The following is a 57,541-nucleotide window of genomic DNA, read 5'->3' on the forward strand; positions in this document are numbered from 1 at the left end:
GCGACGGGCGGGGTTTGTCCCAACTGCTTATCGACCGTTGTCACTGAGCACCTTCGCGTAGAAGTCCCGGCCCTCGTTGCCGCCGTTGGTCTGCCAGGCCTTGATCGCGGTCTTGAGCTCGCTGACCGGCCGGCGGCCGCGGAGGATGTCCTGCAGCGCGTCGTCGAACGGCTGGGCCAGTGCCGCCATCTTGGTCGGCTGCTCGACCCGGATCCCGTCGAACAGGCTCTTCTGCTGGACCTTCGCGGCCGCGTTCTGCCAGGCACTCATCGACTCGACGTAGCCCGGGTACTCGCTCTGGGTGATGGCTGTCGGCCGGCCGCCGAGGAAGATGTAGGTCTGCGACACCTCCTTCTGGCCCAGCGCGGTGAGCTTCGGGGCGCCGGAGGCCTGCTTGGTGTAGTGCTTGCCCTCCATCCCGTAGTTGTAGAGCTGGTACTCCTCGGTCCCGAACGGCGCGGCGGTGTAGTTCAGGACGCCGAGCAGCTCCTTGACCCGGGCCTCGCCGAGGCCCTTCTTGACGAAGGTGAAGATGCCGGCCGGGTCGCCGCCCCAGGTGATCGCTGCGCCGCCGTCGTGCGCGAACGGCAGCACCGGCTGCGGGTTGAACTTCGGGTTGATCGACAGCTGGCGCTGCAGCGCCTCGTGCCAGCCGCCCAGACCGTTCTGCCGGATCAGGATCTTGCCGCCCTCGAACAGCGGGTTCTGGTCCGCGCCGGCGTTGCCGACCACTTCCGGGTGCACGTAGCCGGCCTGGAACAGCTTCCGGGTGAAGGCCACCGCCTCCTCGTACTCCGGCGTCTCGATCTTGTTCACCAGCTTGCCGCCGGAGTCCTTGCGCCAGTCCGACGGTGCCCCGAACGCGCGGACCATCTCGTCGACAACCGACCCGAAGGCCCACCGGTTCGCCTTCGCGTCGGTGAGCTGCTTGCCCAGCGCCAGCACGTCGTCGGCGGTCTTCGGCGGCTCGGCGCCGAGTTCGTCGAACAGGTCCTTGCGGTAGAACAGCGCCCACGGGAAGCCGTCGGACGGGAACGGCACGGCCTTCAGCTGCGAGTTCCAGACGCCGTACGCCCAGGCCCGGGTCGGCAGGTTCGCCAGCATCGGGTACGCCGCCGCCTTGTCACCGGCCAGGTACGGCGTCAGGTCCTCGAACAGCTTGTCGGCGGCCTGGCCGAACCGGGTCAGCCCGGAGATGTTCCAGCCCGGGATGCAGAGCAGCTCCGGGACGTTGCCTGCGGCAAGGATCGGGCCGAGCTTGTCGCCGTAGTCGTTGCCGTTCAGGATGTTGAACCGGACCGGCGCACCGATCCGCTCGTTGTTCACGTCGTAGTAGCTGTTGTGGCCGAGCCCGGGCGGCGGCGGGCTCCACAGCGGGGTCATCGCGGAGACCTCCTTGCCGCTGGTGACCGCCTTGTCCGCGACGGCCCGCTTCAGCTCGGCCGGGTACCTCGTGTAGCCGGGCGCGGCGCCGTTCTCCCCCGGCAGGTCGGGCTGGACCGACTCGTACGCGATGTACTTCGGCAGCAGCCCCGACAGCTTGTCCTCGGTCTCGGCACGGCCGCCGGCCGACGCACCGGAACTGCCCTCCGAGCAACCGGCCAGCGTGACGCCGCCGGCGGCCGCCGCGGCGCCTGCGCCGAGCAACGAGATGAACGTCCGGCGGCTGGCTCCGCCACCTACTGGTCCGGTCACGGTTGATCCCCTAGGATTAGTTGGGCTAGTAGCCAAACAAATTATCCCAAGCGCGACAGCACGACAAGGTGTAGAACTGAGCCATCGCTGAACCACTGGCCACGAGCCGAACGGGACGACCTTGACCACACAGACCGCGGACCACACCGACATCCGCGCCACCAACCTGGCCGCAGTGCTGGGCTACCTGCGCCGCCAGGCGCCCTGCTCGCGGGCCGCGATCGCGACCGGAACCGGGCTGAACAAGGCGACCGTGACCAGCATCGTCGGCGACCTGCTCGACCACCGGCTGGTCCGCGAGACCCAGCAGACGCAGAACCACGTCGGCCGGCCCGCGACCCTGCTCGTCCTGGACGGCTCGGCGTACGCCGCGATCGGGCTCGAGGTGAGCGCGCGGGGCCTGACCGCCCTCGCGTGCGACACCGCCGGCGAGCAGGTACTGCGCTGGCACCGAGCCGGACCGGGTGTCGACGCGGGGCCTGCGAAGACGGTCGCCGCGGTGGCAGCGCTCGCCCGGCGCGCGATCACGACCGTGCAGTCGTCGGGTCGGCGGGTGCTCGGGATCACCGTCGGCGTACCGGGTCTGGTCAACCGGGACGGATCCGTCGTACTGGCCGCCGGTCTGGGGTGGCGGGACGTGCCGGTGCAGGCTGATCTCACCGCGGCGCTGGGGCGACCGGACATTCCGGTGACCGTCGACAACGACGCGTCGCTCGCCGTACTGGCCGAGCATCTCTACGGCCCGCTGGCCGGCGCGGAGAACCTCATCCAGCTCAGCGGGGACACCGGGGTCGGCGCGGGCATCATCGTCGACGGCCGCCCGCTCAGAGGGCACCGCGGGTACGTCGGCGAGATCGGTCATCTTCGCCTGGTTCCGGACGGGCCGCTGTGCGGGTGCGGACGCCGCGGGTGCCTGGAGGCGCTCGCGAGCCTGCCGTCGATCCTGTCGCGGATCGACGGACCGGCCGACCCCGATCCGCAGATCCAGCTCGAGCACCTCATCCGCCGCGCCGACGCAGGCGAGGGGGCGGTCACCAAGGTGCTCGCCGAGACCGGCACCCACCTCGGCCACGGCATCGCTGCGCTGGTCAACATCCTGAACCCGGGACACGTCGTGCTCGGCGGCGCCTACGCGCTGCTGGCCCCGCACCTCTCCCCCGCGATCACCAAGGCGATGGACGAGTCCGCCATCGCCCCCGAAGCCGGCGGCTGCACGATCGTCGCGTCGACGTTCCCGCACACCGCCACTCCCCTGGGCGCCACCGCCCAGGCCCTGGCCTCCCTGACCACCGGCCACCTGCCCAGCACTGTGTGACCCAGCAGTTTGTGAACGGGGGAAAGCGTTACCCAGGTCTTGACCTGTCCTGCCGGGGATGCAACCCTCTGATCACTCCGTCGTAGTACGGCCGTCACGGGCCGAGACGGATTTTTTCGCCCAGACCGTCGAAGCGCTTCGATCGATCAGCACCGGGGAGCGCTCGAAGCGCTTCGACGCACAGCCGCAGTGGAGTCGATGGCCGATGAGCACTCCCGCCCTGAATCCACCGTTCCGTGATCCCGCACGGCCGGTGCGGGAACGACTCGACGACCTGCTCGGCCGGCTGACCGGCGCCGAGAAGCTCGCCCTGCTGCACCAGCACCAGGCGCCGGTGCACCGCCTCGGCCTGGACTCCTTCCGGACCGGCACCGAGGCGCTGCACGGCGTCGCCTGGCTCGGCCCGGCGACCGTCTTCCCGCAGGCCGTCGGCCTCGCCACCACCTGGAACCCGGACCTGGTCCGGGCGATCGGGTCCGCGGTCGGCGACGAGGTCCGGGTCTTCCACCAGAAGGACCCGGCCGCGGTCGGCCTGAACGTGTGGGCACCGGTCGTCAACCCGCTCCGCGACCCGCGCTGGGGCCGCAACGAGGAGGGGTACGCCGAGGATCCCTGGCTGACCGGGATCATCGCGACCGCGTACGGCCACGGTCTGGCCGGCGACCACCCGACGTACCTCAAGACCGCGCCGACCCTCAAGCATTTCCTTGCCTACAACAACGAGACCGACCGCTGCACGACCTCGAGCAACCTGCCGCCGCGGGTGCTGCACGACTACGAGCTGCCCGCGTTCCGCGCCCCGATCGAAGCCAGTGCGGCCGTTGCGGTGATGCCGTCGTACAACCTGGTGAACGGGCGGCCCGCACATCTCAGCCCGTTGATCAACGACTCGCTCCGGGAGTGGACCGACGACGACCTGCTCGTGGTGAGCGACGCGTACGCGCCCGCGAACCTCTTCGGGCTGCAGCAGTTCCACCCCGACGGCCCGACCGCGTACGCCGCCGCGCTCAAGGCCGGTGTGGACAGCTTCACCCAGGACGACACGAACGCCGGACCGTCGATCGAGCGGCTCACCGAAGCCCTCGACCGCGGCCTGATCACGATGGCCGACGTCGACACCGCGGTCCGGCACGCGCTCGCGATCCGGTTCCGGCTCGGTGAGTTCGACCCGGCCGACCTCGATCCGTACCGCTCGCTCGAACCTGACCTCGTCAACTGCCCCGCCCACCGCACGCTGGCGCACGAGGCCGCCCGGCAGTCGATCGTGCTGCTCAAGCACGAGTGCCAAGTGCTGCCGCTCAGCGCCTCCACGATCAAGCGCCTCGCCGTGATCGGACCGCTGGCCAACACAGTCTCGGCCGACTGGTACGCCGGGACGCTGCCGTACCAGGTCACCGCTCTGGACGGACTCGTCGAGCGGCTCGGCGCCGACCGGGTCCAGTACTGCGAGGGCGTCGATCGGATCGCGCTCCGCGTCGCGGGCTCGTCGTCGTACCTCACGATTGGCGCGGACGGCGTACTGCGGGTGGACGAGGACGAGCACAAGTCGTTCGACCTGTTCGACTGGGGCGGTGACGCGTGCGCACTGCGGTCGGTGCGGAACGGGCAGCACCTGACCGTGACCGACGACGGCTCGCTGGTGGCCGACCAGCCTGGGCCGAACGGCTGGGAAGTGAAGCAGACCTTCCGGCTGGTCGAGAGCGGTGACACGATCCGGCTCCTGCATCTGAACAGCGGCCGTTACGTCCAGATCGACGACACCGTCGGTCTCGGTGACTCCGGGACCGACTTCGAGCTGGAGGTACTGGTCGACGGCGCGGCCGAGGCGGCCGAGGTCGCTGCGCGCGCCGATGTCGCGATCGTTGTTGCCGGCAATCACCCGATGGTGAACGGCCGCGAGACCGAGGACCGCGCCGATCTCGACCTGCCGAAGGCTCAGGACCGGCTGATCCGATCGGTCCACGCGGTGAATTCGCGGACCGTGCTGGTGATGACGAGCAGCTACCCGTTCGCCGTCGGCTGGGCGCAGCAGAACCTGCCCGCGCTGCTGTGGTCAGCGCACGGCGGACAGGAGTACGGCCGCGCGTTGGCCGACGTACTCTTCGGCGACGCGGACCCGGCCGGCCGGCTGACGCAGACCTGGTACCACTCGGCCGCCGATCTGCCGGATCTGCTCGACTACGACATCATCGCGACGGACGCGACGTACCTGTACTTCCGCGGGATGCCGCTGTACCCGTTCGGCCACGGCCTCAGCTACACGACCTTCGCGTACGGCGACCTGCGCCTGAGCTCGGCGTCGATCCCGGCGGACGGCGAAGTCCGCGTCACGTTCACGGTGACGAACACCGGCGACCGGCCCGGGAGTGAGATCGCTCAGCTCTACACGCATCAGCAGCTGTCGCGCGTCAAGCAACCGTTGCGGCAGCTGCGCGGCTTCCGGCGACTGACATTGCTGCCCGGTGAGAGCACCGAGGTCGAGCTGACGATCGCCGCGGCCGACCTCGGCTTCTGGGACGTGACCCGGGATCGCCGGTGTGTCGAGACGGCCCGGCACAGCATCATGGTCGGCCGCTCCAGCACCGACACCCGGCTCGCGGCGACGCTCGACGTACAAGGCGAACGCATCCCGGCGCGCTCGCTCGACCACCTCGCCGCGGCCAGCTTCGACGAGTACTCCGCCATCACGTTGACGACCGCCACGCCCGAGCGCGGTGACGCGGTCGTCTCGCTCGATGCCGGTGCTTGGCTCGCGTACGACGACATCGAGTTGAGCCCCACGCCGTACCAAGCGTCGGTCGCCAACCGAGGAACCGCACAAGCCACGATCGAGTTGCGCTTGGACGACCCGCTGCGTGGCGAGCTCCTCGACTCGTTGCAGGTGCCGCCTGGGCGCGAACTCACCTGGGCATCCGGCCGGCTGGCCGCAACCGGCGTGCACACGCTCTACGTCGTCTTCTCGGCGCCGGAGGTCGTCTTCGAGCTGCTCCGCCAGTCCAAGTAGGACACCAGGGCTGCGTCGGCGCGGAGGCGGGCCAGGCTGCGTTCGTGCAGCTCGGCGTTGCGGCGGTTGAGCTCGGCGCCGACGCGTTCGGGGCGGCCGTCCGGCGAGGAGTGCATCTCCTCGAGGGCGGCCTGGATGATCGTCATCGAGAAGTTGCCCTCGCGCAGCAGTCGGACGAGGTGGGCGTCCCGGGCGGCGGCGACGTCGTACCTGCGGTAGCCGGTGGTGCGTTCGCGGACCGGGCTGACAAGGCCGGAGCGCTCCCAGAAGCGCAGTGCGGAGGTGCGGACGCCGAGCAGGTCCGCTAGCTGGCCGATCCGCAGTGGCGCGTCCTGGCGGGAGATCTGCTCGAGCGCGGCCGCCATCCGCGGGTCGGCGTCGAGGGGGTGCGTGACGACGACCTCGAAGGCGCGCAGGGCCTGCTGGATGCGCTCGCGTTCGCGGTCCAGCTGGGCGTGCGCGTGGTCGACGCAGGCCACCGCAGTTTGCAGGTCACCACGATGTACGGCGGCCAGGATCGTCACCGCGGTGTCCCAGCCGTACGCGCGGACCAGCACGCGGGCCGCGGCCAGCGCGCGCCGGTGCGACTCGTCGAACTCCCGGTAGCCGGCCGCCGTACGGGTTGCCGTCGGCAACAACCCGGCCCGCTCGTAGTTGCGCACCTGCTGGACCGAGATCCCGGCCTCCCGGGCCAGCACGACCCCGCGCACAGACCTTGACCCGCCACTTGAGGGTTCTCGCACTCGACCTCCTCGACCGGTCGCGGCAAACAGTCAAACTGTGCTTCAACGATAAACTTTAAGCATGGATACCGTGGTGGTGGACGACCTGTCGATGACCTACCGCGTCCCGGTGCGCGACGGCGGGCTGCGCGCCGCAGCGCGTGCACTGGTACGGCGGGAGTACCGCGACGTCCACGCGGTCCGGGACCTCAGCTTCCGGATCCCGGCCGGCCAGGTCGTCGGCTTCCTCGGCCGCAACGGCGCCGGGAAGACGACCACGCTCAAGATCCTGGCCGGCATCCTGCACCCGACCGGCGGCCGCGTCCGGGTGCTCGGGGAGATCCCGTGGCGGCGGCACAACCACTACCTCCGCGAGATCGCGCTGATCCGGGGCAGCCAGCCGATCGGGGACGCGCCGGAGCTCACGGTGCTGGACTCCTTCCGCTACCAGCAGGTGCTCTACGAGGTCACCGACGCACAGTTCAAGCGAAATCTGGCCGAGCTCAGCGAACTCCTCGACCTCGACGGGATCCTGCAACGCCAGGTTCGCGCCCTGAGCCTGGGCGAACGGATGCGGGCCGGCCTCGCTCTCGCACTCGTCTACCGCCCGAAGGTCCTGTTCCTCGACGAGCCCACGATCGGGCTGGACGTCTCGGCAGCCAAGACCATCCGGACCTTCGTCGCCGAGTACTCCGCCCGCACCGGCGCCACCGTGCTGCTCACCAGCCACGCGATGGCCGACGTGGAATCGCTGTGTCCACGGTTGATCCTGGTCGACGACGGCGCGCTCGCGTTCGACGGGCGACGTGACGAGCTCAGCTCGGCGTTCGCCCCTGCCAAGCTGATCCGGGTCGCCGTGACCGATGACGATCCGGACCTGACGCCGTACGGCGATGTGTTGCAACGCGACGGCAATCAGTGGCTGTTGCGCGTCGGCCGGGATGCGGTGCCTGCGACGACGGCCCGGTTGCTGTCCAGGTTCGCGGTGGCCGACCTGTCGGTCGAGGAGCCGTCGTTGGAGAACGTGATGGATCAGGCCTACCAGCGGCTGCGCCGTACCAAGGACATTGCCTCGTGAGCCGGATCGTCCGGCTGCTGCGGCTCGAGATCTGGCGTCAGGTGATCGGTTGGTCGGGAGCCTGGTGGTTCCTCGTCACGTTGATCCTCGGACAGGCGGTGGCGCCGCTGCTGGGGTTGTTCGTCTGGCATCACGTGCCCGGAGCAGGTGCTGACGTCGGCAGCTACTACCTGGCCGTCATCTGCGTGGCCTTGCTGACCGCCTCGTTCGAGAACCACACGTTTGCGCAGGCGATCTACAGCGGCGGTGTCGCCGCGGCGCTGCTGCGGCCGCAGCCGGTCGTGATCGGTCCGCTCGGCGAGAATCTGGCGATCCGGATCTGGATGTTCCTGCTCGGGATCCCGCTGCTCGTCCTGGTCGGGTTCACGATGGGCGTGAGCTTCGCGCCGCTCGCCCTGCTGGCCGCACTGCCCGCCGTCGTCCTCGCGGCGATCCTGCATTTCTTGTTCGTGTGGACGCTGGCGATGGCCGCGTTCTGGACCGAGCGAGTGCACGCGGTGGTCGCCTTCGGCGCCGTACTGATCTTCCTGCTCGGGGGGACCGCGGCGCCGAACGCGCTGCTTCCCGAGCCGTTGCGGACGATCGCCCAGCTCCTGCCGTTCCGGTCGATGCTCGGCTTCCCGGCTGAGCTCGCGGCCGGCACGCTGACACTCGCCGACGCGGCCGCGGGGTATGCGATCGCGGTCGTGTGGACGGTCACGTTGGGCGGCTGCGCGGTCGGTGCCTGGCGTCTCGGCATCCGTCGCTACACGACCGTGGGGGCCTGATGAGAGTCGCGCGCCTGTTCGGTACGGCGTTCTCCCTGTCGCTGCGACGTGCATTGGCCTACCGGACCAACCTGTTCTTCGACGCGCTCCTGGCCCTTGTCGACCTGACCGCGTCGATCGCCACGATCGGCATCGTCTTCACCCAGACCGGTCTGCTCGCCGGTTGGTCCGCTGGTCAGATGCTGGCCCTCACCGGCACGTACGCGCTCATCACCGGCCTCCGCGCGGCCTTCCTCGACCCGAGCCTCGCGGACTTCGCACAACAGATCCGGGACGGTCGGCTCGACACGTATCTGCTCCGTCCGGCGACGAGCGTCGTACTGGCGACATGCACTCGGCATGCACCGCTCGCACTCGTGCAGAGCTTCCTCGGAGTCGGCGTGATCATCCTCGGACTGCGTGCGCTCGGCAGTGTCCCGTCGCCGCTTGCAGTGGCCGGATGGGCCTTTCTCACCCTGATCGGACTGCTGATCGGGTGGGCCACTTTGGTCGGTCTTGCGTCGCTGGCGTTCTGGGCGCCGCGACTCAGCCTCGGTGTCCTGCACGGCGCCGCTTGGGAGACGGGCCGCTACCCGGTCGACATCTACGGCCAGTGGCTCCGGCGGCTGTTGACGTTCGCCTTCCCCGTTGCCGCCGTGACCACTTGGCCCGCGCAGACCCTCACCCGAGGACCTGACCCCGCGACGTTGACTCTGGCCGTCGTACTCGGGGGTGGCTTCATGGTCGCCACCATGCTGCTGTGGCGACTAGGGGTAAGGCGCTACACCGGCGCCACCTCGTAGGCTCAGCAGAGCTTGACGGTGTAGCCCTTGTCGGACTCGATCTGTCCGTTCCGCAGCCGGAGCTCGACCGTTGCATCGGGCAACTTGGCTAACGCCGTCTGGCCTTCGGTAGGCGCGAACCAGCGGAGCTCGACGTCGTTGGACCAGTCGTACTCGGGCCGGTCGTCCAACGTGCCGACCGGAAGGACCGCGCCCTCGCGGACCAGGACCGGCAGCGTGTCGAAGCCGTGGATGTCGTGGACCCACCGAGGACCGGTGAGCTTCTCGCCGCTGAGCAGGTCCGTCCAGGTGCCCTCCGGAAGGTAGAACGACACCTCGCCGGTGAAGCTCATCACCGGCGCGACCAGGATCGACGGGCCAAGCATGTACTGGCGGTCCAGGTAGGCGACCGCCGGGTCGTCGGGGAACTCCAGGATCATCGGCCGCATCATCGGGACACCGTCGCGGTGGGCCTCCTCCGCGGCCGTCACCAGGTACGGCATCAGCGACAGCTTCAGCTTGGTGAACTTCCGCAGCACGTCGACCGCCTCGTCGTCGAACGCCCACGGCACCCGGTACGACGACGAGCCGTGCAGCCGCGAGTGCGACGACAGCAATCCGAATGGCACCCAGCGCTTGAAGATCGCCGGATCCGGCGTGCCCTCGAACCCGCCGATGTCGTGACTCCAGTACCCGAACCCGGACGTGGCCAGTGACAACCCGCCGCGCAGCGACTCCGCCATCGCCTCGAACGTCGACTCGCAGTCGCCACCCCAGTGCACCGGGAACTGCTGCCCACCCGCGGTCGCCGAACGCGCGAACAAGACCGCCTCGCCCGCGCCCCTGTTCTCCTCCAGCAGGCCGAAGACCGCCTCGTTGTAGAGGTGCGGGTAGTAGTTGTGCATGCGGTCCGGGTCGGAGCCGTCGCACCAGGCGACGTCGGTCGGGATGCGTTCGCCGAAGTCGGTCTTGAAGCAGTCGACGCCCAGGCCGATCAGCGCCTGCAGCTTCGAGCGGAACCAGGCGGTCGCGTCCGGGTTGGTGAAGTCGACGATCGCCATCCCGGCCTGCCACATGTCCCACTGCCAGACCGAGCCGTCCGGCCGCTTGAGCAGGTAGCCGAGGCGACGGCCTTCCTCGAACAGGACCGAGCGCTGCGCGATGTACGGGTTGATCCACAGGCTGATCCGCAGGCCGCGGTCCTTCAGCCGGCGCAGCATGCCGGCCGGGTCCGGGAACGCGACCGGGTCCCAGACGAAGTCGCACCAGTGGAACTGCCGCATCCAGAAGCAGTCGAAGTGGAACACGCTCAGCGGCAGGTCCCGCTCGGCCATTCCGTCGACGAACGCGCTGGTCGTCTCCCCGCTGTAGTCGGTGGTGAACGACGTCGACAGCCACAGGCCCATCGACCAGGCCGGAACGCGGGCCGGCCGTCCGGTGAGGGCGGTGTAGCGGCGAAGCACGTCCTTCGGGGTCGGGCCGGCGAAGACGTAGTACGACAGCTCCTGGCCCTCGACGCTGAACTGGTTGCGTGACGTGACCTCGGAGCCGAGCTCGAACGAGACGTTGGCCGGGGTGTCGACGAAAACGCCGTACCCCTTGCTGCTCAGGTAGAACGGGACGTTCTTGTACGCCTGCTCACTGGACGTGCCGCCGTCGGCGTTCCAGGTGTCGACGACCTGGCCGTTCTTCACCAGTGGACCGAAGCGCTCGCCGAGCCCGTAGACCGTCTCGCCGACCCCGAGCGCGAGCTGCTCGTGCAGGTAGGTCCGGCCGGCGGCGTCGGTGATCAGGCCGATGCTGCGCGGTCCCGAATTCGTCAACGGACGCCCGTCCTGCTCGAACCGGACGTCCCACGGCCCGTCCAGCCCGACGACCACGCTCAGCTCACCCGAGGTCAACCGCGCCTCGGTGGGACCGGCCTCGACCTTCACCGGATGCTCGTCGTCGGTGTTCAGCCGGTACGACGGACGCGCCGGCAGCCCACCGAGATGGTGCGCGATCCGGACGCCGATGACGCCGCGCGCGGGCGCGGTGAAGGTGATGGTGAAGACCGGCTGGTTGAGGGTGTCGCCGCGCCGCTCGATCCGCTTGGCCGGCGCGAACACGGTCAGCTCCCGCTCCCCCGTCTGCACGCTCTCGACCTCGGCCGGCCGCAGCCGCGTCAGTCCCTCCCGCAGCTGCCAAAACCCGTCACTGAACTTCACCGCGGTTGCCTCTCACTCGTCGAAGCGCTTCGACGAAGCCTACCCGAGCACGATCCGAATCAGCCCCCGGATCTCAGGCCTCGGGCTAGCCGCTCTCCGCGGTGTGCCGGCCCTCCGCGGCCGTCTTGATCGTCGTGAGCGTCTCCTGGAGCATCCGCTCGACGTCCGGCCCACCGGCATGGTCGGTGTGCAGCCGGACCGTCAATCGCGAGGTAAGGTCCGCGACGAAATCGACCTCCAGTTCCCCGCGGTAGTGGTGCGCCCCCGGAACGCCCCACTGCAGCTTTCGCCCGTGCTGGACGACCTTCAGCCACGCCCGCTCGTTGACCGCGCCCGCGCCTTCCGGATGGACGTCGACGTCGACCTGCTCGACGCCGGACTCCCCGGGTTCCGGGTATTGGTACGGCTCGCTCGGCGGCGGGCCGATGTGCAGCAGGTGCGCCTGGTCGATCTGCGGGAGGTACTCCGGCAACCGCTTGACGTCGCTCAGGTAGTCGAACAGGACGTTCCAGGCGACGTCCACCGTTCTCGACGCCTCGTAGTCAGCCATATCACCTTGGTACCGCGCTGTTCAGTGGATGGAAACCCCATGGAGGCGATGGGTGCCGCGGGTGAGGATGGGCGGGTGGAGCTCTCGATTGTGCTTGGGTTCGTGGTCGCGGCGCTCGTGGTGAGTGTGGTGCCGGGGCCGGACATGTTGTTCATCGCCGCCAACGCGGCAGCAGGCGGGCGGCGGGCCGGGGTGGTCGCGGCGACCGGGGTGTCGACCGGGCTGGCCGTGCACACGGTGGCGGCCGCCCTCGGGCTGGGGGCCTTGATCCAGGCGGCGCCGCAGGTGCTGAACGGCGTCCGGATCGCGGGCGCGGCGTTCCTGCTCTACCTCGCCTACTTGACCTGGCGGGCGAGCCGCCGGCCCGTCGGCGAGGCCGACGAGACGCTCGAGCTGCCGAAGCGGACGCTGCGCCGGACCTACCTGATGGCGACGCTGACGAACGTCGCCAATCCAAAGGTGATCCTGTTCTACCTGGCCTTCGTCCCGCAGTTCATCACCACCGGTCCGGCCAGCTGGCCCGCGACCCTGCAGATCCTCGTCCTCGGCGCGCTCCTGATCGTCGTCGGCTTCTGCGTCGACGCGTCCGTCGGCCTGCTCGCCGGCAGCCTCACCAACACCCTCCTGCGGGCCGGCGGCACCGTCCGCCGCCGCCTGGAACGCATCTGCGCCGGCATCTTCGCCGCCCTCGCCGCCCGCCTGGCCACCGACATCCACTGACATCCGGGGACCGGCGGTCTGGTGCTGGTGGGGGGTGTGGGGTCAAGCTGGAGGGGAGCATCGACTGAGGAGGCGGTTCGATGAAGGCGACGGCTGGTGACACAGTGATCGTCGAGGGCACGCACGTGATGGCCCACCGGCGGCAGGGTGAGATCGTCGAGGTCCACGACCCGAACGGCGCCCCGCCGTACCTGGTGCACTGGACCGACACCGACACCGAGTCACTTTTCTTCCCCGGTCCGGACGCGCACATCATCCACGCCGAGTGAGCTGCCGCAACGTCCGGTGCCACGGGTTGGCGCGTAGCTGCGGGTTGAGCAGCGCGGCGGCGACGCAGTACTTGCTGACCTGGATCGGCCGGACCTGAAGGTCGCGGAGCACGAGGTCGGCCGCTCCCGCCCGCCCTGCCGTCTTGCTCTCCACCAGCACGGTGTCCGGCAGCACGTCGACCACCGCGTCCCGGTCGAAGAACCGCAGGTCGATGTCACACGTCATCCGGGCATGCTCGATCCGGTCGACCAGGGTGCTGCGCCGGTACGTCGTCGTCAGCGCGGGCTGCAGCCGGTCGATGACCCCGACGCCGTACGCCGTCCGGAGCTGCTCGGCCAGGAACTCCCGGGCCGGGCCGGTGAGCCGGGCCCGGTCCTCGAGCGGGTACGGCATCCGCGACTTCACCGTCTCGGAGCGGTTGCCCTTCAGCTTCACCTCGAAGCTGCACTCGCCACTGTCCAGGTAGGACCGGGTCCGCACCTTGTACCGGTACCGTCGCCGCTGCACGTGCTGCCGGTACAGCCCGTGTGACGGGGTGTCGAAGTACACCGACTCGTACCGGAAGGTCCGCTGCCCGTCGATCTCCAGTACGGCGAACCGGTGCCGCAACCGGGTCACCAGCTCGACGAAGGTCGCGATCGGCACCAGGTACTTGCGGTCCACGCGGGTCTGCAACGCCGCCTCCGCGAGCACCTCGTCGAGCGTGATCGGCGCCAACTGGGCCAGCGCACCGGTCATCGCAGCGTGCGTCCGCCGCGTCACGATGCGAACCGCTCGAACCGCCGTACGGCGTCCACCGTGTGCGGAGCGGTGGCGCGGACCCGGTACCGGACGTCGACGACCGTGGTGTCGGTGACCAGGTCCAGGTCGAGGACGACGAAGTGCCGGATGTCCGCCCGCAGCAGCCGCTCCAGCGCCGGGCCGACGTCGCGGACGTCCGGGTAGGCCTGGTCGAGGACGACCTTCTGGCGCCGGGAGCGCAGCGTGAGGCGCGGGTGGTCGACGACGTACATCAGGCCGACGAGCAGGAAGCTCAGCGCCGGCGCGAGCCAGAACGGGCCGGGATGCAGGCCGTTGATCAGGCCCATCGCGAGCGAGATGAAGTAGTAGGCAACCTCCTCCTGGGTGATCGAGTCCGACCGGAGCCGGATGATCGACAGGATGCCGAACAACCCCAGGCCGAGACCCATCCCGGCCCCGCTGCCGGCCAGCATCGCGGTGACCGCGAGGATGCCGACGTTGAGGGCGACGTACGCGAGCAGCAGGTCGCGCCGGTGGTACCGGCGAAAGTAGGTGCCGTAAGCAAGCAGACCGATGGCGAGCAGATCGACGGGTATCGCAACTGCCAGACCGGACATGGTGACCTCCAGGTGAACACTAGGTTGACTTCACCTTTCCGGCCGGTGGTGAGACATCCCTGAGCCCCGGATGAGAGAGCTCTCACGGAAGCAGGCGGTAGCCCATTCCGCGGATGGTCTGGATGCGGTCGGAGCCGAGTTTGCGGCGGAGGTAGCGGATGTAGACGTCGACGACGTTGGAGCCGGGGTCGAAGTCGAAGCCCCAGACCTGGGACAGCAACTGCTCGCGGGACAGCACCTGGTCGGGGTGCCGGCAGAAGACCTCCGCGAGGAGGAACTCGCGGGCGGTCAGGTCGACCGTCTCGCCGTCGACGACGGCCCGCCGGGTGCGCAGGTCCAGGCTGAGGTCGCCGACCTGCAGGATGCTGGCGTCCGGCGTCCCCTCGCTGCGCAGCCGCAGGCGGACGCGGGCCAGCAACTCCTCGAACGCGAACGGCTTGGCGATGTAGTCGTCCGCGCCGCCCTCCAGCCCGGCGACCGTGTCGCGCACGCTGTCCCGCGCGGTCAGGATCACCACCGGCATCGTCACCCTTGCCTCACGCAACCGTCGCAGCACGGTGAACCCGTCCACCCGCGGCAGCCCGATGTCCAGGATCAGCAGGTCGTAGGCCCCACTCGCCCCTTCCTGGTACGCCGTCTCGCCGTCGGCGACAACCGTGGTCACGAAGCCGTTGCTGCGCAGGCCGCGTTCGACGAACGAGGCGATCCGCTCCTCGTCCTCGGCGATCAGGATCCGGTTCATCGCGGCAACTCCTCACTCGGCGGCAGGGTCAGCTCGAAACGGGCGCCCGGCCCGGGGGCGAGCCGGACCTCACCGCCATGGGCCTGTGCGATCGAGCGTACGATCGCCAGCCCCAGTCCGGCACCCTCGGTACGGCGCTGGTCGTTGCCCCGGGCAAATCTCTCGAAGATGCGCTCGCGGTCCGCCGGCGGCACTCCAGGACCGGTGTCGGCGACCCACAGCAGGGCGCTGCCGTCGGCGTCGAGATGCGAGCCGACCTCGATCCGGTCGCCGGTCGCCGTGTGGCGGACCGCGTTGGACACCAGCTGCATCAGGGCCTGCGTCAGTCGCTGGCCGTCGGCAACGATCGTCGCGTCGGCGGTCGCGGCCACTCGCCAGGAGCGGTCGGCCAGCGGTCGCGCCTTCGCGACGACCTCGACGACGAGCTCCGTCAGGTTGACTTCGCCGTACTCGAGGAAGTCGGGGCGCTCGCTCTTCGCCAGCACGAGCAGGTCGTCGACCATCCGGTTCATCCGGGCCAGCTCGTCCAGCACGAGCGCCTTGGTGTCGTCGCGGTCGCGCGGGTCGTCGCCCATCAGCTCCAGGTGGCCGCGGATCACCGTGATCGGTGTCCGCAGCTCGTGCCCGGCGTTGTCGACGAACTCCCGCTGGGCCGTGAACGCGTCCTCCAACCGGTCGAGCATCGTGTTGAACGTGGTCGCCAGTTGGGCGACGTCGTCGTTGCCGACGACCTCGATCCGGCGGCGCAGGTCGGTGTCACTGATCCGCTCGGCGGTGGTGCGCAGTTGCCGGATCGGCGCGAGCACCCGGCCGGTGACGAGCCAGCAGGCGCCGGCCGCCAGGACCAGCGTGATCGCGCCGATCGTGACGAGCGCGCGGGCCGCGTCCATCGACGGTTTGGCGATCACGTCGCGGAACTCGAGCATGACCAGTTGCGCGCGGAGCGGCTGCGATCCGATCTGCACCGGGATCACGCCGTACCGGACCCGTCCGGCCGGGCTGTCGACCCAGCCGTACGACGGTTGGGTCGTGCCGGCGAGCCGCCGTACGAAGGCCGCGTCGGTGTCGAGGCGGGCGGGTGGGGTGCCCTGGCTGCGGTGGTACTCGCGGCCGTCGACGATCGTGAAGAACGCCTCGGAGTCGTCCGGCAGGTTGCTCTGCAGCCAGCGGTCCAGCAACGCTTCGGGCTGGGCGAAGGACGCGGCGGCCTGGGACTTCGCGAAGGCGCGGAACTTGTTGGCCTCGTGGGTGAGCTCGTCGTCCGCGGCGGCGTCGGCGCGGGTCGCGAGGACCTGCCAGGTGAGGAAGACGAGCGCGGACAGTGCGAGCGCGAGCACACCGAACATCCAGCCGATGATCCGCACCCGGGCGCTGACCACCGGCCGAAGCCGGCCATCACCCATCGTCGTCGTCCGGGTCGTCCACCAGGTCGTCGTCATCGTCGTCCCCGGCACTCCGCGCCGGCCCCGGCGACACCGGCTCGGCCCCCGTGGTCCCACCCACCGTCGGCTTGGCCGTAGGTGTCGGTCTGACCGTCGGCGTTGGGGTCGGTGTGCTCGGGTCTGTGGTCGGCTTTGTGGTCGACGACACCGGCACCACAACCGTCTCCCCCAGCTCCGGCGACGACCGCTCCGCCAAGTACCGAGGCAGCACGAACCCGGCCACCACCAGCACACCGGCGACAACCCCGTACACCACCCGTGGAGACCGCATCCTCACACCCTGCGGCCCCACTCCGAGACCCACATGAGCCGAAGATTACAGATCTCTCATCTTCGCGAAGGCCGGCGACGCCGGAATCCGGTTGCCCGTTCGGCCGGTGGACGCCAGAATCGCCGGATTGTCACCGGCGTCGGCCGGACTGTCGGGATCGGCGCCGGCATCGCCCGCTCGCTCGCCGCCTCCGGGTGGAACGTCGCCTTCACCTACTGGACGGCGTACGACGAGCGGATGCAATGGGGCGTGGAATCGGGCGCAACGCACGAGATCACGGAGCAGTTGGCGGACGCCGGCGCGCAGGCCCTGCCGATCGAGGCTGATCTGGTGGATCCGGCGGCACCGGAGCGGATCTTCGACGAGGCCGAGCGGCTCGGCACTGTGACCGCGCTGGTGATGTGTCACTGTGAGTCGGTCGGCTCGAGCATCCTGGACACGACCGTCGAGAGCTTCGACCGGCATTTCGCGGTGAACGCGCGGGCGACCTGGTTGCTGATCCGCGAGTTCGGCCGCCGGTTCGCCGGCGCGCCCGGGACGGGCCGGATCATCGCGCTCACCAGCGACCACACCGTCCACAACCTCCCGTACGGCGCGAGCAAGGCCGCGCTGGACAGGATCACGCTGGCCGCCGCGCACGAGCTCGCCCACCTCGGCATCAGCGCGAACGTCGTCAATCCCGGACCGGTCGACACCGGCTGGATGACCGAACGAGATCCGGGCGAGCGGGATCAAGCAGACCCCGCTCGGCCGCCTCGGCACTCCGAAGGACACCGCGAACCTGATCGACTTCCTCTGCTCGGAGCGTGGCCAGTGGATCAACGGCCAACTGCTCCTCAGCAACGGCGGCTTCGCGTAGCCCACCTCACCACGACACCGGCATGTCTTCCTCGACATCCCTCGGAACCAGAAACCGTCGCGGGCGGGTGACAGTGCGTGAGATTCTAGGAGGCGGTGCGGCGGGTGGTGGGGGCTGGGTCGGTGAAGAGGGCGCGTTCGGCGTGGTCGAGGGCTCGGCGTACGGCGCCGATGACTACGGCGCGGGCGCCTAGGGTCGAGGCGGCGAGGCGGGGTGGTGAGTCGACCAGGGTGGTCAGGTGGGTCTCGAGGCCGGGGACCAGTAGGTCGCCCGCATCGGCCACGGCGCCGCCGACCACGATCAGTTCGGGGTTGAGCATGGTGTGCAGGAGGGCCAGCACGCGGGCGATGCGGGTGACCACTCGATCGACGACCTCCAGCGCTACGGCGTCACCGGTACGCGCGGCCTCGAAGACCAGTTGAGCCGTCACCGCCGCCGGGTCGCCACCGGCCGCCGCGTACAGCGCAGAACGACCGACCTTCGACCGCGGACCGCGCGCGGAGGCAACGACCTCGGCGCCGAACTCGCGAGCCAGGAAGCCGATACCGTCGGTGTTGCCGACCCCCTCGACCATGCTGAGTGCCTTGAGCTCACCCGCGCCGCCGGCCGTCCCACGGATCAGGTTGCCGCCCAGGAACAGACCGGCACCGAGACGTTCACCGGCGAGGAGTTCGATCACGTCGTCGACGCCCGCCGCGGCGCCGTGCCAGCGTTCACCGAGGACGGCCAGATTCGCGTCGTTCTCCACCAGCACCGGGCAGCCGAAGCCTTCCCCGACCGCCTGATCGAGGTCGACGTCCCCCAGACCGGGCAGGTACTCCGTGTCCGCACTCGCGATGATGTGACCGTCCGGACCGACCGGCCCCGGCACCGCCAGAGCCATCGCGAGCACACCGGCCGCGGACACCTCGGCCGAGTCGAGCGCCGACGCCATCGCCTGGCGCGCCTCCCGGATCCGGTCGTCCGCGCCGAGGTCGAGGGCGAAGCCACGGGTGTCCTCGGCAACGATGTCGCCGCGCAGATCGGTCACCACCGCGGTCGCCTTGTTCTGGCCCATGTCGATGCCGACCACGTAGCCGGCCCGGGCGTTGAACTGGTACTGCCGGGCGCGCCGGCCGGGACTGGACGGGTCGCCGCTGCGGCGCGACTCGATCTCGTCGATCCAGCCCATCTCGATCAGGTGGTCGCACACCGTGTGCACGGTCGGCCGCGACAACCCGGTGACCTCCATCAGCTCGGTCCCGGTCGCCGGACCGCCGGTCCGCAGTACGTCGAGCACCGCGGCGGCGTTCATCCGCCGCAACAGCGGTGAGGTCGCGGTCTTCTCCAGCTTGTTCACGCTGCCCCCTTGACGGCCTACGGACACCGCGAAAGACTAGCGCAAGATCAATAATAAAACCCTCTAATCAATCCCCTTCACGCTCGTCTACTCCTGAAAGGAGCAGGCCGATGGAACGTGCCCTGGCCGCGTCTGCGCTCACCGTCCTGGCCGTCACCCTCGCCGCCTGTGGCACCGGCGGAGGCGGTGCGTCCGCCACCACCGCGGACCAGCTGCCGCCCGGGCAACAGGTCTCCGGCGAGATCACCTTCTGGCACTCCTACAGCGCCGGCGGAACCGAGGTGAAGCAGCTCGAGAAGACCGTGATCCCCGCGTTCGAGAAGGCGCATCCAGGCACCAAGGTGAAGGCGGTGACGGTGCAGTACGACCAGATGCACCAGAAGCTGGTCACCGCGGCGGCCGGCAGCAGCCTGCCGGACGTGATCCGCTCCGACATCATCTGGGTCCCGGAGCTGGCCAAACTCGGTGTCCTGGTGCCGCTGAGTGACGCCATGCCGGACTTCAAGGACCTCGCCGACAAGACCTTCGACGGCCCGCTGGCCACCAACCTCTACAAGGGCAAGTACTACGGCCTGCCGCTCGACACCAACACGAAGGTGATGCTCTACAACCAGCAGGCGTTGCAGGGCGCCGGTCTGACCGCGCCGAAGACGTTCGACGACCTGAAGGCGGACGGGCCCAAACTGGCTGCCCAGGGCAAGTACCTGCTGGCCGAGGGCGACACCGGGGGCTGGAACGTGCTGCCCTACATCTGGTCCAACGGCGGCGAGATGACCGACAAGGACGTCACCAAGGCGACCGGCTACCTCAACGGCCCGAAGTCGGTCGAGGCCATCCAGATGCTCGCCGACCTCTACAAGCAGAAGGCGATCCCGAAGCTGATCCTCGGCGGCGGTGGCGGCACACCGACGGCCGAAGGCCTCGCCAAGGGCACCTACGCGACCATCGTCGACGGGCCCTGGACCTACCCGCCGATCCAGAAGCAGTTCCCGAACTTCAAGCTGGAGGCCGCTCCCCTGCCGTCCGGCAGCGCGGGCAGCATCAACGTGGTCGGCGGCGAGGACATCGTGATCACCAGCGCGTCGAAGAACAAGGCGCTGGCCGCGGAGTTCACCCGGTTCATGCTGGGCGAGGAAGCGCAGACGATGATGGCCCAGACCGGCCAGCTCTCGGTGCTCAAGTCGTTGTCGTCAAAGATGGTCGAGATCGAGCCGTACTACGCCCCGTTCCTGACTGCCCTCGAGACCGCGCGGCCGCGGCCGCCGACACCGGCCTGGGCCAAGATCGACGACATCCTGCGCAAGCAGGTGCAGCTCGCGATCCGGGGCGACGTACCGGTGCAGAAGGCGCTCGACGACGCGGTGCAGCAGATCGATCCGCTGCTCGCCCGGGGCTGACGATGGCAGCGACGCTGACCACGGCGCCGCCGGACCGCAGCGCAGCCGCGCCGGACAAGCCGTCCGGCCGGCTGCGGCGGTCGCCGGTCTGGGTGCCGTACCTGTTCCTGCTGCCCGGCTTCGCGTTGTTCTGCCTGGTGGTCGTCTACCCGCTGGGCCGGTCACTGCAGATCAGCTTCTATGACTGGTCGGTGGTTCCGACCCAGGCGAGCCAGTTCATCGGCCTGGACAACTACCTGCGTGGTCTGAAGGACTCGCAGTTCTGGCTGAGTGTCGCGAACGTCGGGGTCTACCTGGCGATCACCGTGCCGGCCCAGGTGGTGCTCGGGCTGCTGGCCGCCGTACTGCTCGATGCCAAGCTGCCGGCCCGCACGTTGTTCCGGGTGCTGTTCTACCTGCCCGTGGTGACGAGCTGGGTCGTGGTCGCGTTGCTGTTCAAGTACCTGTTCACCACCGACGGCGGTGCGATCAACTGGCTGCTCAATGATGCGCTGCACCTGGTCGACCACAACGTCGCCTGGTTGCAGGACCGCTGGACCGGCCTGCTCGCGGCAGCCATCCTCGGCACCTGGAAGGGCGTCGGCTGGGCGATGCTGATCTTCCTGGCCGCCCTCACCGGGGTGAGCAAAGACCTCAAGGAGGCGGCCGCGCTCGACGGGGCGGGCGCCTGGCACCGGTTCCTGCACGTCTCGTTGCCGGCCATCCGCAAGACGTTGCTGTTCGTCGTCGTACTGCTGGTCATCGGCGGGTTCAACGTGTTCATCTCGATCCTGCTGATGACCGGTGGCGGACCGGCCGGGAGCACCGAGGTGCCGCTGACCTACATGTACAAGCAGGCGTTCGGGTTCCTGGACTTCGGGTACGCCTCGGCGCTGTCGTTCCTGCTGGCGATCGCGATCACGCTGGTGTCGTTCGTCCAGTTCCGGTTGTTCCGCGAGAAGGACGGAGGCCGCCGATGAACGCGCGCGCACGACGCCGACTCGGCACCGGCCTGCGACTGCTGGTGCTCAGCGTCGGGGCGGTCGTCATGGTGGTCCCGTTCCTCTACATGTTCGGTACGTCGTTCAAGCCGAACGCGTTCCTGTTCGAGTTCCCACCGAAACTCTGGCCCGATCACCCGACCACGGCGAACTACACCGAGGCGTGGAACAGCAACAGCTTCGGCCGGTACTTCCTCAACTCGACGTACGTGGCGCTGGCGACCACGTTCGTCGTACTCGCGCTGTCCTCGACGATGGCGTACGCGTTCGCGCGGTTCGAGTTCTTCGGCAAGAACGTGCTGTTCGGGGTGCTGCTGTCCGGGCTGATGATCCCGGGCATCATCGTGATCGTCCCGCAGTTCGTGCTGGCCGACGGTCTGCACCTGCTGAACAAGCTGAACGGGCTGGTGATCTTCTACGCAGGCGGCGCGGTCGCGTTCACCACGTTCCTGCTGCGTGGGTTCTTCGAGCGGGTGCCGGACGACCTGGACGAGGCGATGACGATCGACGGCGCCGGCGCGCTGCGCAAGTTCGTCCAGCTCTACCTGCCGCTGGCCCGGCCGGCGCTCGCGACCGCGGGCATCCTGTCGTTCCTCGGCGCATGGGACGAGTTCGTCTGGGCACTGACGATCATCGACGACCCGGCCAAGCGGACGCTGCCGATCGCGATCGCCGCGTTCCAGGGCCAGCACGGGACGGCGTGGGGCCTGGTCTTCGCGGCCTCGACCATCGCGATCGTCCCGGTCATCGCGGTCTATGTTCTCGGACAACGTCACTTCGTCTCCGGCCTCACCGCCGGCGCAGTCAAGGATTAGGAGAGTCAGCGGATGCGACTTCTGCAGATCGGCATGGGCGGCTGGGGCCGCGACTGGGCGGCAACCGTCGTACCGGAGGTGCCGGACGTGAAGCCCGTCGGCTACGTCGACATGCTGCCCGCATCGCTCGCGGCCGTGGTGGAGGCGGGGATCGCTCGGCGCGACCTGTGCTTCGCGGACATCGACGAGGCGATCCGGGCGACGAGTCCGGACGCGGTGCTGATCACCGCCAACCTGCCCGGTCACGTCCCGGCAGCTCGGGCCGCGCTGGCCGCCGGTCTTCCGGTGCTGGTGGAGAAACCGTTCGCGCCGTCGATCGCGGAGGCCACGGCGCTCGTCGAGTACGCCGAGGAGCGCGACCTGACGGTGATGGTCAGCCAGAACTACCGCTTCCAGCCGGCCGTGCACGCCGTCCGCGAGATCGTGCGCGACGGGACGCTCGGTGAGCTCGTCTCGATCGCGGTCGACTTCCGGCGGACCGGCGTACGGCGGACTGCGCCGAGCGGGCGCCCGGTGCTCACGGATCCGCTGCTCGGCGACATGTCGATCCATCACTTCGACCTGATGCGCGCGGTCACCGGCCGGGAGCCGGAGCAGGTCTACTGCCGCACGTGGCATCCGGACGGCTTCGGGTACGGCGGCCCGCCCGCCGGCGCCGCCGTGATCACCTTCCGGGACGGCCCGATCGTGAGCTATCGCGGCAGCTGGGTCAGCTCGGGTCCGGTCACCGCGTGGGGTGGTGAGTGGCGGATGGAGTTCGATCACGGCGAGGTCTGGTGGACGAGCCGGCCGGACGGTTCGGAGTCCGGTGTCGCCGAGTCGGCCCGGATTCGGGCCGACGGCAAGGAACGCGCTGTGGCGCTGCCCGAGCTGACCGCGACCGATCGGGCCGGCAGCCTCACCGAGTTCACGACGTCGGTGCGCGAGGACTGGGCGCCGGAGGCGACGGGACGGGACAACCTCGGCAGTCTCGCGATCACCTACGCGGCGATCGAGTCTGCGCTGACCGGTGTGCCCATCGACGTGGCGGTGAGATGACCGCCGAGCTGCTGCCGAGCCGGGTTCGCTTCGCGCCGGACGAATCGGTTGTCGTCGAGGCACGCCTCAGCGGACCCGCGACCGCCACGGTCTGGCACCTCGGTGAGCAAGTCCGGGAGGTGACCGGCACCGGGCGGCTCGACCTGGGGACGCTGCCGCCCGGTGGGTACGGCGTGGAGGTCATGACCGCTGACGGCGTACTGCGGACCGCGGTCGAGGTCGGTGATGCGGGCAGCCTGCGGTACGGGTTCGTCGCGTCGTACTCCCCCGGCCGTGACGCGGGTGCAGTGGCCGACAACGTACGGCGGCTGCACCTGACCGGCGTGCAGTTCTACGACTGGGCATATCGGCATGCGGACCTGCTCGGCGGCGGCGAGGAGTACGAGGATGCACTCGGCCAACCGGTTGCCCTAGGCACCGTCCGCAAACTGGTCGAGGCCTGCCACGACACCGGCGCCCAGGCCTACGGATACGCCGCCGTGTACGCCGTCGGCACCGCGGAGTGGCCGAGCTGGGAGCAGCTCGCGCTCCTTGATCCGCAAGGCCGACCGTACGCGTTGGGCGATTTCCTGTTCCTGCTGGATCCGGCCGAGCCGACCTGGCTCGCCCACTTCACCAAGGACCTGCGGCAGGCGGTCGACGAGGTCGGCTTCGACGGCTTCCACCTGGACCAGTACGGCTACCCGAAGCGTGCGGTCCGCCCGGACGGTTCCGTCGTCGACGTCGCGGAGTCCTTCGTCACGATGATCGAGCAGGTCCGGCACGCGCTGCCCGAGGCTCAGCTGGTCTTCAACAACGTCAACGACTTCCCGACCTGGCGGACCGCACACGCTCCACAGGACGCGGTCTACATCGAGGTCTGGGCCCCGCACGTCACCCTCAACCACCTGGCCGTAGTGGTACGGCGAGCGCGCGGCGACAAGCCCGTGATCCTCGCCGCGTATCAGCACGTCTACGACAGCGCACCCGCCGAGCAGTCCGATCTGGCGACCGCGTTCACGATGGCCACGCTGTACTCGCACGGCGCGACCCACCTGCTCGCCGGCGAGGCCGACCGGATCCTGGTCGACCCGTACTACGTGCGTAACCATCCGGCCGCCGAGTCGACACTGGCACTGCTGAAACGCTGGTACGACTTCCTGGTCGAGCACGTCGAGCTCCTCATGCCCAACGAACTCGCCGACGTGACCGGCTCGTACACCAGCAGCTACAACGACGACTGCGACGTGACCTACTCGGACACACCGGTCTCTGACACAGCCACTCCGGGTGGTGTCTGGCGTCGCGTCGTCCAAGCTGGGAACCGGGCGGTCGTGCACCTGATCAACCTGACCGGCCAACGAGACACCCTGTGGGACGCGGCCCGCGAGACACCCGGCGACACCGGGCCGGGCCTGCTGCGCGTCCGTCGTACCGGAGGTGGACTTCCCAGGGTCCGGGTGGCCGATCCCGATCGGTCGGCGCGACTGGTCGACGTACCGGTGCGTGTCGACGGCGATCATGCCGTCGCCGAGTTGCCTGCTCCGCACGTCTGGCAGCTCGTCCTCGTCGACCACGTGCCTGCGAAGGAGACCGTATGACGACCCGCACCGAGCTCACGCCGTACCTGGAGACCGGGCAGGGCGCCTGGTGGAAGAGCGCTGTGGTGTACCAGATCTACCCGCGCAGCTTCGCCGACTCCGACGGTGACGGGATCGGCGACCTGGCCGGGATCACCAGCCGGCTCGACTACCTCGCGCAGCTCGGCGTCGACGTCGTCTGGCTGTCCCCGATCTACCAGTCACCGCAGGACGACAACGGGTACGACATCAGCGACTACACCGCGATCGACCCGGTGTTCGGCACGCCGGCCGACTTCGACGCGTTGCTCGCCGGGGTGCACGAGCGCGGAATGAAGCTGGTGATGGACCTGGTCGTGAACCACACCTCCGACGAGCACGCCTGGTTCGCCGAATCCCGGTCGTCGGTGGACAACCCCAAGCGGGACTGGTACTTCTGGCGTCCGGCCCGGGACGGGATGCACACCGGCGATCCCGGTGCGGAGCCGAACAACTGGGGTTCCTGGTTCTCCGGTCCGGCCTGGGATCTCGACCCGGCGACGGGTGAGTACTACCTGCACCTGTTCTCGCCCAAGCAGCCCGACCTCAACTGGGACAACCCGGAGGTGCGCGCGGCCGTCTACGCGATGATGCGCTGGTGGCTCGATCGCGGCGTAGACGGGTTCCGGATGGACGTCATCAACCTGATCTCGAAGGACCCGCGGCTGCCCGACGGTCACGTGCAACCCGGCGGGATGTACGGCGGAACCGAGCACTACCTGTCCGGGCCACAGATCCACGAGTACCTGCAGGAGATGCACCGCGAGGTCTTCGCCGGCCGGCCCGGACAGTTGCTGACCGTCGGCGAGATGCCGGGCGTGACGGTGGACGAGGCCAAGCTGTTCACCGACCCGGACCGAGGCGAGCTCGACATGGTGTTCCAGTTCGAGCACGTGAACATCGACCACGGGACGAGCAAGTTCGACCCGGTGCCGTTCGACCTCGGCCTGCTCAAGGCGTCGCTCGGTCGCTGGCAGGCGGGGCTGGCCGAGCGCGGCTGGAACAGCCTCTACTGGGACAACCACGACCAGCCGCGGGTCGTCTCCCGGTTCGGCGACGACGGGGAGTACCGAGCGAGGTCGGCGAAGATGCTCGCGACGGTGCTGCACCTGCACCGCGGCACGCCGTACGTCTACCAGGGCGAGGAGCTCGGGATGACGAACGCGCCGTGGACCGCGATCGAGGACTTCCGCGACATCGAGTCGCTGAACCACTACCGGGCCGCGGTCGCCGTGGGTGCGGATCCGGCGGCCGTGGTCGCGTCTATGCGCTCGCACAGCCGGGACAACGCGCGCACCCCGATGCAGTGGGACGGCAGCCCGCAGGCCGGGTTCACCGACGGTACGCCGTGGATCGCGGTCAACCCGAATTACCAGGAGATCAACGCACTGGCCGAGCTGGCCGACCCGGACTCGGTGTTCCACCACTACCGCCGGCTGATCGAGCTCCGGCACACCGAGCCGGTGGTTGCCCACGGCACCTTCACGATGCTGCTTCCGGACCACCAGGTGGTGTACGCGTTCAGCCGGCGGCTGGGCGACGTCGAGCTGGTCGTGCTCGGGAACTTCTCGAGCGAGCCGGTGCGGCTGGACGAACTCGGCCTGACGGGTGACGTGGTTCTCAGCAACGTCGCCGACCCGACGCCGCTGCTGCTCCAACCGTGGGAGGGGACGGTTTACCGCCGTACCTGATCGTCGTTCTTCCGGATCGTCGTGGCGGCCTGCTGCAGGTTGGCGAGCGTCGTGCGGACTGCCTTGCGGGCGGTGCGTTCGGGGCGGTGCAGGGCGTCGATGTGGCGGCGGGCGTGGACGCCGCGCAACGGCCGGAGCACGACAGCGGGATGGCGGCGGGCGGTCCAGCGCGGCATCAGCGCGATGCCGGCGCCGGCGGCGACCACCTCGGCGACGACGGTGAACTCGTTGATCCGGTGGACCAGGTCGAGGCGGTGGTTGGCGGCGGCGCCGATCGCCTCGATGGTGGCCATCAGCGGGAAGCCGTCGTGGACCGTGATCCAGGGTTCGTGGGCCACGTCGCGCGGAGTCAGTTGACGCTTCGCCGCCAGCGGATGGTCGACCGGCAGGGCGACGTCGAGCGGCTCGTGCAGTAGCGAGGTGACGGCGACCGTGCGCGGCCAGGCGGCGCCGTGGTCGAGGCGGTGCGCGAGGACGACGTCGTACTCGCGGGTGAGCAGCGGGAACTCGTCCTGCGGGACGTCCTCGTCGTGGAAGCTGAACTGTGGTGCGGCGTCGGCGCGCAGGAGCAACGGGAAGAACGTCGCGGCCGCGCTGTGGAAGGCAGCGACGGACACGACTCCGCCGGGCTGCTCGATGAACTCGTCCACGGTGTGCCGCGCCCGGGCCAGCGCGCTTTCTACGTCAGCGGCGGCGCCGGCGAGGGCGCGGCCTGCCGCGGTGAGGACGACGCGGCGGCCGTCGCGTTCGGTCAGCGGTACCGGGATCGACCGCTGGAGAAGCCGGAGTTGCTGGGAGATCGCCGACGGCGTCACCAGTAACGCCTCCGCGGCCGCGGTCACACTCCCCAGCTCGCCGACTTCCCGCAGCACCCGCAACTGTCGCTCGTCCATACCAACACTGTAGGGCTGCTACAAGGTTGGTTAAGAAGTTGGTACTTGGCTTCAATGTCGTCAGGCCGCACCGTGGATCCGTGCTCGCCTCCCGCCGTACCGACGCCGTCCTGTTGCTGGTCGCGATCGTGTGGGGGTCGAGCTATCTCGCCGCCAAGACCGCGACCGGGTCGGTGCCGGTCCTGACCGTGCTGTTCCTGCGGTACGGCATCTCCGCGGTCGCGCTGCTGCTGTTCGTTCGAGGCGTCAGCCGCCGCGAACTCAAGGTCGGCGGCCTGCTCGGCCTGAGCCAGGCGGCCGTCCTGGTGCTCGAGACGTACGGCGTCACACACACGAGCGCGGCCAACGCCGGTCTGATCATCAGCCTGACGCTCGTCCTCACCCCGCTGATGGACCGGCGCCGGCTGCCACCGCGGTTCTTCCTCGCCGCCGGAGTCTGCATCGTCGCGGTCGGCCTGCTGATGTCCGGCAACGGCCTGCACTCCCCCGGCCTCGGCGACCTACTCATGCTCGCCGCCGCTGTCGTCCGCGCCGCCCACGTCGCGCTGGTCGGCCGCCTCGCCACCGACCTCCGGCCCGTGCAGGTCACGGCCGTCCAGACAGTCGTCGGTACGGCACTTTTCGCCGGACCGGCCATCGGACACCTGCCGACCGGCGCCGGCGTCGGCACCTGGCTGCAACTGGTCTACCTCGCGCTGTTCTGCAGCGTCTTCGCGTTCCTCGCCCAGACCTGGGCCGTGCAACGCACTTCGGCCAGCCGGGCCAGCCTGCTGCTCGGCACCGAACCCGTCTGGGCCGTTGCCATCGGCATCCTCCTGGCCGGCGAGCGGCTCACCGTGCCGGCCGCGATCGGCGCCGTACTGATGCTGGCCGGGTCCACCTGGGGGCAGTCCATTGAGCGGACACACCGTACACAGGGTGGACCTCTGATGCCCGATGATGGGGGCTCCTGGGGAGGTGGGGATGCGCTTCGAGGTACTCGGGCCAGTGCGAGTGGTCCACAACGGACAGGTGCTTGGGCCGATCTCGGAGCTGCGCCGGCGACTGCTGGCAGTCCTGCTCGTGCGCGCCGGCCGGCCCGTTCCGACGGACGTGCTGGCCGAGGCGCTCTGGGGATCGGCGATCCCGCAGCGGCCGGGGAACAGCATGCAGGTCCACGTGTACCGGCTGCGCCAGATCCTGGACAGCCCTGACCGGCTGCTCAGCGTCCCCGGTGGCTACCTGCTCACCGTCGAGCCGGACGAGCTCGACGCCGAGGTGTTCGGCCGCCTGCACGACGACGCACGCCGTACGGCGGAGGCCGGCGACCTCGAGCAGGCCGTCGCGCTGTTCCGGGAGGCGCTGGCGTTGTGGCGGGATGCGCCGTACGCCGACATCGACGAGACCGAGGTGGTCGGGCCGGAGGCGAAGCGGCTGGCCGAGGCCCGGCTGGTCGCGTACGAGGAGTTGTTCGAGGCTGAGCTGGCTCGTGGCCGGGCGCGGGAGATCGTGCCGGAGCTGACCGAGCTGGTGGCGGAGTATCCGTTGCGGGAGCGGTTCATCGGTCAGCAGATGCTGGCGCTGTACCGGTCCGGGCGGCGGACGCGTGCGGAGGTCGCCTACCGGGCGGCACGCCAGCGACTCGCGAAGGAGCTGCGGGCCGAGCCGAGCCGGGAGCTGCGTGAGCTGAGCGAGGCCATCCGGACCGAGGACCCGAGGCTCGATCTCGAGACGCCACCGACGGCCCAGGCACCGGCGGTCCCGGCTGCCGCGGTCCGTCCGAGTCAGCTACCACCGTCACCCGGCGCGTTCTTCGGCCGAGAGGACGAGCTGGCGGAGCTCGACGCGGTCGAGGGCGTGGTGCTGCTCACCGGGATGGCCGGGATCGGCAAGACCGGCCTGGCGTTGCAGTACGCCCACCAGGTCGCCGATCGGTTCGGCGACGGCCAGCTCTACATCGACCTGTGCGGGCACTCCCCTGGTCCGGCAGTCGACCCACTGACCGCGCTCGGACAGCTGCTGCGCGGCCTCGGCGTCGACTCGGGCCGGGCCTGGGAGTCCGTCGCGGACGCGACCGCCGAGTACCGCTCGCTGCTGAACGGCCGCAAGCTGCTCGTCCTGCTCGACAACGCAGCATCCGCCGAACAGGTCCGCCCGTTGCTACCGGCAACCTCAGGCTGCCTGACCGTCATCACCAGCCGGAACAAGCTGCCCGGCCTGATCGCCCGCGAGGGCGCCCACCGCCTCGGCGTCGGAGAACTCCCCTCCGACGCCGCCCACGCATTGCTGACACGCTTGGTCGGCGCGGACCGCCTCGCCGCCGAACCCGACCAGGCAGCCGCCCTCATCGAGGCCTGCGCCGGCCTCCCGTTGGCTCTCCGCATCGCCGCAGCGCAACTGGCCGACGAACCGCACCGCACGCTCGCCGACTATGTCGCCGAGCTCAGGGAACTCGGCTCGTCGGTGCTCGCGTTGCCCGACGACGAACACTCCGCGGTCGCCGCCGCGTTCGACCTGTCCTACCAGCGCCTCGACCCCGCGACCCGGCAACTGTTCCGCCGCCTCGGCCTCGTCCCCGGCCTCGACTTCACCGTCGACGCGGTCGCCGCCCTGAGCCGGACCACGCCGGCCGAGGCGCGGGCCGCCGTACGCAAACTCACCGCAGCCCACCTCCTCGAAGAACACGCCCCCGGCCGCTACCGCTTCCACGACCTCCTCCGCGACGACACCCGCCGCCGAGCCGAGTCCGAGGACTCCGTCGACGTGCGCGACGACGTCCTGGCCCGCCTCTTCGCCTGGTACTACCAGGGCAAGATGGCGGCCACCGCGACGATGGCCTCGATTCGGCGGCATCCGCCGGCGCCCCCGCCGCCCGAAGGGATCCCCGAGATCACCTTCGACGACGCCCGGTCCGCCATCCACTGGATGCGGGCCGAGTTCCTCAACATCGCCGCCGCGGTCAAGGCCGCCGCCGGACAGCCGGAGCACGCGCACTGGACGTGGCACCTCTCGGTGGGCCTGATGACCCGGATGGCCGAGCAGGGATACATCCGGGACATCCACGCGATGGCGGACAGCGGGATCGCGGCCGCCCGCGCGGCGGGTGATCGGCACGCGCTCGCGAGCATGCTCGCGGAGCGCAGCATGGTGCGGCACCGGTTCGATCTCCCCATCGACACCGAACTCCTGGTCGAGGCCCTCGAGCACGCGGAGCAGGTGGGTCACCCTGCCCTGCTCACCTACTGCCTGAACTCCGCCGCGATCGTGTACCAGTTCAGGGGTGATCTCGACGTCGCGGAGCAGTACCTCGCCCGCGCGCTCGAGATCCCGGGCAGCGACAAGGTGGCCCGGGCACAGCCGTTGGGCAACCTCGGTCTGATCGCCATCATGCGCGGCGAGCTCAGCCGGGCCGCGCGGCAGTGGGAGCTGATCCTCAGCATGGCGGACCACGACGGGGACCGGCTGACCGCGCTCGCGCTGCCCGAACTGATCCGGACCCGCGCCATGCTCGGTCAGCTCGAAGGTCTCGACGACCTGATCGCGCGCGCCGACGCTGCCGTCACCAGCTCCGGCGACCGGTTCAACCTGCACAAGCTGCGCATCTACCGGGCCACCTGGTACCGCGACACCGGACGCCACCGCGAGGCCTACGAGCAAGCTTCGGCGGCCGCCCGCTCCGCGCACGATCTCGGTGAGCCGTCGACCCGCAGTCTGTGTCACTACCACCTTGGCCTCAGCCATCTCGGCCAGGGCGACGTCGACAACGCCCGCGTGGAGTTCGAGCACGCACTCGACCTCGGCGACCTCGGTGGCGTGCTGGAACGGCGCACCCAGGCCGCCCGCGGGCTGGCCGAGACCGAGCTGGCGGCGGGCAACCTGGCAGAAGCGCAGGCCCATGCCGTCGAGGCGGTCGACATCGCTCGCCGTTGGCAGTGGGCGCCAGGCCTGCTTGCTGGAGCGGTCCTGACGCTCGGACGGGTCGAGTCGGCGCTGGGGCGGCAGCAGGACGCCGTCGGGCGTGCGGAGGAAGCCTTGACCATCCATGAGCGGACCGGTCACTTTCTCGGGCGGGCGCGGGCCCTTCGGCTGCTCGGCGAGGCCAAGTCGGATCGCGAGCGGCTGCGGGAGGCGTTGACCATGTTCGAGACCTACGGCTCTCCCGAGGCGGTCAGGGTACGGCGGATGCTGGGCATGTGATCAGCTTCTGAGACGGGGCTTTCTGGTTGCTTTCCGGGCGCTTTCAGGTGAGTGGAGAGGGCTCCCGGCGGCGGTTAGCTTCCCCTGGTGTCCTCCGTTCAGCCGCCTCCTCCCGGCCAACCAGCCGGCCCGTACGGCGGTCCCCCCGCGCAGTACGGACCGCCACCGGTGCCGCCGCAGCACCCCTACCCCGGGCAGCCCTTCCCCGGGCAGCCCTTCCCCGGGCAGCCCTTCCCCGGCCAGCCGATGCCAGGGCAGCCCTTCCCGGGGCAACCGATGCCGGGGCAGCAGCAGCCGTGGCCGCCGCTCGGGCCCGGAGGGGTGGCACCGGGCGGGCCCGGCCACCGGAAGCCGAAGTCGAAGGCCGGCCTGATCCTGATCGCACTGGCTCTGCCGGTGCTGCTCATCGCCGCAGTTGCCGGCGGCATGTACTACTTCCAGCTGGGTCCCTTCGGCTCGAAGGTGTCCGCCGACCGGAAGCTCGCGGCCGTGGTCAAGGAGCGCTTCCCGGCGTCGTACCTGCCGAAGGAAGGCAGCGACCTGCTCGCGGGACCCTGGTGGACGGACAGGCACCTGGTCCGCGCGGTCCCAGGGCACATCGTCGGCTACTCCCTCGAGAGCGGCAAGACGGCGTTCACCCTGCCGATGCCGGACAACCACTTCTGCCGGTCATCGCGGCAGGCGGCCGGCAAGGGCTACATCGCCGTACTGCAAGGGACGAGGAAGGATGGATGCCGGCGGGTCACTCTCGTCGACATCGCCAACGGCAAGGTGGTGTGGTCGAAGAACCTGCAGCCGATCGGCGCGCCCGAGGGCACCCGGGCTCCGGACGCGCAGTACTTCCCGCGGTACGACCACCGCCCGGCAGTCCTCGGCGACCGGGTCTACGTCCCGACTGCCAGGGGCAGTCACATCTTCAAGCTCTCCGACGGTTCCGCGATCGGGCGCCCGCCGAAGAAGGGCGAGTGCTTCAGCACGCACTTCGAGACCATCGGCGAGACCGGGCTCGCGTACCGGAACTGCTCGCGGCACGGCGGTCACGAGAAACTTCACCTGCGGGCCTTCGACCCGGCCGGCGCCGTCCTCTGGACCTGGAACCTGCCGGTGCAGGGGAAGCGGCAGTGGATGCTCGGCGGTGTGCTGTCCGCCGATCCACTGATCGTCCGCGCGTACACCTCGAACCAGAACCAGCTGTGGCGGGTCGACCCCAAGACCGGCAAGCACACCGTCGTCGTCGAGCTCACCTCCTTCTCGCGCAAGCCGGCGCCCTGGGATCCGTGCGACATCGCCGGCAGCACCGGCCTGCACGACTGCTCACGCCAGGCAGTCTCGAACGGCGTCCTTTACCTCCGGTACCGGCTGGGCACCTCGTCCGACTTCCGCCAGGGCATCTCGGCGTACGACGTCAAGTCCGGCAAGCAGTTGTGGGTATCGGAGTGGGGCGAGGACCACGACATCACCGCCCCGGTCGGCATCGACGGCGACGGCAGCCCACTCGTCTACCTGCTCCCCAAGGAGAAGGACCTGGGCGCCCTGGTCCGCGTCGACCCCACCACCGGCGCGCTGACCGCCACAGCGACCATGCCCAAGCCCGGCAAGTCCACGACACCGAGCGTCCTGGCCGAGCATCCCGACCAAGGCGTCGTTGCCTGGCGCAACAACCACCTGGCCTTCCTCAAGGTCCAGATCAACGCCAGAGACGCCGGCACCGAGGCGACCGTGATCTACAAGTAACCCTCAGCGTCCGGCGGGAACTTCCGGGTCTTCGGCACCGCGTCGTTCCGCAGGGCTGTGCGGACCCAGGCCTGCCGGCCGCTCCCTGCGGGCGCAGGCGAACAGCCAGAGGCCGAAGCGGGCGTCGTCGCAGGGGCCTCCCGGGGTGACCGGGAGGCGCCTGCGGCGGGTGCTTAGGAGCGTGTCCATTTCTGGTTGTCGGCGCCGTTGCAGTACCAGACGTCGACCGGGGTGCCGTTGCCGGTCCCGGCGCCGGCTGCGTCGAGGCAGAGGTCAGGGCTGGCGACGCTCGTGATGGTTCCGTCGGTGTTGACGTTCCAGGCCTGGTTGGCCGCGCCGGTGCAGTTCTCGATGGTGACCAGGGCGCCGGCCGCGCCCGCGGTCATGCACTTGTCGGCGTAGACGGTGAGCTGCTTGTCGGCCGTGTAGTTCCACGACTGGTTGCCGCCGTTGTTGCAGTCCCACAGGTCCAGCGCCGTACCAGGTGTGGTCGAGAAGCCGGGGACGTCGACGCACCGGTTGCTGGCCACGCCGCGGATCGGCTCACCCGGAGGCGCCGGCGGCAGGTCGTTGCTCGGCTCGTCCTTCAGCAGCCCCCAGCCCCACCACAGCTGCGCGAGGCCGCTCTGGCTGTTCACCTGCAGGTCGTTCGGCCCGACCTGGGTCGTCATCGAGTACGAGTCGCCGTTGCGCAGGCCGGGCCAGTAGACGATGCCCAGGTTCTGCTCACGCGCGACCTGGGTGAGCGCCCCGAGGTACGACGTGTAGACGTTCCCCTCGTGGTTGCCGTAGTTCAGCCCGATCGTCATCGGGGAGCCGGCCTCGTCGATGATCGTCCGCCAGCCGTAGTCGCCGATCCGCGGCCGCAGGTTCGCCAGCCAGGCCGCCTCGTTCTCGTCGGAGGCCCAGAACCCGTAGAAGTGCAGCGACAGCAGGGTCCCGTCCAGCTTCGGCTCCGCGCCGACGCCGGTGACGTTGTCGTTGTAGCCGGTGCCGGAGATGACGATCCGGCCGCGCGGCACGCTCGGGTGCCGGGCGATCCAGCCGGTGGTGACCGACACCCACTCGTTCAGCGAGTAGCCGAACGGCTCGTTCATCGGCTCGAAGTACACCCGCGCGTTCTTGCCGTACGCCTTGACCACGGTGTCCCACATGGCGGCGTACTGCACCGGGTCGTCCACCCGGCCGTCCTTGGCGTTGTCGGCCTCCCAGTAGCTGAGGATGACCTTGAAGCCGTTCGCGACCGACGCGTCGATCGCACCCCGGTAGGACGTCCACCAGGCCGTCCCGACACTCGACGGGTTGATCGGCAGCCGGATCGTGTTGGCCTTGAGCTCCTTGCGGAACTCGCCGACGATCCCGGTCGCCTTCTGGTACGTCGTCGCGTACGAGTCCGCCGTGCTCAGGCCGGACGGGACCACCTCGTCGTCGGCGTAGTTGTCCCGGGGATCCGCCCAGTTCACGCCCCGGAACTCACTGGTCCCCTTGGGACCGGTGTACTCGGCGGTCGTGGCGGCAGCAGTGGTGGACGTGGTCCCGGCGTCCGTGGTCGTCGACGCCCCGGCCTGCACCGTCACGGCGGCGACCACCGCCGACGCGGCCAGCGCCGCAGCGGCTATACGCCCAGCAGTTGATCTCACGCGACTCTCTCCGATCCTCACGAGCGGGCGGCGGCCCCGGACGCCGCGTTTGCGTATCGCGGTGATGTTTACGTAAACACGGGCAGCCGTCAATGCCCGATGTTTGCGTCAACATGAGATGTGACTGGCGTCACACCAGACCGAGGACGTCCTACCCCACCCGAACGCCGGTGACCGCGAACCGCTCGACGTCCTGCACGTGGCCGCCGGTCGAGGCCACGACCGTGACCGCTCCCCCGGCTGCGCCGCGGAAGCTCACCCGGGTCGACCAGGGCTGTCTCTGGCCGCCGCCCGGGACGCAGCAGGACGAGCCGAGCGGCCCGTCGGAGCCGGTCTGGCGGACCTCGACCCGGATCGACTCGTCGACCCCGGTGATCCGGCCGCGGACGGTGATCGGTGAGCTCACCCGGGCGGCGTACCGCGGCCGCTCCAGGGTGAGCGTGCTGTCCCGGGAGCCGACGACCTCCCAGGGCGCGTCCTCGCCCTGGCCGATCCGGGCGAGGTGGAGCACTGCCGCGACGCTCCCCTGGCCCTCGCCGGAGTCGTAGCCGACCGAGATCCAGGCCTCGTCACCCTCGATCGAGCGGTCGACCACCTGGTCGATCTCGGTGAACCCGAGGAACCCGGTGGTGAACGACAGCGCGGTCTGGTCCGCGTCCAGGTGCCACGGCTGCCGGCCGCCTTCGCGATAGTCCTGCTGCCACTCTCCGGCCTCGGCCACCGACGCGAACGGCCACAGCGGCTGATACCGGAACGGCGGCGTCCCCGGCGGCACCTGCTTGGTCGGCGACGGCGCCGCGAGCGACGGGGTGGACGTGGTGGTGGTGTCCGTCGGCGACGGCCGGACGGACGCACCCGGCAGCGGTACGGCGCCCTGCCCGGTCGAACTGGGATCGCCGCCGAAGTACAGGACGGCGAGCCCGGCGAGCAGCGCGGAGAGCAGCGTGACCACCACGGCCGCGGTGATCACCGCCATCGGCCGCATAGCCTGCCGCCGCTCATCCGATCCCGGCGCCATCTGACCAGCCTCCCCCACCCACTTCTATTAGACCGCTACTTGGCCAGGATGAGCTCCAGTTGCAGCCACTTCGCCAGGTCCTTCAGCTCGCGCTGGACGGCGGCGGCGACGGTCTTGCCGAACGGCTCGTCCTCGTGGATCGCGTCGACGCGGAGCACACCGGCCTTCCGGTCGGAGGTGGCGTCGACCTTCCCGACCAGGCGGTCGCCGTGCAGGATCGGCAGCGCGAAGTAGCCCCAGCGGCGCTGCGCGGCCGGCTTGTACATCTCCAGCTGGTAGTCGAACTCGAACAGCTCGGCGAGCCGCTTGCGCTCGTAGACCAGCCGGTCCAGCGGCGAGACCAGCGCCGTACGGCCCGCGAACGGCCGGCCGAGCAGGGTCGGGTCGACCCGCCACTTGCCGCGGACGCCTTCGACGACGGCCTCCTCCCCCGCCGGCCCGACGTCCAGCGGCTCGCCCGGGCAGGCCGGGCCCTTGGCGCGCGCGATGCCGAGCGACCGCAAGCGCTGCTCGTCCCGGATCCGCCTCGCCTCCGCGACCGGTACGGCGGGCTCGTCCGGATAGACCCGCGACGCCAGGTCCCACAGGCGGTCCCGCCCATCGCGGCCGGCGACCGCCACCTCGCCGCGCTGCAACATGAACTCGAGCAGCTGCGACACGTTGCGGTTGTTGGTCCAGCCGGACGACTTCCACGGCTTCACGCAGGTGTCCGGCAGCTCCCGCATGATCAGCGGCCCGTCCTGCCGGAGCCGCTCGAGGATGTCGAGCCGGCACCCTTCGTTGGCCTTCACCCAGTCCCGGCGGTACTCCTGCCAGTCGAGGAGCGGCCCGCTCCCCGGCCACTCCTCCATCTCGGCCCGGAACAGCGCCAGGCTCTCGCTCGGCCGCACGAACCCTCGCAACTCCACCAGAGCCTGCGTCTCCAGCGCCTCGACCAACTCACTCGGCGAGTACGACGACCCGAGCCGGCTCCACGCGACCAGATCGGCGTTCGGCGCGACCGCCGCGGTCTGGTCGTACTGCACGGCCGTCAGCCTGCGGACCACGTCGTACAGGTCCTTCGGCCGCTCGCTCGTGAGCAACTGGGCCTGTACGGCGATCCGCCGCGCATCCTGCCGCGAAAGCTCATGCACAGTCACGCTCCGAGGCTAACGAACCCCACCGACATCAGAGCAGTGTTCGCCAGTACGACCAGAACTGCTCGGCGATCAGGCTCAGCACCAGCACCGCCCACACCGTCAGTACGACGCCATGGAAGGCGAACCGCCGGCGCAGGTTGTGCAGCGTGACGTACCAGAAGATCGGGATCGTCACCGCCCACACGACCATGCAGTACGGGCACAGCGCCCCGATCCGGTACAGGCTCTGGAAGATCAGCCAGTGCACGAAGCCGACTCCGAACGTCACCCCTGCCTGCAACCCCAGCCAGAACCACCGACGGAACGACGCCCCGGCCAGCAGTGCAGCGCCGACCGTCGCGATCACGGCGAACCCGGCGATGCCGATCAGCGGGTTGGGGAACCCGAAGGCCTCGGCCTGCGGCTTGGTCATCACCGAGCCGCAGGACAGCACCGGGTTGATGCTGCAGGACGGCACGTACGCCGGGTCGCGCAGGATCGCGATCTTCTCGACCGTGAGCACCGCCGAAGCGGCCAGCCCGATCAGGCCGCCGACCAGCAGGAACCAGGGCAGCAACCGAGGGAACGGCTCGTGCCGTTCCCTCAGCCCACTGCTAGCCGAGCTCGGCATCGATGCTCTTGACCAGGTCGTCGTACGACCTCGGCTCGAGCCTCTTCCCGTTCAGGAAGAACGTCGGCGTGCCCTGCACCCCGAGCGCCTCGCCGTCGGCGACGTCCTTCTTGATCCGCTCCAGCGTGGCCGGGTCGGCGTAGGCCTTGTCGTACGCCGCCAGGTCGAGACCGAGGTCCATGGCGAACCCACGGAACCGGTCGTCGGCCGGGACCCGCTGCTCACCCCACTCGGCCTGGGTGTCGTACATCTTCTGGTACATCAGCTCGAACTTGCCCTGCTGCGCCGCCGCCTCGACCGCGCGGGCGGCCCGCTCGGCGTTGAAGTGCGACGGGATCGGGAAGTACCGGACCACGAACGTGACCCGGCCGGCGTAGTCCTTGCGCAGCTGCTCGACCGCCGGGTACGCCGCCCGGCAGGACTCGCACTCGAAGTCGAGGAACTCGACGAACGTCACTTTGTTGTCGGCGGCAACGTTCAGCTTGTGGCTGTCCGGCCGGACCAGGCGTTCGTCGACAGCGGCCGTGGCCGGAGCTTGGGTGCCCGCGTCGTCGGAGCCGGCGGCGTTCGCCACCAGCAGGACACCGACCACGAGGACGAAGGCGGCCGCGACGGCGACCGAGATTCGGGTGTTCAGACTCATAGCGGACCTCTTCGGGAAATCAAGCGGAGAACAGCAGGAGCAGGCCGCCGACCGTGTAGGCGACCATGACGACGAGCAGCGGGATCTGGCCCGCGAGCGCCCTGCCGCGGGCGAACAGCGCGACCGCCCGGTCGTGGGCGGAGACGACTCCCAGCAGGTGACCGGCGACCACGGCGCCGACCTGGATGGTCGCGATCGCCGCCGGGTAGTTCGTCAGTGCCGCGTTCACGCCGAGCAGGCCGGTGCCGAACACGTTCCAGCCGTTGCTGAGCGGGTCGCTGAGCAGGATCAGCGTGCGCTGACCTTCGAGCACCAGCAGCGTGAAGTAGTGCGCGACGACGTACCCGAGCACGATCGGCACCACCGAGTGCGCGAACATCCCCGGCAGCGCCGCCCGCGACGACATCCGCCCGGCCAGCACGGTCGCCGCCGAGTACGTCACCAGCACGAACACCACGAAGCCCGCCAGGGCGAGCGTGCCGAGCAGGGTCTGCGAGTAGCCCGAGTTCTGTGCCCAGGCGATCCACAGGGTGCTGCGGGAGAAGCCGTCGTACGCCGTCGACCCGAGCAGGGTCGCGACCAGACCGACCAGGCCGGGGCGGGGTGTCAGGCTGTCCAGGTTCTCGAGCGGACGCCGTACGACGATCGCTCCGTCGGTACGGCGGCCCCACGGCGAGAGCTTGGCCATCAACGTCGCGTAGGCCTCGAACGGATCCGCGGAGGCGAACCACCGGTCTCCGAACAGCACCGCGCCGAACAGGACGTAGACGACGTACAGCGCGAGCCAGGTCTGCAGGACGAGCAGGGTCGCCCGGTCCGGCGCGACCAGTTCCAGCCAGGCGAAGGCGAAGATCCCGACCGCGGCGGGCCACAGCCCGACGCGGGGTGACAACTCCAGCAGGCCCTGGCGCGGGTTGTGTCGTAGCAGGCGGCAGACCAGCAGGTGCAGGGTGCGCAGCGGGTTCAGGGTCCGCCACACCGGTCCCAGCAGCAGTGACACCGGGACCAGGCCGACCCACACCAGGATGTAGACGACCCCGAAGATCGGGTTCGTCAGCCGGTCCGCGCCGGCCAGCAACGCCAGCCCCGCGTAGAGGAACGCCGCCAGACCGAACAGCCGGACCGCCCACCGCAACCACGGCGAGTCCAAGGCGTTCGCCAGCGCCGACGGCAACGCCGTACCGGACCTGGCGCCGCGGTAGCGCGGCGTGCGCCAGGCGACGGCCAGGATCACGAACGACAACGTGATCGCGACCCCGGCCCCGGCCACGGCGAACCCCAGCGGGATCGGCAGGTCCTGACGACCGCCGATCCCGTGGAGCGCGATCACGAGACCTGCAGCTTGAAGAGGAGTTTGCCGGTTTCGTGCGTCTCCACCTCGAAGATTCCCTTGGTGAAGGTGGCGAACTCGACCGATCCGGACTTGCCCGGCTTCAGGTCCAGGGTCTTGTCGTAGCCGTGCACGTGCAGGGAGTCGGCGACGTCACTGACCGCGTTGATCCGGACCGTCTGGCCGGGCTTCGCCTTCACCACCGCGGAACCGGTCGAGACCTTGCCACCGGCGATCGACACGTCGACGGTGACGTCCGCCGTGGGTGTTGGGACCTTCGTCGGTACGGCGGTTGGTTTGGCAGTGGGGGTTGCAGTGGGGGTCGCTGTGGGGGTCGGCGTAGGCGTGGGGGTCTGTGAGGCGGCCGGTGTCTCGGCGTTCCCGCAGCTGGTCAGGGCAAGAGCGAGCAGGCAGGCGGCAGCGATGCCGCGAATTGAGAGCCGCACGGCGGCGTCCTTTCGGGGAGAAAGAGGGCATGCGTGAGGAGCTCACGCACGTGAGGACGGCGTCAGGCGGACGTCACGTTCGCAGGATGCAGAGCCTGGTCAGATCAGGGGCTGCAGAAGCCACGCCTGGGCGTGGTGGGGCCGGCGTCACGGTGGCGAGGCGGGGCGCCTCGGCGAACCGCACGCGGCGCAGGAACAGGCCGACGGCCAGCAGGAGCAGGAAGGAGCCGGTAGCGAGGGTGAGACACGCCAGCGCGTGCTTGTGGTTCACCGGGTCGACGGCCAGCGTGTCCGGGGCGGTCATGGCGACCTGCTCGAGCCGCTCCATCACGCCGTGCGGATCCAGCGGCAGGACGAGCGCCACCGAGGTCGTCGAGACCTCGGCGGGCCGTTCCGGCGACAGGTCGCTCAGCCCGTGCAGCGCGAACACGCCAAGCAGCGCTCCCAGCAACACCAGGGAGCGCAGCAACTGTCGCGCCATCTTCATCACCGGACAGGGTAGCGGCTAGGGCATCCTGGTGAGGGGCGAGGGAGGTTCGGTGTGGGCAGGGACAACGTGGTGCGGGTGGCCTTGGTGCTGGCGGCCGGGCGCGGTCTCCGGATGCGGTCGGACCAGCCGAAGGCGTTGCGCCGGGTCGGCGGCACCAGCCTGCTGGAGCGCTCGGTCCGGGTCCTGCGCCGGGCCGGCATCGAGCGCGTGGTCGTCGTGCTCGGCTACCGCGCCGACGACGTCATCGCCGCGATCAAGGTCCGCGACCTGCCGGTGGAGGTCGTCGTCAACCACGACTGGGAGAGCGGTACGGCGTCCTCGGTGCTGACCGGTCTCAGCGTGGTCGGCGACCGGCGCTGCCTGGTCGTGCTGGGCGACCACGTGTTCGAGGCGGACGACGTGCGGCGACTGATCGAGACGCCGACCGGGAACGTCGCCGCCGTCGACCGATCAGGTCGACCAGCGATCGCCAAGGGCAGCACACCGCCGAACCGGGTCCGGCTGGAGGACGACGGGTCCGTCGCCGGCCTCGGTCCGGACCTCGACGAGTACGACGCTGTGGACGCGGGGATGGCCGTGGTCGACGTACAGGACGTGCTGCTGGTGAACTACCGGCGCCGGGAGTCTTGGCTGGAGCTCCGGCAGCAACTGCTCGCGCACGGTTGCGTGATGCAGTCGCGGGACGTGCAGGGTCTGTGGGCGGATGTGGACACGCCGGAGACAATTCGAGCGCTTGAACGGTCCATGTGGCGGCGCTACGGCCCCAAGCCCACCGACGGGGTCGTTGCCCGCGTGCTCAACCGGCGGATCTCCGGACCGCTCACCCGCATGCTGCTGCGCACTCGTCTTGCACCTGACGTGGCGACCGCCGTGGCCTTCGTGGTGACGCTGGTGGCTGCAGGATTGATCGCAACCGGTGACCGGTGGTTGATGGTGGCGGGCGGGCTCGGAGTTGTCCTCGGGTCGGCGCTCGACGGTGTCGACGGTGAGCTCGCGCGGATCGGCGCGAAGGCTTCCCCTCGTGGTGCGGCTCTGGACACGCTGCTGGATCGGTACGCCGATCTGGCTGTCGTACTAGCGCTTGTTTTGGCCGGTGGAAGCTGGAGCTGGGGATTCGCTGCAGCGGTTGGCTGTCTGCTCATCTCCTACGTGCATGCAGTGGGGCGGGACACCGACGTACGGCTGTTGTTCCGGCGTGAGTTCCGGCTGCTGATCTTCGCGATCTCCGCGATCGCGGGCGTTCCGCTATGGGGACTGATCGTAGTTGCGGTGGCCGCGAACGCCGATGCGGTCCGTGGTGTCGTGCTGTTGTTGCGTGCTCTGCGTAACACCTAGTTGTAGCTGACGATGTAGCAAGCGGGTGGGGACCTAGGTGGCGTGGGTTCTGCGTGGGCTCAGGGGGGTGGTGTCGATGGTTCGGGCGTTGGGGTTGGCTGCTGCACTGATCATGGTGCCGGCCGTGACGAGTTGCGGGCAGGACACGGAGCCACCGAGCGCGGAACCGCCACCGATCGTGATTCCGACGTTCACCACGGCGAAGCCGGCGGCAGACTGCTCCCAGTCCGACCTCAAGCTTCCGGCGGTGGCAGGCAACGAGGGAGTGCTGCTGGAGGCCAGCACGGACGACACCGGTACGTCGCTGCTGCTCAAGAACACCGGGAACCTGTCAGTGCTCGTCGTACCGGACTCGGACTGGTCCACGCGGGTGACCACCGCGCCGCCGGCCAACCCGACCGACGCGGCGTCGAAGGCTGCGCTGGTCGCGGTCACCCGCGCCGGCGGTCTCCAGACGGTGCGCGAACTGCCCGTGGGAATCCCGCAGAGCCAGGTGTTCATCGTGCCGCCGCAGTGGGCGGTCTGCGGACTGACCGACGACGTCAGCAAGGTCGCGGGCCTGCGGTACCTGCGCGAGAAGACGACCAGCGCGGAGTACTTCCTGGTGAAGGCACTCGCCGACGAGGCCTACGCCCGCTCCAAGCCGCCGTCCGCGCAGAAGCTCAACCGGACTCTGCTGAGCTGTGCGCGCGGCACGCAGCAACTGCTGAAGGAGAGCCCCGACCTGCCCGACATCGAGCTCTACGCCCAGGTCCTGGACCGTGAGTCCACCTGCCGGACGAGCTTCAAGTCCCTGCTGTCCATCAGCGAACGCACCACCCAGCAGACCGTCACCCGCGTCCTGAACCTCCTCGAACGGGCCCCGAGACTCCTGGAAAACACCACCCTCCTCGAGGCCCTGGCCCACCGCTGAGCGAGTGTCAGCCGACCAGGCCGTTCTGTGCCAGGGCTGAGCGCGGTTCGCGGCCTGGTGGCTGGGTGGGGCGAGGGAGGAGCGGGGTGCGTTTGTTGAGCGGGCGGGTGATCGGTTCCTCCGGCGTGATCGTGACCATCTCACCCGCGTGCTTGAAGGACACGCTGCAGTTGGCGCCGTCATGGACCGTGTAGGTCACCTCGACGCCGTTGATGTCCACCTTCAGCCGCGCACCTCGCCAGCGGATCGAGAACACCAGCCGCGACATGCCCTGCGGCAGCGCCGGGTCGAAGCACAAGCATCCGTCGCGTTCCCGCAACCCACCGAAGCCGGCCACCAACGCGGTCCACGCCCCGGCCAGCGACGCCATGTGCAGGCCGTCGCCGGTGTTGTGGTGCAGGTTCCGCATGTCGATCAGCGCGGCCTCGTACGCGTAGTCGTAGGCGAGGTCGAGGTGACCCACCTCCGCCGCCATCACCGCCTGCACGCACGCCGACAACGACGAGTCGCGCACCGTCAGGCGTTCGTAGTAGTCGAAGTTGCGCGCCTTCTCCTCCGGCGTGAACGAGTCTCCACACCAGTACGTCGCAAGCATCAGGTCCGCCTGCTTGACCACCTGCTTGCGGTACAGCTGGAAGTACGGCGCGTGCAGCATCAACGGGTACTTGCCCTTGTACGACTCGAAGTCCCACTCGGCGTACCCGGTGAACCCCTCGGACTGCGGATGCACCCCGAGCTCCGCGTCGTACGGGATGTGCACGGCGGCCGCCGCGTCCCGCCAGCTTGCTTCCTCTTCGCTGTCGACGCCGAGCTCGCGCGCCTTGGCCGGATGCCGTAGGGCGATCGCCGCGGCGGCCTGCAGGTTCCGGCAGGCCATCAGGTTGGTGAAGACGTTGTCGTCGGCAACCGCGCTGTACTCGTCCGGGCCGGTGACGCCGGGCAGGTGCCAGCGGCCGTGCCGGTCGTGGTGCCCCAGCGACATCCACAGCCGCGCGGTCTCCACCAACAGCTCGAGCCCGACCTCCTCGAGGAACTCCTCGTCCGCGGTCGCGGTGTGGTGCCGCATCACCGCTTCGGCGATGTCCGCGTTGATGTGGAAGGCCGCCGTACCCGCCGGCCAGTAGCCCGAGCACTCCTGGCCCCGGATCGTCCGCCACGGGAACGCGGCGCCGCGAAGACCCAGTACGGCGGCGCGCTCACGAGCCAGCTCGAGTGTCGAGTGCCGCCAGCGGAGCGCATCGGCAGCAGCATCGGGCAGCGTGTAGTTCAGGACCGGCAGGACGAAGCCTTCGGTGTCCCAGAACGTGTGGCCGTCGTATCCGGCGCCGGTCAGGCCCTTCGACGGGATCGCCCGCCGCTCGGCCCGCGCGCCGGCCTGCAGCACGTGGAACAGCGCGAACCGGACTGCCTGCTGCAGCTCGGGATGCCCGTGCACCTCGACGTCGGCGCCGTCCCAGAAGTCGTCCAGGAACTCCGCCTGCTGCCCGGTCAGCCCGTCCCAGCCGGAGAACCGCGCGCTGGCCAGCGCCGCCGCGACCTGGTCCCGGATCGCCGTCTCCGTCCGCAGGCTCGACCAGCCGTAGGCCAGGTACTTCACCACGCGCAGGGTCTCCCCCGGCTGGAGCTGGCAGATCACCGTCGACCGCGCCCAGTTCTCGCGGACGTCGAGGTCCATCGCGTACCGCACCGAGGTGTCGACCTCGTGCGCCATCGCGGCCGCCATCAACTGCCGGCTGCGCGTCGTCCGGTGGATCAGGACGACGCCGTTCTCGCCGCCGTCGTGGCTGACCGGCTTGAGCGGGTTGTCGAGCACCGCCGCGACGCGTGGGTCGTCGGAGAGCTTCGGCTGCGTCTCGTTCGCGACCAGCTCGGACTGGATCACGAAGCGGGCGGGCTGGTCGATCGGCTCGACGACGTACTCGATCGCGGCTACCGCGCGCTGGGTCAGCGAGACCATCCGGCGGCTGCGGACGTGGATCCGCTTGCCGCCCGGCGAGGTCCAGTCCACGTCGCGTTCCAGGATGCCGGTGCGGAAGTCGAGCGAGCGCTCGTGGCGGCTCAGGTAGCCGTAGCGGAGGTCGAACGGCGAGTCGTCCACCATCAGCCGGATCAGCTTGCCGTTGGTGACGTCGACCAGGGTCTGGCCGGACTCCGGGTAGCCGTAGCCGGCCTCGGCGTACGGGAGCGGGCGCTGCTCGTAGAAGGAGTTCAGGTAGGTGCCCGGGATCGCGTACGGCTCGCCTTCGTCGAGGTTGCCGCGCAGCCCGATGTGACCGTTCGACAGCGCGAACAGCGACTCGGACTGGGCCAGCTTGTCCAGCTGGAGCCGGGTCTCGCGCAACCGCCACGGCTCGATCGGGTGGTGCCCGCGGTCGATCATCGGCCCTCCAGAAGTTCCGCCAGGTCGCGGACGACGACGTCCGCGCCGTGCGCCGTGAGCTCTTCGGCCTGCCCCACCCGGTCGACGCCGACCACCAGCCCGAAGGCCCCGGCCCGGCCTGCGGCCACGCCGGCCAGCGCGTCCTCGAACACCACTGCCTCGCGCGGATCCAGGCCGAACAGGTCAGCAGCCCTCAGGAACGTGTCGGGCGCGGGTTTGCCGCGCAGCCCGTCGGTCCGGATCGTCACCCCGTCCACCACTTCCTCGATGTACTGCGCGAGTCCGGTGACGTCGAGCACTTCGCGGGTGTTGGCGCTGGAGGACACCACGGCCCGGCGCAGTCCGGCCTTCTCGGCCTCCTGCAGGTACCGCCGGGAGCCCTCGAACACTTCGACGCCCTCGGTCCGGATCCGCCGCTGGACAGCCAGGTTCTTGCGGTTGCCGAGGCCGTTCACCGTCAGCGCGTCCGGCGGATCGTCCGAGGAGCCCTCCGGCAAGCTGATCCCGCGGGCGGCGAGGAAGTCGCGGACGCCGTCGACCCGTGGCTTGCCGTCGACGTGGGCGTCGTACTCGTCCCGGGCGCCGAACGGCCGGTACGGGATGCCGTGCTGCGCGGAGTACGTCCGGAGGAACTCGTCGAACATCTCCTTCCACGCGGCGGCGTGCACCGCCGCCGTGTCGGTCAGCACACCGTCCAGATCGAACAAGCAGGCCCGGATCTCCGTCGGCAGTCCCAGCATGCCTCCAGACTAGTCAGACAGGTGGGCCGGAAGCCCGAAGGCAGGGAACCGCGAGTACCCGAATGTCGTGATCTCCGCGATCTCGCCGTCGCTGACCCGCAGGACGTCGAGCTTGAACGCGCGGAACACCGTGTCGCCCGGTCGGCGCAGGTACGACGCCGCCGCGGGCAGCCGGTTGGCCGACGTCGGCACCAGCCGCCAGTCGCCGTCCCGGTCCGGCCCGAACGCCCGCTGCAGCAGCGGCCGCAGTCCGTCCAGGCCCGCGAACGACAGCTGGTCCGGCGGCATCGAGATCCGGATGTCCTCGGCCGCGATCGCGATCGCCCCGGCCGCGTCGCACCGCTCGTGCGCGTCGATGAACCGCGCCAGCACGTCCCGCTCCTCGGCGGTCGGCCGCGGCGCACTCCAGTCGGTACGACGAGCCGGCAAGCGTTGCTGCATCGTCGTACGGGCACGTTGCAAGGCACTGTTCGCCGCAGCCACGCTGGTCTCGAGCAGCTCGGCCGTGTCGTTGGCCGACCAGCCAAGCACGTCCCGTGCGATCAATGCAGCCCGCTGGCGGGCCGGTAGCGACTGCAGTGCGACCAGGAACGCCAGCTCGATCGTCTCGCGGTCGACAGCGACCGCGTCGGGTTGGTTGTCGGGCGGGGCGATCTCGTCGAGCAGCTGGTCCGGGTACGGCTGCAGCCAGACCATCTCCCCCGGCGACGCGGCCTGCCGCCGGGCGTGTCGGCGGGCCACGTCCAGGCACACGTTGGTGGCGATCCGGTAGAGCCACGCCCGGAAGTACGTCCGGCCGTCGTACCCGTCCCGGCCGCGCCATGCCCGCAGCAACGTCTCCTGCACGGCGTCCTCCGCGTCGTCGAAGGACGCCAGCATCCGGTAGCAGTGCACATGCAGCTCCCGCCGGTGCCGCCCAGCCAGGTCGGCGAACGCGGACTCGTCACCCGCGAACGCCGCCTCTTCGAGCGTGGTCACAGCCGAGCGGGGTTCGTTTTGTGAACCTCCTGGACCGTCCAGCCGTTGCCGTCGGGGTCCTGGAAGTTCAGGAACGTGCCGTAGTCCGAGCGGTCCGGGTGCAGACCGCCCTGCTGGCCTTCGGCGGTGAAGTGGAAAGGCTCGCTCACCTCGATACCCCGCTCGACCAGGTCGGCGCGGGCCGCCTCGATGTCGTTCACGACCAGGTGCGTGCCCTGGTACGTCCCGGGCGGCGCAGTCGTCAGGCCGGTGCCGATCGTGATCGAACAGGCCGAGCCCGGCGGGGTCAGCTGCACCACCCGGAACGAGTCGCCCGCGCTGTGGTCGACGTCCTCGCGGAAGCCGAGCTGCTCGGTGTAGAACTTCTTGGCCCGGTCCACGTCCGACACCGGGACGATGACGAGTTCGAGTTTCCAGTCCATCTGCGGCCTCCCGCGGTTCGGGTCGGTCACAGTCTGACCGACGCTGTTGTCAGGTGAAACGACAGCGCCGGCCAGAACTCATCGGTCCGGCGATGAGTCTTTCCGGAAGAGGTCCGCGAACCAGTCGAGCTGGGCGTCCTGCTGGTAGGTCTGGCCGCCCTCGTGCTCGTTGTGGGAGTAGACCTTGATCTCCTTGGCCGGCTCGCCGCCCGACGCGGTGCCGTAGGCGTTGTAGGCCGCGAACACCGTCGACGGCGGGCAGACCGGGTCCATCAGCGCGACCGAGAACAGCGTCGGCGCCGTGGCCAGCCGGCCGAGGTTGACGCCGTCGAAGTAGCTCAGCGTCCGGTACGCCGTCTCGACCTGGTCCCGGAACCCCTTCAGGTACCGGGTGATCTCGCCGTACGGGTCCTTGTCGGTGATCTGCAGCGCCCGCTCGAAGTGGCACAGGAACGGTACGTCGGGCGCGCAGCCGAGCACCTCGATCCCGGCCAGGCCGGCCAGCCCGGCGGCCGCGATCGAGATCCCGCCGCCCTGGCTGCCGCCGGTGACGATGATCCGGCCCGGGTCCACGAACTCCGACGTCCGGGCCGCCTCGAGCGCGCGGACGGCGTCGACGAAGACGCGGCGGTAGTAGTAGGTCTCCGGGTCGGTGATACCCGCGGTCATGAACCCCGGGGTGTGGTTGAGACCGGCGTACGCGCTGTCGTCGGGGGTGGCGCCCGGGTTCCCGCCGCTGTAGCCCTGGCCGCGGGTGTCCATCACGAAGTGCGCGTACCCGGCCTGCGCCCACAGGTTGGTGGTGTGCGGGAAGCCGCGGCCGCCGGAGTACCCGAAGTACTGCACGACGGTCGGCAGCGGCCCGGTCGCGCCGGCCGGCACGTGCAGCCAGCCCTTGATCGGAGTGCCGCCGAAACCGGCGAACGTCACGTCGTAGGTGTCGATGACGCTGAGCTTGTTGTCGACGGCGGTGAAGGTGGCGGACAGGTCGTCGGTGCGCGCCTTCTCGATGGATCGGCGCCAGAAGTCGGCGAGGTCGGCGGGCGCGGCCACCTCGGGCCGGTACGCGCGGAGCTTGTCGAGGGAAAGGTCGAACATGGCCATGAGCGATCAATCTAAGCCAGGCACGACGGCGCGGTCCCGGAGGTGTCCGAACTCGGACAGGGACGCGAACTCTTGACGGGGTATTCCACTTGTGGTGTCCTCAAGAGGCATTCCACTTGTGTCATACCCCAGCAGGAGGCGCGGCCATGAAGCTCGAGCACATCCTTCTCGGCGTCCTGCTGACGCGCCCCAGCACCGGCTACGACCTGAAGCGCTACATGGACACCCATGGCCGCTTCCAGCGCCCGAACACCACGATGAGCCAGGTCTACCGGGTGCTGGCCGCGATGGAGGACCGCGGCTGGGTCTGGCACACCGTCGAGCCCCGCCCGGGCGCCCAGGACGCGAAGACCTACCGGGTCACCGACGAGGGCGTCACGGTCTTCCTGGACTGGCTCACCACGCCGTACACGCCGACCACTGTGCTGTCCCGGGATCCCGGGTTCTTCGGGCGGCTGGCGTTCAGCGGCTTCCTCCAGGTCGAGCAGGTCATCGAGCTGCTGGACCGCGAGATCAACGCGCGGCAACTGCAGATCAAGCGCTTCCGCGATCGGGACCGGACGCTCCCACAGGAGCCAGAGATCCCGTTCGACGCCGAGCTTCACGAACTGGTCGCAGAGGCGGCGCACCAGCGCGGCGCCCAGTCGATGGACCACCACGTTGCCTGGTGCATCGAGCTTCGCGACGAGCTCCGGCGCCGGCTGCCCAAGCAGCGCCTGCGCGCCGTCGACTGACCTAGCGGCACCTCACACGCCCCTCAGGGAGCACAGCTATGCCTTCTTCCAGGCCGAACGTGCTGTGGATCAGTACGCACGACATCAACCCCCACCTCGGCTGCTACACCGGGGTCTGGCCCGGCGCCGAGCAGGCGACCACGCCGTACCTCGACACGCTCGCCGCTGACGGGATCCGATTCGACCGCGCGTTCGCGGCCGCCCCGGTCTGCGGGCCGTCGCGCAGCGCCATCGTCACCGGCTGCTTCCCACCGGCCATCGGCACGATGCACATGCGAACCCGGGCCACTCCCCCGGCCGACGTCCGGCTGCTCCCGCAGTACTTCCGGGAAGCCGGCTACTGGACCGGCAACAGCGCGTTCACCGATTTCCAGCTCGACGTGCCGGACCCCGTGTACGACGAGCTCGGCGACCACGCGCACTGGCGGCTCCGCGAGGACCCGGACCAGCCGTTTTTCATGGCGTTCCACGGGCTGATCACGCACGAGTCGCAGCTCTACCTGACCGATGACGAGTTCGCCCGCCGGACGCCGGACGCGACCCGGGTCGAGCAGGTCGACGTACCGCCGTATCACCCGGACACCGAGGTCTTCCGTACGGCGTGGAAGCGGTATCTGGAGCTGGTCAGCCAGATGGACCACTGGGTCGGCACGATCCTGCGGGAGCTCGAAGAGGACGGTCTCGCGGACGACACCATCGTGGTGTTCTGGAGCGACCACGGACTCGGAATGCCGCGCGGCAAGCGCTGGGCGAGCGAGCTCGGACTCCGCGAACCGCTGATCGTTCGCTGGCCGGGGAAGGTGTCGCCAGGGGCTTACAAGGATCCGGTTGCTCTGCTGGACCTTGCGCCAACCATGCTCGCAATGTGCGGGCTCGACGTACCCGGGCATCTGCATGGTGACGTGCTGCTCGGCTCGGACGGCGTACCTCGGAAGCGTCGGGACGAGTACGTGGTGAGTGCTCGGGACCGGATGGGTGAGCAGGAGGACACGTCGCGAACCATCCGCGATCGGCGCTTCCGCTACACCCGTCACCTGCATCCGGACCGGTCGCCGATGGGCCACTGCGAGTACCCGGACCACTTGGCCACCTGGGCCGAGCTGCGCCGGTTGCACGCCCAGGAAGCCCACCAGCAGTTGGCGTTCGGGCAGCTGCCGTCCGTCCTCACCGACCTGCAGCGATCGATCGTTGCCGCGAGCAAACCTGCCGAGGAGCTCTACGACGTCGAGGCCGATCCGCACGAACAGCACAACCTCGCCGGCCTGCCCGAGTACGACGACGTCCGCGAGCGACTGTCCGACGCACTGGACGCCTGGCTGGCCAAGGTCGGCGACCTCGGGCAGCTTCCCGAACGCGAGCTCCTGGCCTCGTGGAATCCCCGGCCGCGCTGCGCAGAACCCGTGATCGAGACAGCCGACGGGCTGCTCACGATCACCTGCCCGACTGACGGCGCGACCGTCGGCTGGACCACCGATCCGTCCAGTGACGACGAGAGTCGCCACTGGCACCTGTACACCGAACCGTTCACCCCTGCCGAACCGATCTGGGTGAAGGGCTGGCGCATCGGCTTCGACGCCAGTGCCGACGTACCGATTCCCACTTCCACCCGCTAAGGAGCTCACCATGCTCATCCGCCGCTGCAGCGCGGTCCTCGCCGCTGCCGCACTCGTCGCCGGTGTCGGTGCATGCTCCGGCGCCGGTGCCGGCAGCTCGTCGGCCGCCAAGACGTTGACCATCGCCAACGCCCTCGACAACAACTCGTTCGACCCGACGCAGCTCAACATCGGCAACCAGATGCAGTACTGGTCGCCGGTCTTCGACACGCTGCTGAAGCGCGACAAGGACAACAAGCTGCAGCCGTCGCTGGCGACCGCGTGGAAGTACGACGCGAGCCGGACCAACCTGAACCTGAAGCTGAAGAGCGGCGTGAAGTTCACCGACGGCACGCCGTTCGACGCCGCCGCGGTCAAGGCGAACATGGCCAACCTCGCCGCCGGGACCGGGCAGAACTCCTACATGACCCGGTCGATCGGCTCGTACCAGATCGTCAGCCCGACCGAGCTCAACCTGAAGCTCAAGTCACCTGATCCCGGCCTGATCGACTACCTGGCCAGCGTCGGCGGGGTGATGGCCAGCCCCAGGTCGCTGACGGCGGCGGCCGTCGCGACCGCGCCGGTCGGCAGCGGCCCGTACGTGCTGGACAAGGCCGGGACCGTTGCCGGCAGCACCTACACCTACACGCGGAACCCGGGCTACTCGAATGCGGCCGCCTTCCCGTACGACAAGGTCGTCATCAAGCCGATGAACGACCTGACCGCACGGCTGAACGCGCTCAAGGCCGGTCAGGTCAACGCGACCATCACCGACACCAACTCGCTCGCCGACGCCAAGCGCAGCGGCCTGACCGTCAACACCACACCGGTGAATTGGGTCGGCCTGCTGCTGATGGACCGCGACGGCAAGTTGGTCCCGGCGCTGAAGGACCTCCGGGTCCGCCAGGCGATCAACCTGGCGTTCGACCGGGAGGCGATCCTGAAGAACGTCTCGCACGGCGAGGGCTCGCTCACCACCCAGATCTTCAACGCCGCCGGCGACGGCTACGACAAGTCGCTCGACGGGCAGTACACGTACGACGTGCCGAAGGCCAAGCAGCTCCTGGCCGACGCCGGCTATGCAGGAGGCTTCACCATCACGATGCCGGAGTCCGCGGGATTCGCGCAGTACAACGCGATTATCGGGCAGCAGCTCGCGGCGGTAGGCATCACGGTGAAGTGGGTCAAGACCCCGGCCAACGCGATCATTCCGGCAATCCTGTCCGGCAAGTACCCGGTCGCGTTCATGACGCTGGGCAGCCAGTCGGCCTGGCAGGACATCCAGAAAGCGGTCACCCGGAAGTCTCCGTGGAACCCGCTCAAGGCCGGCGACCCGGAGCTCGACAAGCTGCTGGCCACCGCGCAGACGGCGTCCGAGGCCGAGCTGCCGGCGGCGATGAAGGCGGTCAGCAAGTGGCTGGTGGACAACGCCTGGTTCGCACCGTGGTACCGGGAGAACAGCGTCTACCTGAGCGATGCCCGGACCGCCGTCGACATGCAGGCGTACAACGTGGCGCCGCCGGTCAGCGCCTTCGGGCCGAAGGAGTGACCCGATGCTCTCCTTCGCCGGACGCCGGCTGGTCAGCTGCGCCGTACTGGTCGCCATGATCGCGACCATCACGTTCCTGCTCGCCTTCTCGGCCACCGGGAACGTCGCCCGGAACCTGCTCGGCGAGAACGCCACCGCCGAGCAACTCGCGGCCAAGAACGCCGAGCTCGGGCTGGACAAACCGTTGCTCGCACAGTTCGGCGCCTGGGCCGAACACGCGGCTCGCGGTGACCTGGGCATCTCGTGGTTCACCAACGAGCCAGTGGCCCAGGCGATCGCCAACCGCCTCCCGGTCACGTTGTCCATGGTCGTCCTGGCCGTGGCGCTGACCGCGCTGATCAGCGTCGGTCTGGGAGTCGCCGCGGCGGTCCGGGGCGGCTGGCTGGACCGGGTCATCCAGGTCCTCAGCGTGCTGGGCTTCGCACTCCCGAACTTCTGGGTCGCGCTGGTCCTGGTCGTGTTCCTCTCGGTCACCCTCGGCGTCCTGCCGGCGACCGGCTACGTGCGGCTCTCGGAGTCACCCAGCGGCTGGGCCTTGGCCCTCGTGCTGCCGGTGGCGTCCCTGGTGATCGGGAGCACCGCGTCGGCCGCACAACAGGTCCGGGGCGCCGTGATCGACGTACTGCGTCAGGACTTCATCCGCACGTTGCGGGCCCGGGGCATCAGCCCGCGGTCGGTGCTGTTCCGGCATGCGCTGCGCAACGCCGCCTCGCCCGCGCTGACTGTGTTGTCGCTGCAGTTCATCGCCCTGCTGGGTGGTGCGGTGGTGATCGAGAAGGTGTTCGCGATCCCCGGACTCGGCACGCTCACCATCAACGCTGCGCTGCAAGGCGACGTACCGGTGCTGATGGGTGTGGTCGTGACGCTGGTCGTCCTGGTCGTCGTCGTCAACCTGGTCATCGACATCGTCAGCGGCTGGGTCAACCCCAAGGTGCGTGTCCAATGATTGTTCGCAAGGTCTTCCGCAATCCGCTGGCCGTTGCGGCGCTCGTGATCCTGACAGTGATCGTGGTCGCCAGCCTGCTGGCCCCGCTGATCGCGCCCAACAGCCCGTCGTCGCTGCGCCTGGACAAGATCAACGCGGGACCCGGCGGCGGCTACCTGCTGGGCGGTGACGGCGCCGGTCGTGACATCTTCAGCCGACTGCTGCACGCCGGCCAGAACACCCTGGCCGGTGCGCTGATCGCGCTGTCGGTCGCGCTCGTACTCGGCGTGGTGTCGGGCTTGCTCAGCGGCTACTACGGCGGCTTCCTCGACGGCGTCCTCGGCTGGGGCGCGAACCTGCTGATGGCACTGCCGACGATGATCGTCCTGCTGGCCCTGTTCCAGGCGCTCGGCTCGTCGATCTACCTGTCCATGGTCACGTTCGGCGTGATGCTGTCCCCCGGCTTCTACCGGCTGGTGCGCGGTCAGGTGATGGGGGTCAAGCACGAGTTGTACGTCGACGCCGCCCGGGTCTCGGGACTGAGCGACCCGCGGATCATCGGCCGGCACATCCTGCTCGTCGTCCGGGCACCGGTCGTCATCCAGGCCTCGGTGGTGGCCGGCATCGCGATCGTCGTCCAGTCCGGGCTGGAGTTCCTCGGCCTCGGCGACCCCGGGACGCCGACCTGGGGCGGCATGCTGCAGGACGCGTTCACCAACATTTACAACTCGCCGATCGCCATCTGGTGGCCGGGAGCAACGATCGCGTTGACGGTGGCGTCGCTGGTGCTGCTGGGCAACGCGATCCGGGACGTCATCCAGCGCACCGACCGGCCACCCAAGGCGCCACGGCTACCGGCCCTGGCGGCCCCTGAAACACGGTCTACCGATGCCCTGCTGAGCGTCACGAACCTGACGGTCGGCTACCCGAGTGGCGACGGCTACCGCGAGGTCGTGCACGGCGTGGACCTCGACGTACGGCGTGGCGAGGTCATGGGTCTCGTGGGCGAGTCCGGTTCCGGCAAGACGCAGACGGCGTTCGCGATCCTCGGCCTGCTGGCACCCGGCGGGACCCTGCTCGGAAGCAGCAGCATCCGGTTCGACGGCACCGAGCTCTCCCGGCTCCCGGACGCCCAGCGGCGAGCACTGCGTGGCCGGCGGATCGGGTACATCCCGCAGGAGCCGATGTCGAACCTCGACCCGTGCTTCCAGGTCGGCGAACAACTGGTCGAGCCGCTGCGCAAGGTCTCCGGGCTGACGAAGGCGGCCGCGACCGCGGAAGCGCTGAACCTGCTCGAACGCGTCGGCATCCCCGAGCCACGCCGTACCTTTGCGGCCTATCCGCACGAGATCTCCGGTGGCATGGCGCAGCGCGTGCTGATCGCCGGGGCGGTGTCCGGCAAGCCGGACCTGCTGATCGCCGACGAGCCGACGACCGCGCTCGACGTCACCGTCCAGGCGGACGTCCTCGACCTGCTGCGGGACCTGCAGACCGAGTTCGGGATGGCGATGCTGCTGGTGACGCACAACTTCGGCGTGGTCGCGGACATCTGCGACCGGGTGGCGGTGATGCAGGACGGGCGGATCGTCGAGGTCGACGACGTCGGGCCGCTGTTCGCGAACCCACACCACGCGTACACCAGGACGCTGCTGGACTCGACGCTCGAGGACAGCGCGCCCCGGGCCAGGATCGAGGTGCACCATGCTTGAGGCGAAGGACGTCGTCGTCGAGTACGCCGGTCACGGCTGGCGGAAGAAGGGGTTCCGGGCCTTGCACGAGGTCTCGTTCGAGATCCGGCCGCACGAAACGCTCGGGCTGGTCGGTGAGTCCGGTTCCGGCAAGACCACGATCGGCCGCGCCGTCCTCGGCCTGGTCGGGGTCAGCTCCGGCTCGATCCGGTTCGAGGGCCGGGAGCTGGTCGGGATGCCGCGGCGGGAGCGCCGCCGGCTGAGCGACGACATCCAGGTCGTGTTCCAGGACCCGTACAGCTCGCTCAACCCGTCGATGACGGTGGAGGACATCCTGGTCGAGCCGCTGGTCGCCCGCCGGTCGAGCGATCGCGCGACGGCCTCGACCCGCGTGCGTACCCTGCTCGACCAGGTCGGTCTGCCGCAGGACGCCGTACACCGGCTGCCGCGCGAGTTCTCCGGTGGCCAGCGGCAACGGATCGCCATCGCCCGGGCGCTCGCGCTCGAACCGAAACTCATCGTCTGCGACGAGCCCGTGTCCGCGCTGGACCTGTCCACGCAGGCGCGCGTGCTCGACCTGTTCATCTCGATCCAGGAGGAGACCGGCGTGGCCTACCTCTTCATCTCCCACGACCTCGCGGTCGTCCGCCACATCAGCCATCGGGTCGCGGTCCTGTACCGCGGCGACATCGTCGAGTACGGCGACGCCGTCGACGTCACCGACCGGCCCGAGCACCCGTACACCCAACGCCTCCTGATGGCGGCCCCCATCCCCGACCCGGACCGCCAGGCCGCCCGCCGCCAGGAACGCCGCGAACTGCTCGCGAACGAGGCGGTCGCTTGACGTCCTCCCCGTCGTGAAGGACGGGGATTCCAACCAACTACACGGAGGTAGTGTGTTGAGGTTCACGCTTCGGCGAGACCCGTACGGGCGTCTCTCTGCGTGCTCTGACGGCCCGTCCGGCCGCGATGTTGACTGCCGCGTTCACGTCCGCGTGCGCCCGATGCCCGCAGGCAACGCACCGGAACACCGCTTGGCTCTCGCGGCTCTCCGGCGCGCAGTGCCCACAGGCGCTGCAGGTCTGCGACGTGTACGCAGGGTTGACCTTCTCGACCCGGCCCGGCGCCTTGTGCTCCAAGCGCTGGACCAGCAATCCCTAGCCATTGGCCAAAATGCCACGGTTGAGCCCAGCCTTGGCACGGCGATGGTTCGGCAAGTACCTGTCTGGCTGTTGGGGGTCGGGTTTGGCTTTCGGGCGCCTGGTCAGCCGCGCAACCCGCAGGTCCTCCACCCGGATGAGGTCGAAGCGGCGGGCGAGGCCGGTGCTGGTCGTTTCCACCCAGTCCTTGCGGCGGTCGACGGCGCGGGCGTACAGCTTGGCGATCGCGGCCTTGACGCGTCGGCGCCGGTTGGAGCCGCGACGGCGCCTAGCCAGGCGACGTTGCAAGTGCTTCAGGCGTGCATGTTCGGTCTGCGACAGTCCAGGGCAGATCAGGAGCTCACCGGTGGACAGGGCCGCGGAGACGGCGACGCCGCGATCGACGCCGACGACCTCGCCCCTGCCGGGTGCGGGTATTGGCACGGGGATCGCGGCGAACGCGATGTGCCAGCGACTCGACCGATCACAGGTTACCCGGTACGACCTCGCCTCGGGGACGGCACGGGACAGCCGGAACCGTACCCAGCCAACCTTGGGCACGTTGACCGCAGCCCACTTGCGGTTCAACTTGACTACTCGGGTTGCCTGGCCACCGACGATGCGGAACCCCTCGTGCACGCCGGCTCTGCGCCAGGTCGGCCGCCGGTGGGTGCCGGTGTAGAAGCTCTTGGCGGCGCGGTCGAAGTCCCGCAACGCCTGCTGCTGCACGGTCTGCGAACCGGCGCGCAACCAGGCGAACGCCGCCCGTGCGTCGGTAAGTTGCCGCGCTTGGTCGCCGTACCCAGGCGTCGCGCGTTTGTCCCGGGTCCACAACGACCACTGTTCAAGCGCCAGGTTCCACACGTACCGGGCATGCTCGCACTGCTTCAGCAACGCAGCGTGCTGTACGGGAGTCGGATACAGCCGGAACCGGGACACACCACCTACCCAATCATGCGGGACCGACACTCCCCGATCTCCGAGGGGAGGCAGTTGTGGGTCCTCACCAGCCACATGACGGGTGTTCCGCGGCGATTTCGATGAGACGTGCGGTGATGGTCATGTACGACTCGCTCAACCGGCGGATGCTGCCGCCGTACGGGGCCGAGGGCGTGCACGCACCGAACTTCAGCCGACTGGCCGAGCGCAGTGTCACCTACGACAACTGCTACGCGGGCAGCATGCCGTGCATGCCTGCGCGGCGGGAGTTGCACACCGGCCGGTACAACTTCCTGCACCGGTCCTGGGGACCGCTGGAGCCGTACGACGACTCGACGCCGGAGCTCCTGCGGCAGCACGGCGTC

51 protein-coding genes and 2 pseudogenes (1 of these 53 cut by a window edge) are annotated in these 57,541 nt (G+C 69.5%); 27 read left to right on the plus strand and 26 right to left on the minus strand.

What is annotated here, in order from left to right; genetic code table 11:
• Positions 1-27 precede the first annotated feature (27 nt).
• Positions 28-1,695, minus strand: a complete 1,668-nt coding sequence (locus AB0H36_RS26150; protein ID WP_360528587.1) for an ABC transporter substrate-binding protein — start codon at positions 1,693-1,695, stop codon at positions 28-30.
• Positions 1,696-1,816: 121 nt separating this feature from the next.
• Here AB0H36_RS26150 and AB0H36_RS26155 point away from each other — a divergent pair, with 121 nt between their 5' ends.
• Both AB0H36_RS26155 and AB0H36_RS26160 read left to right on the plus strand, forming a co-directional pair.
• A complete protein-coding gene (locus tag AB0H36_RS26155) occupies positions 1,817-3,010 on the plus strand; it encodes an ROK family transcriptional regulator (protein WP_360528590.1) in 1,194 nt (397 codons plus the stop codon).
• 205 nt (positions 3,011-3,215) lie between these two features.
• Positions 3,216-6,014: a glycoside hydrolase family 3 C-terminal domain-containing protein gene (locus tag AB0H36_RS26160; protein WP_360528593.1), complete on the plus strand. Its 2,799-nt coding sequence runs from the start codon at positions 3,216-3,218 to the stop codon at positions 6,012-6,014.
• Here the strand turns inward: AB0H36_RS26160 and AB0H36_RS26165 are convergent.
• On the minus strand, positions 5,957-6,724 hold the full coding sequence (locus AB0H36_RS26165) for a MerR family DNA-binding transcriptional regulator (protein WP_360528596.1): 768 nt from the start codon (positions 6,722-6,724) through the stop codon (positions 5,957-5,959). The genes AB0H36_RS26160 and AB0H36_RS26165 overlap by 58 nt on opposite strands.
• A 94-nt stretch (positions 6,725-6,818) precedes the next feature.
• On the opposite strand from AB0H36_RS26165, the gene AB0H36_RS26170 reads away from it, so the two are divergent.
• Genes AB0H36_RS26170 through AB0H36_RS26180 form a run of 3 tightly spaced genes read left to right on the plus strand, consistent with a single transcriptional unit; the run spans position 6,819 to position 9,363 of the window.
• Positions 6,819-7,814, plus strand: a complete 996-nt coding sequence (locus AB0H36_RS26170) for an ATP-binding cassette domain-containing protein (RefSeq protein WP_360528599.1) — start codon at positions 6,819-6,821, stop codon at positions 7,812-7,814.
• Positions 7,811-8,581: an ABC-2 family transporter protein gene (locus tag AB0H36_RS26175; RefSeq protein ID WP_360528602.1), complete on the plus strand. Its 771-nt coding sequence runs from the start codon at positions 7,811-7,813 to the stop codon at positions 8,579-8,581. Before AB0H36_RS26170 ends, AB0H36_RS26175 begins: the two co-directional genes overlap by 4 nt.
• Positions 8,581-9,363: an ABC-2 family transporter protein gene (locus AB0H36_RS26180; RefSeq protein WP_360528605.1), complete on the plus strand. Its 783-nt coding sequence runs from the start codon at positions 8,581-8,583 to the stop codon at positions 9,361-9,363. Before AB0H36_RS26175 ends, AB0H36_RS26180 begins: the two co-directional genes overlap by 1 nt.
• Before the next feature lie 2 nt (positions 9,364-9,365).
• Here AB0H36_RS26180 and yicI read toward each other — a convergent pair whose 3' ends face one another.
• Positions 9,366-11,549 carry an alpha-xylosidase gene (gene yicI, locus AB0H36_RS26185; RefSeq protein WP_360528608.1) on the minus strand — a complete coding sequence of 728 codons (2,184 nt, stop codon included), beginning with the start codon at positions 11,547-11,549 and terminating at the stop codon, positions 9,366-9,368.
• Between the two features lie 85 nt (positions 11,550-11,634).
• Positions 11,635-12,099, minus strand: coding sequence for an SRPBCC family protein (locus tag AB0H36_RS26190; RefSeq protein ID WP_360528610.1), 465 nt, complete (start codon positions 12,097-12,099; stop codon positions 11,635-11,637).
• A gap of 75 nt (positions 12,100-12,174) precedes the next feature.
• Between AB0H36_RS26190 and AB0H36_RS26195 the strand changes: the two genes are divergently transcribed.
• Together AB0H36_RS26195 and AB0H36_RS26200 are read left to right on the plus strand one after the other, a co-directional pair.
• Positions 12,175-12,819 (plus strand): LysE family translocator, encoded by a 645-nt coding sequence (locus AB0H36_RS26195; protein ID WP_360528613.1) that lies wholly within the window; start codon positions 12,175-12,177, stop codon positions 12,817-12,819.
• An 80-nt stretch (positions 12,820-12,899) separates the two neighbouring features.
• Positions 12,900-13,088, plus strand: coding sequence for a DUF1918 domain-containing protein (locus tag AB0H36_RS26200; RefSeq protein ID WP_360528616.1), 189 nt, complete (start codon positions 12,900-12,902; stop codon positions 13,086-13,088).
• Here the strand turns inward: AB0H36_RS26200 and AB0H36_RS26205 are convergent.
• From AB0H36_RS26205 to AB0H36_RS26225, 5 genes are all read right to left on the minus strand, one after another.
• Entirely contained in the window at positions 13,072-13,851 is a 780-nt protein-coding gene (locus AB0H36_RS26205; RefSeq protein ID WP_360528619.1) for a polyphosphate polymerase domain-containing protein, read from the minus strand. The genes AB0H36_RS26200 and AB0H36_RS26205 overlap by 17 nt on opposite strands.
• Complete coding sequence (locus AB0H36_RS26210) at positions 13,848-14,447, minus strand: DUF4956 domain-containing protein (protein WP_360528622.1); 600 nt, start codon at positions 14,445-14,447, stop codon at positions 13,848-13,850. The genes AB0H36_RS26205 and AB0H36_RS26210 overlap by 4 nt, the downstream gene beginning before the upstream one ends.
• Before the next feature lie 82 nt (positions 14,448-14,529).
• A complete protein-coding gene (locus tag AB0H36_RS26215) occupies positions 14,530-15,189 on the minus strand; it encodes a response regulator transcription factor (protein WP_360528625.1) in 660 nt (219 codons plus the stop codon).
• Positions 15,186-16,628 carry an ATP-binding protein gene (locus tag AB0H36_RS26220; RefSeq protein ID WP_360528629.1) on the minus strand — a complete coding sequence of 481 codons (1,443 nt, stop codon included), beginning with the start codon at positions 16,626-16,628 and terminating at the stop codon, positions 15,186-15,188. The genes AB0H36_RS26215 and AB0H36_RS26220 overlap by 4 nt, the downstream gene beginning before the upstream one ends.
• On the minus strand, positions 16,585-16,902 hold the full coding sequence (locus AB0H36_RS26225; RefSeq protein ID WP_360528632.1) for a hypothetical protein: 318 nt from the start codon (positions 16,900-16,902) through the stop codon (positions 16,585-16,587). Before AB0H36_RS26225 ends, AB0H36_RS26220 begins: the two co-directional genes overlap by 44 nt.
• Positions 16,903-16,935: 33 nt before the next feature.
• Between AB0H36_RS26225 and AB0H36_RS26230 the strand changes: the two are divergent.
• Both AB0H36_RS26230 and AB0H36_RS26235 read left to right on the plus strand, forming a co-directional pair.
• A pseudogene (locus tag AB0H36_RS26230) lies at positions 16,936-17,559 on the plus strand (SDR family oxidoreductase); the annotation flags it as partial.
• 73 nt (positions 17,560-17,632) lie between these two features.
• Complete coding sequence (locus AB0H36_RS26235; RefSeq protein WP_360528829.1) at positions 17,633-17,761, plus strand: SDR family oxidoreductase; 129 nt, start codon at positions 17,633-17,635, stop codon at positions 17,759-17,761.
• 85 nt (positions 17,762-17,846) lie between these two features.
• Here AB0H36_RS26235 and AB0H36_RS26240 read toward each other — a convergent pair whose 3' ends face one another.
• Positions 17,847-19,100, minus strand: a complete 1,254-nt coding sequence (locus tag AB0H36_RS26240; protein ID WP_360528635.1) for an ROK family transcriptional regulator — start codon at positions 19,098-19,100, stop codon at positions 17,847-17,849.
• A 110-nt stretch (positions 19,101-19,210) separates the two neighbouring features.
• Here AB0H36_RS26240 and AB0H36_RS26245 point away from each other — a divergent pair, with 110 nt between their 5' ends.
• Genes AB0H36_RS26245 through AB0H36_RS26270 form a run of 6 tightly spaced genes read left to right on the plus strand, consistent with a single transcriptional unit; the run spans position 19,211 to position 26,619 of the window.
• Positions 19,211-20,497, plus strand: coding sequence for an extracellular solute-binding protein (locus tag AB0H36_RS26245; RefSeq protein WP_360528638.1), 1,287 nt, complete (start codon positions 19,211-19,213; stop codon positions 20,495-20,497).
• 2 nt (positions 20,498-20,499) lie between these two features.
• The gene (locus AB0H36_RS26250) at positions 20,500-21,456 is read left to right on the plus strand and encodes a sugar ABC transporter permease (RefSeq protein ID WP_360528641.1); all 957 of its coding nucleotides are present in this window, start codon (positions 20,500-20,502) and stop codon (positions 21,454-21,456) included.
• Entirely contained in the window at positions 21,453-22,292 is an 840-nt protein-coding gene (locus AB0H36_RS26255; protein ID WP_360528644.1) for a carbohydrate ABC transporter permease, read from the plus strand. Before AB0H36_RS26250 ends, AB0H36_RS26255 begins: the two co-directional genes overlap by 4 nt.
• Positions 22,293-22,304: 12 nt before the next feature.
• Entirely contained in the window at positions 22,305-23,330 is a 1,026-nt protein-coding gene (locus AB0H36_RS26260; protein ID WP_360528647.1) for a Gfo/Idh/MocA family oxidoreductase, read from the plus strand.
• Positions 23,327-24,910 carry a glycoside hydrolase family 66 protein gene (locus tag AB0H36_RS26265; protein ID WP_360528650.1) on the plus strand — a complete coding sequence of 528 codons (1,584 nt, stop codon included), beginning with the start codon at positions 23,327-23,329 and terminating at the stop codon, positions 24,908-24,910. Before AB0H36_RS26260 ends, AB0H36_RS26265 begins: the two co-directional genes overlap by 4 nt.
• Positions 24,907-26,619 (plus strand): alpha-glucosidase, encoded by a 1,713-nt coding sequence (locus tag AB0H36_RS26270; RefSeq protein WP_360528653.1) that lies wholly within the window; start codon positions 24,907-24,909, stop codon positions 26,617-26,619. Before AB0H36_RS26265 ends, AB0H36_RS26270 begins: the two co-directional genes overlap by 4 nt.
• Here the strand turns inward: AB0H36_RS26270 and AB0H36_RS26275 are convergent.
• Positions 26,604-27,512, minus strand: coding sequence for a LysR family transcriptional regulator (locus AB0H36_RS26275; RefSeq protein WP_360528656.1), 909 nt, complete (start codon positions 27,510-27,512; stop codon positions 26,604-26,606). The two genes, AB0H36_RS26270 and AB0H36_RS26275, sit on opposite strands and share 16 nt — an antisense overlap.
• 80 nt (positions 27,513-27,592) lie before the next feature.
• On the opposite strand from AB0H36_RS26275, the pseudogene AB0H36_RS26280 reads away from it, so the two are divergent.
• The 3 genes and pseudogenes from AB0H36_RS26280 to AB0H36_RS26290 form a co-directional block, all read left to right on the plus strand.
• Positions 27,593-28,378, plus strand: a pseudogene (locus tag AB0H36_RS26280) (DMT family transporter); the annotation flags it as partial.
• A 145-nt stretch (positions 28,379-28,523) separates the two neighbouring features.
• Positions 28,524-31,688 carry a BTAD domain-containing putative transcriptional regulator gene (locus tag AB0H36_RS26285; protein ID WP_360528659.1) on the plus strand — a complete coding sequence of 1,055 codons (3,165 nt, stop codon included), beginning with the start codon at positions 28,524-28,526 and terminating at the stop codon, positions 31,686-31,688.
• A gap of 87 nt (positions 31,689-31,775) precedes the next feature.
• Positions 31,776-33,422: a PQQ-binding-like beta-propeller repeat protein gene (locus AB0H36_RS26290; RefSeq protein ID WP_360528662.1), complete on the plus strand. Its 1,647-nt coding sequence runs from the start codon at positions 31,776-31,778 to the stop codon at positions 33,420-33,422.
• Positions 33,423-33,595: 173 nt separating this feature from the next.
• Here the strand turns inward: AB0H36_RS26290 and AB0H36_RS26295 are convergent, their stop codons facing one another.
• The 8 genes from AB0H36_RS26295 to AB0H36_RS26330 all read right to left on the minus strand — a co-directional run bounded on the left by AB0H36_RS26295 (position 33,596) and on the right by AB0H36_RS26330 (position 40,735).
• A complete protein-coding gene (locus AB0H36_RS26295) occupies positions 33,596-35,062 on the minus strand; it encodes a ricin-type beta-trefoil lectin domain protein (RefSeq protein ID WP_360528665.1) in 1,467 nt (488 codons plus the stop codon).
• A 151-nt stretch (positions 35,063-35,213) separates the two neighbouring features.
• Positions 35,214-36,080 (minus strand): hypothetical protein, encoded by an 867-nt coding sequence (locus AB0H36_RS26300; protein ID WP_360528668.1) that lies wholly within the window; start codon positions 36,078-36,080, stop codon positions 35,214-35,216.
• A 35-nt stretch (positions 36,081-36,115) separates the two neighbouring features.
• Positions 36,116-37,219: a crosslink repair DNA glycosylase YcaQ family protein gene (locus AB0H36_RS26305; RefSeq protein WP_360528671.1), complete on the minus strand. Its 1,104-nt coding sequence runs from the start codon at positions 37,217-37,219 to the stop codon at positions 36,116-36,118.
• Positions 37,220-37,247: 28 nt separating this feature from the next.
• A complete protein-coding gene (locus AB0H36_RS26310) occupies positions 37,248-37,829 on the minus strand; it encodes a vitamin K epoxide reductase family protein (RefSeq protein WP_360528674.1) in 582 nt (193 codons plus the stop codon).
• Positions 37,813-38,472, minus strand: a complete 660-nt coding sequence (locus AB0H36_RS26315) for a thioredoxin domain-containing protein (protein WP_360528677.1) — start codon at positions 38,470-38,472, stop codon at positions 37,813-37,815. Before AB0H36_RS26315 ends, AB0H36_RS26310 begins: the two co-directional genes overlap by 17 nt.
• 19 nt (positions 38,473-38,491) lie before the next feature.
• On the minus strand, positions 38,492-39,802 hold the full coding sequence (locus AB0H36_RS26320; RefSeq protein ID WP_360528680.1) for a hypothetical protein: 1,311 nt from the start codon (positions 39,800-39,802) through the stop codon (positions 38,492-38,494).
• Entirely contained in the window at positions 39,799-40,248 is a 450-nt protein-coding gene (locus AB0H36_RS26325; protein WP_360528683.1) for a hypothetical protein, read from the minus strand. The genes AB0H36_RS26320 and AB0H36_RS26325 overlap by 4 nt, the downstream gene beginning before the upstream one ends.
• A gap of 73 nt (positions 40,249-40,321) precedes the next feature.
• Complete coding sequence (locus tag AB0H36_RS26330; RefSeq protein ID WP_360528686.1) at positions 40,322-40,735, minus strand: hypothetical protein; 414 nt, start codon at positions 40,733-40,735, stop codon at positions 40,322-40,324.
• A gap of 54 nt (positions 40,736-40,789) precedes the next feature.
• Between AB0H36_RS26330 and AB0H36_RS26335 the strand changes: the two genes are divergently transcribed.
• Positions 40,790-42,073 (plus strand): NTP transferase domain-containing protein, encoded by a 1,284-nt coding sequence (locus AB0H36_RS26335; RefSeq protein ID WP_360528689.1) that lies wholly within the window; start codon positions 40,790-40,792, stop codon positions 42,071-42,073.
• Between the two features lie 76 nt (positions 42,074-42,149).
• Entirely contained in the window at positions 42,150-42,986 is an 837-nt protein-coding gene (locus AB0H36_RS26340; protein WP_360528692.1) for a hypothetical protein, read from the plus strand.
• 7 nt (positions 42,987-42,993) lie between these two features.
• On the opposite strand, the gene AB0H36_RS26345 is transcribed toward AB0H36_RS26340, so the two are convergent.
• From AB0H36_RS26345 to AB0H36_RS26365, 5 genes are all read right to left on the minus strand, one after another.
• Positions 42,994-45,366 (minus strand): glycoside hydrolase family 65 protein, encoded by a 2,373-nt coding sequence (locus AB0H36_RS26345; protein ID WP_360528695.1) that lies wholly within the window; start codon positions 45,364-45,366, stop codon positions 42,994-42,996.
• Positions 45,363-46,106, minus strand: a complete 744-nt coding sequence (locus AB0H36_RS26350; RefSeq protein ID WP_360528698.1) for a beta-phosphoglucomutase family hydrolase — start codon at positions 46,104-46,106, stop codon at positions 45,363-45,365. The genes AB0H36_RS26345 and AB0H36_RS26350 overlap by 4 nt, the downstream gene beginning before the upstream one ends.
• A gap of 9 nt (positions 46,107-46,115) precedes the next feature.
• On the minus strand, positions 46,116-47,084 hold the full coding sequence (locus tag AB0H36_RS26355; protein WP_360528701.1) for an RNA polymerase subunit sigma-70: 969 nt from the start codon (positions 47,082-47,084) through the stop codon (positions 46,116-46,118).
• Positions 47,081-47,506 (minus strand): VOC family protein, encoded by a 426-nt coding sequence (locus tag AB0H36_RS26360; protein ID WP_360528704.1) that lies wholly within the window; start codon positions 47,504-47,506, stop codon positions 47,081-47,083. Before AB0H36_RS26360 ends, AB0H36_RS26355 begins: the two co-directional genes overlap by 4 nt.
• A 78-nt stretch (positions 47,507-47,584) precedes the next feature.
• Entirely contained in the window at positions 47,585-48,610 is a 1,026-nt protein-coding gene (locus AB0H36_RS26365) for an acetylxylan esterase (RefSeq protein ID WP_360528707.1), read from the minus strand.
• Between the two features lie 146 nt (positions 48,611-48,756).
• On the opposite strand from AB0H36_RS26365, the gene AB0H36_RS26370 reads away from it, so the two are divergent.
• Genes AB0H36_RS26370 through AB0H36_RS26395 form a run of 6 tightly spaced genes read left to right on the plus strand, consistent with a single transcriptional unit; the run spans position 48,757 to position 55,942 of the window.
• The gene (locus AB0H36_RS26370; RefSeq protein ID WP_360528710.1) at positions 48,757-49,344 is read left to right on the plus strand and encodes a PadR family transcriptional regulator; all 588 of its coding nucleotides are present in this window, start codon (positions 48,757-48,759) and stop codon (positions 49,342-49,344) included.
• Positions 49,345-49,382: 38 nt separating this feature from the next.
• Positions 49,383-50,957 (plus strand): sulfatase, encoded by a 1,575-nt coding sequence (locus tag AB0H36_RS26375; RefSeq protein WP_360528713.1) that lies wholly within the window; start codon positions 49,383-49,385, stop codon positions 50,955-50,957.
• Between the two features lie 10 nt (positions 50,958-50,967).
• The gene (locus AB0H36_RS26380) at positions 50,968-52,485 is read left to right on the plus strand and encodes an ABC transporter substrate-binding protein (protein WP_360528716.1); all 1,518 of its coding nucleotides are present in this window, start codon (positions 50,968-50,970) and stop codon (positions 52,483-52,485) included.
• Positions 52,486-52,489: 4 nt separating this feature from the next.
• On the plus strand, positions 52,490-53,431 hold the full coding sequence (locus tag AB0H36_RS26385; protein WP_360528719.1) for an ABC transporter permease: 942 nt from the start codon (positions 52,490-52,492) through the stop codon (positions 53,429-53,431).
• The gene (locus tag AB0H36_RS26390; protein WP_360528722.1) at positions 53,428-55,119 is read left to right on the plus strand and encodes a dipeptide/oligopeptide/nickel ABC transporter permease/ATP-binding protein; all 1,692 of its coding nucleotides are present in this window, start codon (positions 53,428-53,430) and stop codon (positions 55,117-55,119) included. Before AB0H36_RS26385 ends, AB0H36_RS26390 begins: the two co-directional genes overlap by 4 nt.
• On the plus strand, positions 55,112-55,942 hold the full coding sequence (locus tag AB0H36_RS26395; RefSeq protein WP_360528725.1) for an ATP-binding cassette domain-containing protein: 831 nt from the start codon (positions 55,112-55,114) through the stop codon (positions 55,940-55,942). The genes AB0H36_RS26390 and AB0H36_RS26395 overlap by 8 nt, the downstream gene beginning before the upstream one ends.
• Positions 55,943-55,979: 37 nt before the next feature.
• Here AB0H36_RS26395 and AB0H36_RS26400 read toward each other — a convergent pair whose 3' ends face one another.
• Positions 55,980-56,252, minus strand: coding sequence for a transposase (locus tag AB0H36_RS26400; protein WP_360528728.1), 273 nt, complete (start codon positions 56,250-56,252; stop codon positions 55,980-55,982).
• Between the two features lie 3 nt (positions 56,253-56,255).
• Entirely contained in the window at positions 56,256-57,176 is a 921-nt protein-coding gene (locus AB0H36_RS26405; RefSeq protein ID WP_360528731.1) for a transposase, read from the minus strand.
• Between the two features lie 101 nt (positions 57,177-57,277).
• Here AB0H36_RS26405 and AB0H36_RS26410 point away from each other — a divergent pair, with 101 nt between their 5' ends.
• Positions 57,278-57,541, plus strand: partial view of a sulfatase gene (locus tag AB0H36_RS26410; RefSeq protein WP_360528734.1) — the 5' portion only. 1,497 nt of this gene lie beyond the right edge of the window; 264 of the gene's 1,761 nt are visible here — the first part of the coding sequence; it begins with the start codon at positions 57,278-57,280; the stop codon falls past the right edge of the window.

Source organism: Kribbella sp. NPDC050820 (genome assembly GCF_040653975.1).
Classification (GTDB): Bacteria; Actinomycetota; Actinomycetes; order Propionibacteriales; family Kribbellaceae; genus Kribbella.

Coding starts and splice junctions, on each gene's coding strand:
- AB0H36_RS26160 (WP_360528593.1), top strand. CDS start 3,216: ATGAGCACTCCCGCCCTGAATCCACCGTTCCGTGATCCCGCACGGCCG.
- AB0H36_RS26170 (WP_360528599.1), top strand. CDS start 6,819: ATGGATACCGTGGTGGTGGACGACCTGTCGATGACCTACCGCGTCCCG.
- AB0H36_RS26180 (WP_360528605.1), top strand. CDS start 8,581: ATGAGAGTCGCGCGCCTGTTCGGTACGGCGTTCTCCCTGTCGCTGCGA.
- AB0H36_RS26190 (WP_360528610.1), bottom strand. CDS start 12,099: ATGGCTGACTACGAGGCGTCGAGAACGGTGGACGTCGCCTGGAACGTC.
- AB0H36_RS26200 (WP_360528616.1), top strand. CDS start 12,900: ATGAAGGCGACGGCTGGTGACACAGTGATCGTCGAGGGCACGCACGTG.
- AB0H36_RS26210 (WP_360528622.1), bottom strand. CDS start 14,447: ATGTCCGGTCTGGCAGTTGCGATACCCGTCGATCTGCTCGCCATCGGT.
- AB0H36_RS26215 (WP_360528625.1), bottom strand. CDS start 15,189: ATGAACCGGATCCTGATCGCCGAGGACGAGGAGCGGATCGCCTCGTTC.
- AB0H36_RS26220 (WP_360528629.1), bottom strand. CDS start 16,628: ATGACGACGACCTGGTGGACGACCCGGACGACGACGATGGGTGATGGC.
- AB0H36_RS26225 (WP_360528632.1), bottom strand. CDS start 16,902: ATGCGGTCTCCACGGGTGGTGTACGGGGTTGTCGCCGGTGTGCTGGTG.
- AB0H36_RS26245 (WP_360528638.1), top strand. CDS start 19,211: ATGGAACGTGCCCTGGCCGCGTCTGCGCTCACCGTCCTGGCCGTCACC.
- AB0H36_RS26250 (WP_360528641.1), top strand. CDS start 20,500: ATGGCAGCGACGCTGACCACGGCGCCGCCGGACCGCAGCGCAGCCGCG.
- AB0H36_RS26255 (WP_360528644.1), top strand. CDS start 21,453: ATGAACGCGCGCGCACGACGCCGACTCGGCACCGGCCTGCGACTGCTG.
- AB0H36_RS26260 (WP_360528647.1), top strand. CDS start 22,305: ATGCGACTTCTGCAGATCGGCATGGGCGGCTGGGGCCGCGACTGGGCG.
- AB0H36_RS26265 (WP_360528650.1), top strand. CDS start 23,327: ATGACCGCCGAGCTGCTGCCGAGCCGGGTTCGCTTCGCGCCGGACGAA.
- AB0H36_RS26270 (WP_360528653.1), top strand. CDS start 24,907: ATGACGACCCGCACCGAGCTCACGCCGTACCTGGAGACCGGGCAGGGC.
- AB0H36_RS26275 (WP_360528656.1), bottom strand. CDS start 27,512: ATGGACGAGCGACAGTTGCGGGTGCTGCGGGAAGTCGGCGAGCTGGGG.
- AB0H36_RS26300 (WP_360528668.1), bottom strand. CDS start 36,080: ATGGCGCCGGGATCGGATGAGCGGCGGCAGGCTATGCGGCCGATGGCG.
- AB0H36_RS26310 (WP_360528674.1), bottom strand. CDS start 37,829: ATGCCGAGCTCGGCTAGCAGTGGGCTGAGGGAACGGCACGAGCCGTTC.
- AB0H36_RS26315 (WP_360528677.1), bottom strand. CDS start 38,472: ATGAGTCTGAACACCCGAATCTCGGTCGCCGTCGCGGCCGCCTTCGTC.
- AB0H36_RS26330 (WP_360528686.1), bottom strand. CDS start 40,735: ATGAAGATGGCGCGACAGTTGCTGCGCTCCCTGGTGTTGCTGGGAGCG.
- AB0H36_RS26340 (WP_360528692.1), top strand. CDS start 42,150: ATGGTTCGGGCGTTGGGGTTGGCTGCTGCACTGATCATGGTGCCGGCC.
- AB0H36_RS26345 (WP_360528695.1), bottom strand. CDS start 45,366: ATGATCGACCGCGGGCACCACCCGATCGAGCCGTGGCGGTTGCGCGAG.
- AB0H36_RS26350 (WP_360528698.1), bottom strand. CDS start 46,106: ATGCTGGGACTGCCGACGGAGATCCGGGCCTGCTTGTTCGATCTGGAC.
- AB0H36_RS26360 (WP_360528704.1), bottom strand. CDS start 47,506: ATGGACTGGAAACTCGAACTCGTCATCGTCCCGGTGTCGGACGTGGAC.
- AB0H36_RS26365 (WP_360528707.1), bottom strand. CDS start 48,610: ATGGCCATGTTCGACCTTTCCCTCGACAAGCTCCGCGCGTACCGGCCC.
- AB0H36_RS26370 (WP_360528710.1), top strand. CDS start 48,757: ATGAAGCTCGAGCACATCCTTCTCGGCGTCCTGCTGACGCGCCCCAGC.
- AB0H36_RS26375 (WP_360528713.1), top strand. CDS start 49,383: ATGCCTTCTTCCAGGCCGAACGTGCTGTGGATCAGTACGCACGACATC.
- AB0H36_RS26380 (WP_360528716.1), top strand. CDS start 50,968: ATGCTCATCCGCCGCTGCAGCGCGGTCCTCGCCGCTGCCGCACTCGTC.
- AB0H36_RS26385 (WP_360528719.1), top strand. CDS start 52,490: ATGCTCTCCTTCGCCGGACGCCGGCTGGTCAGCTGCGCCGTACTGGTC.
- AB0H36_RS26390 (WP_360528722.1), top strand. CDS start 53,428: ATGATTGTTCGCAAGGTCTTCCGCAATCCGCTGGCCGTTGCGGCGCTC.
- AB0H36_RS26395 (WP_360528725.1), top strand. CDS start 55,112: ATGCTTGAGGCGAAGGACGTCGTCGTCGAGTACGCCGGTCACGGCTGG.